60 protein-coding genes and 2 tRNA genes (1 of these 62 only partly in view) are annotated in these 55152 nt (G+C 65.2%); 50 read left to right on the forward strand and 12 right to left on the reverse strand.

Annotated elements, in window-relative coordinates; all coding sequences use genetic code 11:
• The first annotated feature begins 22 nt into the window (after positions 1-22).
• From AC07PV_RS13140 to hisD, 18 genes are all read left to right on the forward strand, one after another.
• Complete coding sequence (locus AC07PV_RS13140; RefSeq protein WP_492254684.1) at positions 23-1228, forward strand: deoxyguanosinetriphosphate triphosphohydrolase; 1206 nt, start codon at positions 23-25, stop codon at positions 1226-1228.
• A 116-nt stretch (positions 1229-1344) separates the two neighbouring features.
• A complete protein-coding gene (locus AC07PV_RS13145; protein WP_494630462.1) occupies positions 1345-1971 on the forward strand; it encodes a DUF1415 domain-containing protein in 627 nt (208 codons plus the stop codon).
• Positions 1972-1979: 8 nt separating this feature from the next.
• Positions 1980-2948, forward strand: coding sequence for a class I SAM-dependent methyltransferase (locus tag AC07PV_RS13150; protein WP_494630557.1), 969 nt, complete (start codon positions 1980-1982; stop codon positions 2946-2948).
• An 86-nt stretch (positions 2949-3034) separates the two neighbouring features.
• A complete protein-coding gene (locus AC07PV_RS13155; protein ID WP_494630463.1) occupies positions 3035-3733 on the forward strand; it encodes a transposase in 699 nt (232 codons plus the stop codon).
• Between the two features lie 181 nt (positions 3734-3914).
• A complete protein-coding gene (locus AC07PV_RS13160) occupies positions 3915-8645 on the forward strand; it encodes a glutamate synthase-related protein (protein WP_369641644.1) in 4731 nt (1576 codons plus the stop codon).
• A 48-nt stretch (positions 8646-8693) separates the two neighbouring features.
• Positions 8694-10187, forward strand: a complete 1494-nt coding sequence (locus AC07PV_RS13165) for a glutamate synthase subunit beta (RefSeq protein ID WP_218293429.1) — start codon at positions 8694-8696, stop codon at positions 10185-10187.
• 329 nt (positions 10188-10516) lie between these two features.
• Positions 10517-11335, forward strand: a complete 819-nt coding sequence (locus AC07PV_RS13170) for an ABC transporter ATP-binding protein (RefSeq protein WP_494630464.1) — start codon at positions 10517-10519, stop codon at positions 11333-11335.
• Entirely contained in the window at positions 11332-12114 is a 783-nt protein-coding gene (gene mlaE / locus AC07PV_RS13175; RefSeq protein ID WP_492244425.1) for a lipid asymmetry maintenance ABC transporter permease subunit MlaE, read from the forward strand. Before AC07PV_RS13170 ends, mlaE begins: the two co-directional genes overlap by 4 nt.
• Before the next feature lie 39 nt (positions 12115-12153).
• Positions 12154-12648 (forward strand): outer membrane lipid asymmetry maintenance protein MlaD, encoded by a 495-nt coding sequence (gene mlaD, locus AC07PV_RS13180; RefSeq protein WP_218293432.1) that lies wholly within the window; start codon positions 12154-12156, stop codon positions 12646-12648.
• Between the two features lie 5 nt (positions 12649-12653).
• Complete coding sequence (locus AC07PV_RS13185; protein ID WP_370627806.1) at positions 12654-13424, forward strand: MlaA family lipoprotein; 771 nt, start codon at positions 12654-12656, stop codon at positions 13422-13424.
• 161 nt (positions 13425-13585) lie between these two features.
• Complete coding sequence (locus tag AC07PV_RS13190; protein ID WP_218293434.1) at positions 13586-14236, forward strand: MlaC/ttg2D family ABC transporter substrate-binding protein; 651 nt, start codon at positions 13586-13588, stop codon at positions 14234-14236.
• Between the two features lie 56 nt (positions 14237-14292).
• A complete protein-coding gene (locus AC07PV_RS13195) occupies positions 14293-14565 on the forward strand; it encodes an STAS domain-containing protein (protein WP_218293435.1) in 273 nt (90 codons plus the stop codon).
• A gap of 92 nt (positions 14566-14657) precedes the next feature.
• A complete protein-coding gene (locus AC07PV_RS13200) occupies positions 14658-15683 on the forward strand; it encodes an ABC transporter ATP-binding protein (RefSeq protein ID WP_218293436.1) in 1026 nt (341 codons plus the stop codon).
• Positions 15680-16435 (forward strand): ABC transporter permease, encoded by a 756-nt coding sequence (locus AC07PV_RS13205; RefSeq protein ID WP_218293437.1) that lies wholly within the window; start codon positions 15680-15682, stop codon positions 16433-16435. The genes AC07PV_RS13200 and AC07PV_RS13205 overlap by 4 nt, the downstream gene beginning before the upstream one ends.
• Before the next feature lies 1 nt (position 16436).
• Positions 16437-16679: a BolA family protein gene (locus tag AC07PV_RS13210; protein WP_218293438.1), complete on the forward strand. Its 243-nt coding sequence runs from the start codon at positions 16437-16439 to the stop codon at positions 16677-16679.
• An 86-nt stretch (positions 16680-16765) separates the two neighbouring features.
• Positions 16766-18040, forward strand: coding sequence for a UDP-N-acetylglucosamine 1-carboxyvinyltransferase (gene murA / locus AC07PV_RS13215; RefSeq protein WP_218293439.1), 1275 nt, complete (start codon positions 16766-16768; stop codon positions 18038-18040).
• Positions 18037-18696 (forward strand): ATP phosphoribosyltransferase, encoded by a 660-nt coding sequence (gene hisG / locus AC07PV_RS13220; RefSeq protein WP_370627805.1) that lies wholly within the window; start codon positions 18037-18039, stop codon positions 18694-18696. Before murA ends, hisG begins: the two co-directional genes overlap by 4 nt.
• A 22-nt stretch (positions 18697-18718) precedes the next feature.
• A complete protein-coding gene (hisD, locus tag AC07PV_RS13225) occupies positions 18719-20101 on the forward strand; it encodes a histidinol dehydrogenase (protein ID WP_494630466.1) in 1383 nt (460 codons plus the stop codon).
• Here the strand turns inward: hisD and AC07PV_RS13230 are convergent.
• Entirely contained in the window at positions 20088-20501 is a 414-nt protein-coding gene (locus AC07PV_RS13230) for a DUF2917 domain-containing protein (protein ID WP_492805409.1), read from the reverse strand. The genes hisD and AC07PV_RS13230 overlap by 14 nt on opposite strands.
• Positions 20502-20652: 151 nt before the next feature.
• Between AC07PV_RS13230 and AC07PV_RS13235 the strand changes: the two genes are divergently transcribed.
• The 16 genes from AC07PV_RS13235 to tatC all read left to right on the forward strand — a co-directional run bounded on the left by AC07PV_RS13235 (position 20653) and on the right by tatC (position 31614).
• Positions 20653-22107, forward strand: a complete 1455-nt coding sequence (locus tag AC07PV_RS13235; protein ID WP_218293442.1) for an aminotransferase-like domain-containing protein — start codon at positions 20653-20655, stop codon at positions 22105-22107.
• Between the two features lie 57 nt (positions 22108-22164).
• Entirely contained in the window at positions 22165-22389 is a 225-nt protein-coding gene (locus AC07PV_RS13240; RefSeq protein WP_008905190.1) for a hypothetical protein, read from the forward strand.
• Between the two features lie 14 nt (positions 22390-22403).
• Entirely contained in the window at positions 22404-22856 is a 453-nt protein-coding gene (locus AC07PV_RS13245) for a PIN domain-containing protein (RefSeq protein ID WP_369641650.1), read from the forward strand.
• On the forward strand, positions 22853-23986 hold the full coding sequence (locus tag AC07PV_RS13250; RefSeq protein WP_494630468.1) for a pyridoxal phosphate-dependent aminotransferase: 1134 nt from the start codon (positions 22853-22855) through the stop codon (positions 23984-23986). The genes AC07PV_RS13245 and AC07PV_RS13250 overlap by 4 nt, the downstream gene beginning before the upstream one ends.
• Complete coding sequence (gene hisB, locus AC07PV_RS13255; RefSeq protein WP_218293446.1) at positions 23983-24618, forward strand: imidazoleglycerol-phosphate dehydratase HisB; 636 nt, start codon at positions 23983-23985, stop codon at positions 24616-24618. The genes AC07PV_RS13250 and hisB overlap by 4 nt, the downstream gene beginning before the upstream one ends.
• Before the next feature lie 52 nt (positions 24619-24670).
• The gene (hisH, locus tag AC07PV_RS13260) at positions 24671-25348 is read left to right on the forward strand and encodes an imidazole glycerol phosphate synthase subunit HisH (RefSeq protein ID WP_218340330.1); all 678 of its coding nucleotides are present in this window, start codon (positions 24671-24673) and stop codon (positions 25346-25348) included.
• 56 nt (positions 25349-25404) lie between these two features.
• On the forward strand, positions 25405-26145 hold the full coding sequence (gene hisA, locus AC07PV_RS13265) for a 1-(5-phosphoribosyl)-5-[(5-phosphoribosylamino)methylideneamino]imidazole-4-carboxamide isomerase (RefSeq protein ID WP_218340329.1): 741 nt from the start codon (positions 25405-25407) through the stop codon (positions 26143-26145).
• Between the two features lie 117 nt (positions 26146-26262).
• Complete coding sequence (gene hisF / locus AC07PV_RS13270; RefSeq protein WP_494630469.1) at positions 26263-27063, forward strand: imidazole glycerol phosphate synthase subunit HisF; 801 nt, start codon at positions 26263-26265, stop codon at positions 27061-27063.
• 113 nt (positions 27064-27176) lie between these two features.
• The gene (gene hisI / locus AC07PV_RS13275; RefSeq protein WP_218294405.1) at positions 27177-27575 is read left to right on the forward strand and encodes a phosphoribosyl-AMP cyclohydrolase; all 399 of its coding nucleotides are present in this window, start codon (positions 27177-27179) and stop codon (positions 27573-27575) included.
• Between the two features lie 5 nt (positions 27576-27580).
• Complete coding sequence (locus AC07PV_RS13280) at positions 27581-27955, forward strand: phosphoribosyl-ATP diphosphatase (protein ID WP_218293449.1); 375 nt, start codon at positions 27581-27583, stop codon at positions 27953-27955.
• Complete coding sequence (locus AC07PV_RS13285) at positions 27952-28338, forward strand: DUF4870 family protein (protein ID WP_218293450.1); 387 nt, start codon at positions 27952-27954, stop codon at positions 28336-28338. The genes AC07PV_RS13280 and AC07PV_RS13285 overlap by 4 nt, the downstream gene beginning before the upstream one ends.
• Complete coding sequence (locus tag AC07PV_RS13290; RefSeq protein ID WP_492244184.1) at positions 28331-29377, forward strand: patatin-like phospholipase family protein; 1047 nt, start codon at positions 28331-28333, stop codon at positions 29375-29377. The genes AC07PV_RS13285 and AC07PV_RS13290 overlap by 8 nt, the downstream gene beginning before the upstream one ends.
• A 162-nt stretch (positions 29378-29539) precedes the next feature.
• Complete coding sequence (locus AC07PV_RS13295) at positions 29540-29896, forward strand: histidine triad nucleotide-binding protein (protein WP_218340326.1); 357 nt, start codon at positions 29540-29542, stop codon at positions 29894-29896.
• Positions 29897-30002: 106 nt separating this feature from the next.
• Positions 30003-30239 (forward strand): Sec-independent protein translocase subunit TatA, encoded by a 237-nt coding sequence (gene tatA / locus AC07PV_RS13300; RefSeq protein WP_218293453.1) that lies wholly within the window; start codon positions 30003-30005, stop codon positions 30237-30239.
• Positions 30240-30283: 44 nt separating this feature from the next.
• Positions 30284-30748, forward strand: coding sequence for a Sec-independent protein translocase protein TatB (gene tatB / locus AC07PV_RS13305; protein ID WP_218293454.1), 465 nt, complete (start codon positions 30284-30286; stop codon positions 30746-30748).
• Between the two features lie 68 nt (positions 30749-30816).
• Positions 30817-31614, forward strand: a complete 798-nt coding sequence (gene tatC / locus AC07PV_RS13310) for a twin-arginine translocase subunit TatC (protein WP_218293455.1) — start codon at positions 30817-30819, stop codon at positions 31612-31614.
• Between the two features lie 276 nt (positions 31615-31890).
• On the opposite strand, the gene AC07PV_RS13315 is transcribed toward tatC, so the two are convergent.
• The gene (locus AC07PV_RS13315; protein WP_218293456.1) at positions 31891-33033 is read right to left on the reverse strand and encodes a S1C family serine protease; all 1143 of its coding nucleotides are present in this window, start codon (positions 33031-33033) and stop codon (positions 31891-31893) included.
• A gap of 138 nt (positions 33034-33171) precedes the next feature.
• On the opposite strand from AC07PV_RS13315, the gene AC07PV_RS13320 reads away from it, so the two are divergent.
• Entirely contained in the window at positions 33172-33939 is a 768-nt protein-coding gene (locus AC07PV_RS13320; RefSeq protein ID WP_369641655.1) for a Nif3-like dinuclear metal center hexameric protein, read from the forward strand.
• A 98-nt stretch (positions 33940-34037) separates the two neighbouring features.
• Positions 34038-35066: a 4-hydroxythreonine-4-phosphate dehydrogenase PdxA gene (gene pdxA / locus AC07PV_RS13325; RefSeq protein WP_494630470.1), complete on the forward strand. Its 1029-nt coding sequence runs from the start codon at positions 34038-34040 to the stop codon at positions 35064-35066.
• A gap of 183 nt (positions 35067-35249) precedes the next feature.
• On the opposite strand, the gene mscL is transcribed toward pdxA, so the two are convergent.
• Positions 35250-35678, reverse strand: a complete 429-nt coding sequence (gene mscL, locus AC07PV_RS13330; RefSeq protein ID WP_218293459.1) for a large conductance mechanosensitive channel protein MscL — start codon at positions 35676-35678, stop codon at positions 35250-35252.
• A gap of 145 nt (positions 35679-35823) precedes the next feature.
• Here mscL and petA point away from each other — a divergent pair, with 145 nt between their 5' ends.
• The 6 genes from petA to AC07PV_RS13360 all read left to right on the forward strand — a co-directional run bounded on the left by petA (position 35824) and on the right by AC07PV_RS13360 (position 40080).
• The gene (gene petA, locus AC07PV_RS13335; RefSeq protein ID WP_218293460.1) at positions 35824-36423 is read left to right on the forward strand and encodes a ubiquinol-cytochrome c reductase iron-sulfur subunit; all 600 of its coding nucleotides are present in this window, start codon (positions 35824-35826) and stop codon (positions 36421-36423) included.
• Between the two features lie 14 nt (positions 36424-36437).
• On the forward strand, positions 36438-37850 hold the full coding sequence (locus AC07PV_RS13340) for a cytochrome b (protein WP_218293461.1): 1413 nt from the start codon (positions 36438-36440) through the stop codon (positions 37848-37850).
• A 17-nt stretch (positions 37851-37867) separates the two neighbouring features.
• Complete coding sequence (locus AC07PV_RS13345) at positions 37868-38629, forward strand: cytochrome c1 (protein ID WP_218293462.1); 762 nt, start codon at positions 37868-37870, stop codon at positions 38627-38629.
• A 111-nt stretch (positions 38630-38740) separates the two neighbouring features.
• Positions 38741-39352 carry a glutathione S-transferase N-terminal domain-containing protein gene (locus AC07PV_RS13350; RefSeq protein WP_007854512.1) on the forward strand — a complete coding sequence of 204 codons (612 nt, stop codon included), beginning with the start codon at positions 38741-38743 and terminating at the stop codon, positions 39350-39352.
• A gap of 51 nt (positions 39353-39403) precedes the next feature.
• Complete coding sequence (locus AC07PV_RS13355) at positions 39404-39952, forward strand: ClpXP protease specificity-enhancing factor (RefSeq protein ID WP_218293463.1); 549 nt, start codon at positions 39404-39406, stop codon at positions 39950-39952.
• Positions 39953-40004: 52 nt separating this feature from the next.
• Positions 40005-40080, forward strand: a tRNA-Thr gene (locus AC07PV_RS13360).
• 51 nt (positions 40081-40131) lie between these two features.
• Here the strand turns inward: AC07PV_RS13360 and AC07PV_RS13365 are convergent.
• Positions 40132-40431 (reverse strand): hypothetical protein, encoded by a 300-nt coding sequence (locus tag AC07PV_RS13365; protein ID WP_218293464.1) that lies wholly within the window; start codon positions 40429-40431, stop codon positions 40132-40134.
• 31 nt (positions 40432-40462) lie between these two features.
• On the opposite strand from AC07PV_RS13365, the gene AC07PV_RS13370 reads away from it, so the two are divergent.
• The 5 genes from AC07PV_RS13370 to AC07PV_RS13390 all read left to right on the forward strand — a co-directional run bounded on the left by AC07PV_RS13370 (position 40463) and on the right by AC07PV_RS13390 (position 47100).
• A complete protein-coding gene (locus tag AC07PV_RS13370) occupies positions 40463-41446 on the forward strand; it encodes a M23 family metallopeptidase (protein WP_369641658.1) in 984 nt (327 codons plus the stop codon).
• Between the two features lie 137 nt (positions 41447-41583).
• Positions 41584-44340 (forward strand): preprotein translocase subunit SecA, encoded by a 2757-nt coding sequence (secA, locus tag AC07PV_RS13375; protein ID WP_218340323.1) that lies wholly within the window; start codon positions 41584-41586, stop codon positions 44338-44340.
• 145 nt (positions 44341-44485) lie between these two features.
• Positions 44486-45715 carry a bifunctional glutamate N-acetyltransferase/amino-acid acetyltransferase ArgJ gene (argJ, locus tag AC07PV_RS13380; RefSeq protein WP_494630472.1) on the forward strand — a complete coding sequence of 410 codons (1230 nt, stop codon included), beginning with the start codon at positions 44486-44488 and terminating at the stop codon, positions 45713-45715.
• A gap of 55 nt (positions 45716-45770) precedes the next feature.
• Positions 45771-46643 carry an ATP-binding protein gene (locus AC07PV_RS13385; RefSeq protein WP_494630474.1) on the forward strand — a complete coding sequence of 291 codons (873 nt, stop codon included), beginning with the start codon at positions 45771-45773 and terminating at the stop codon, positions 46641-46643.
• On the forward strand, positions 46621-47100 hold the full coding sequence (locus AC07PV_RS13390) for an NUDIX domain-containing protein (protein WP_494630475.1): 480 nt from the start codon (positions 46621-46623) through the stop codon (positions 47098-47100). The genes AC07PV_RS13385 and AC07PV_RS13390 overlap by 23 nt, the downstream gene beginning before the upstream one ends.
• Before the next feature lie 90 nt (positions 47101-47190).
• On the opposite strand, the gene AC07PV_RS13395 is transcribed toward AC07PV_RS13390, so the two are convergent.
• The 8 genes from AC07PV_RS13395 to AC07PV_RS13430 form a co-directional block, all read right to left on the reverse strand.
• Complete coding sequence (locus AC07PV_RS13395) at positions 47191-47418, reverse strand: DNA gyrase inhibitor YacG (protein ID WP_218293469.1); 228 nt, start codon at positions 47416-47418, stop codon at positions 47191-47193.
• Between the two features lie 40 nt (positions 47419-47458).
• Positions 47459-48214 (reverse strand): cell division protein ZapD, encoded by a 756-nt coding sequence (gene zapD / locus AC07PV_RS13400; RefSeq protein WP_218340321.1) that lies wholly within the window; start codon positions 48212-48214, stop codon positions 47459-47461.
• Between the two features lie 85 nt (positions 48215-48299).
• Positions 48300-48920 carry a dephospho-CoA kinase gene (coaE, locus tag AC07PV_RS13405; protein WP_494630476.1) on the reverse strand — a complete coding sequence of 207 codons (621 nt, stop codon included), beginning with the start codon at positions 48918-48920 and terminating at the stop codon, positions 48300-48302.
• 3 nt (positions 48921-48923) lie between these two features.
• On the reverse strand, positions 48924-49802 hold the full coding sequence (locus AC07PV_RS13410) for a prepilin peptidase (RefSeq protein ID WP_494630477.1): 879 nt from the start codon (positions 49800-49802) through the stop codon (positions 48924-48926).
• On the reverse strand, positions 49802-51022 hold the full coding sequence (locus AC07PV_RS13415; RefSeq protein ID WP_218340318.1) for a type II secretion system F family protein: 1221 nt from the start codon (positions 51020-51022) through the stop codon (positions 49802-49804). Before AC07PV_RS13415 ends, AC07PV_RS13410 begins: the two co-directional genes overlap by 1 nt.
• Positions 51023-51040: 18 nt before the next feature.
• Positions 51041-52780 (reverse strand): type IV-A pilus assembly ATPase PilB, encoded by a 1740-nt coding sequence (gene pilB, locus AC07PV_RS13420; RefSeq protein ID WP_494630478.1) that lies wholly within the window; start codon positions 52778-52780, stop codon positions 51041-51043.
• A gap of 128 nt (positions 52781-52908) precedes the next feature.
• A tRNA-Pro gene (locus tag AC07PV_RS13425) sits at positions 52909-52985 on the reverse strand.
• Between the two features lie 41 nt (positions 52986-53026).
• A complete protein-coding gene (locus AC07PV_RS13430) occupies positions 53027-53956 on the reverse strand; it encodes a polyprenyl synthetase family protein (protein ID WP_494630559.1) in 930 nt (309 codons plus the stop codon).
• 225 nt (positions 53957-54181) lie between these two features.
• Between AC07PV_RS13430 and rplU the strand changes: the two genes are divergently transcribed.
• The 3 genes from rplU to cgtA all read left to right on the forward strand — a co-directional run.
• The gene (gene rplU / locus AC07PV_RS13435; protein ID WP_010462012.1) at positions 54182-54493 is read left to right on the forward strand and encodes a 50S ribosomal protein L21; all 312 of its coding nucleotides are present in this window, start codon (positions 54182-54184) and stop codon (positions 54491-54493) included.
• Between the two features lie 15 nt (positions 54494-54508).
• Positions 54509-54766: a 50S ribosomal protein L27 gene (gene rpmA / locus AC07PV_RS13440; RefSeq protein ID WP_008905145.1), complete on the forward strand. Its 258-nt coding sequence runs from the start codon at positions 54509-54511 to the stop codon at positions 54764-54766.
• Positions 54767-54938: 172 nt separating this feature from the next.
• A protein-coding gene (cgtA, locus tag AC07PV_RS13445; RefSeq protein WP_218293475.1) for an Obg family GTPase CgtA crosses the window boundary here: on the forward strand, positions 54939-55152 show its 5' end (the start). It continues 857 nt past the right edge of the window; 214 of the gene's 1071 nt are visible here — the first part of the coding sequence; the start codon lies at positions 54939-54941; its stop codon lies beyond the right edge, outside the window.

Consider the following 55152-nt stretch of genomic DNA (forward strand, 5'->3'; position numbering starts at 1 on the left):
TGCTATTTTTTTGTAGCTAGAAATGCTCGATAAAGACGGAGCGCTGGCCCCCAATTGGGGGCGCAACTCGGATCTCCGCCCCTATGCCTGCGACCCCGCAGTGAGCCGTGGGCGGCGCTATCCTGAGGCAGCTGCGCCTACGCGGACGGAGTACCAGAGGGATCGGGATCGAATTGTTCACTCCACAGCGTTTCGGCGGCTGGTCTATAAGACGCAGGTTTTTCTTAACCACGAAGGCGACCTGTTCCGTACTCGCCTGACCCACTCGCTGGAAGTAGCCCAACTCGGGCGTTCCATAGCACGTTCACTGCGCATCAATGAGGATTTGGTAGAGGCCATCTCGTTGGCCCATGACCTGGGCCACACGCCCTTCGGGCATGCTGGCCAGGACGCGCTGCATGGCTGCATGGCCGAGCACGGGGGCTTCGAGCACAACCTGCAGAGCTTGCGCGTGGTGGACAAGCTGGAGGAGCGCTATCCACAGTATGACGGGCTGAATCTCACGTTCGAAACGCGGGAAGGGATTCTCAAGCATTGTTCCCGGCAGCACGCCCGGCAGCTGGAAGACGAAGAGCCCGATGGCGTCGGTGCGAGGTTCTTGCGCCACGAACAGCCGAGCCTGGAGGCACAGCTGTGCAATCTGGCAGACGAGATCGCCTACAACGCGCACGATATCGACGACGGTGTGCGCTCGGGGCTGATCACGCTGGACCAGTTGCAGGATGTGCCATTGTTCGACGAGTACCGGGCTGCTGCCGAGTCGGAGCATCCGGACCTCGCCCAGCTGCCACGCCAGCGGCGCCTGCTGTACGAGGCCATACGGCGCATGCTCAGCGCGCAGGTCTATGACGTGATCGACACCACTAGGACGGCGCTCGCACGGCATGGCCCGGCCAGCGTCGATGGAGTTCGCCAAGCCCCCGCGCTGGTGATGTTCAGTGATGGCATGCGGGAGCGCTCCCAGGTTCTCAAGCGGTTTCTTTTCAAGAATCTGTACCGCCATCCGCGTGTGATGGAGACCACGGGCCGCGCGCAGGAAGTGGTTCGCGACTTGTTCGCGGCTTACACGGTGTCGCCGCAAGAGATGAAGGCGGCTTTCGCGGAGCAGGCCTCGGCAGACCAGGGCCCGTTGAGGGCACGGGCGGTGGCGGATTTCATTGCGGGCATGACCGACCGATTTGCGGCGCGCGAACATGAGCGCCTTACTGGGCGGCGACTTCTCGACTGAGGGCTGCGCGCGGCTGTGCGCATGTGGGGCGTGTCGTTGCAGGCGGAGGCTGTCGCCGGAGGCAATGGCGCCCGGTAAAATCCGCAGGCACTTCATTGCGCTTCGCGCGCCTCCCCATGACTTCATTCCCTTCCACGGCTACGGTGGGCTCCGAGGAGCCTGCCGCATTGTTCATTCGCGACACGGTCCAGTGGCTCGAGCGGGCGGTGATCGGCCTCAACCTGTGCCCCTTTGCAAAGGGCGTTCACGTGAAGGGGCAGATTCACTACGCGGTAGCGCTGACCGGGGATCTGGCGACGATTCTGGAGGTACTGCGCAGTGAACTTGCCGCCCTGGCGGCTACTCCTTCCGAGGTGCGAGACACCACGCTGCTGATCCTTCCCCATTGCCTCCATGATTTCCTGGATTTCAACGACTTCCTGGAAGAGGCAGAGGCCGTGCTGGAAGAAGTGGGCATGGAAGGCACGCTGCAGATCGCCAGCTTTCACCCGCAGTTCCAGTTTGCGGGTACGCGGGAGGACGATGTGACCAACTGCACCAACCGCTCACCCTATCCCACGTTGCACCTGCTGCGCGAAGAGAGCATCGACCGCGCTGTCGAGGTGTTCCCCGAGGCGGAAACGATCTTCGAGCGGAACATCGAGGTTTTGCAAGAACTAGGCATGTCGGGTTGGGCCGCCCTGAGCGTAGGGCCTGGGGTCTCCCTGCCGGCACCGCCAGCGGTAAAAGATACGGAGCGATGACCATGGCAATGACGAAAGCCGCGAAAGAGAAAGCTGCCCGCACCCATTCCCAGGCGCCGGGCTCCTCGGGTAGTGGTGCTGGCGCTAAGGCCAAGGCTGCCCCGACCGGGGAACTGTCCGAGCTGCGGCCAGGCCAATCCGTGGAATTGCTCAAGGAGTTGCACATCCTCACGCGCGATGGGCGCCTCAATCAGGACTCGCGGCGCAAGCTCAAGCAGGTGTACCACCTGTTCAACTTCATCGAACCACTGCTCGCAGAGCTGTCCACCACCAGCCAGGGGCCCACGCTCGCAGACCATGGCGCGGGCAAGTCCTACCTGGGCTTCATCCTGTATGACCTGTATTTCAAGGCGCTCGGGCGTGGCCATATCTACGGCGTGGAGACGCGCGCCGAGCTGGTGGAAAAGTCGCGTGTGCTGGCGCACAAGCTGGGCTTTCAGCGCATGTCGTTCCTGAATGTGTCCGTGGCGGAATCCACTGGCGCAGATGAATTGCCAGCCCACATCGACGTGGTCACCGCCCTGCATGCCTGTGACACGGCCACCGACGATGCCATCGCCTTCGGCCTGCAGAAAAACGCCCGGGCCATGGTGCTGGTGCCTTGCTGCCAGGCCGAAATGGCCGCCTGCCTGCGCCAGGGCAAGGCCCTGCAGCTGGCGCGCACGCCACTGGCCGAGCTCTGGCGCCATCCGCTGCACACCCGCGAGCTGGGAAGCCAGGTCACCAATGTGCTGCGCTGCCTCTACCTGGAGGCCAGTGGCTACCAGGTCACGGTGACGGAGTTGGTGGGCTGGGAGCACAGCATGAAGAACGAGCTCATCATTGCCCGGTACACAGGCCAGAAAAAGCGCAGCGCCTCGGATCGGCTGCGCGCCATTCTGGAAGAGTTCGGGCTCGACAGGGCGCTGGGGGCGCGTTTTGGATTGAAGCCGCAGGCTGGCGATACGCCAGTGGCTGCGGACGCAGTGCCACACTAGCCTCGCACCGTAGGCAGGGCTTTGCCTGGACGGGATAATCGGGGACGGATTTATGATCGCCCCCATCCTTGCTCCCATCGACATCCATGGCCCGCCTGCCACGCCTGACCTTGCCCGGTCATCTGCACCACGTCATCCAGCGTGGAAACAACCGCCAAAGCATCTTCATCGACCACGAAGACTTCGAGAGCATGCTATTGCTGCTGGCGGACAACGCTCAGAAATACGGGGTGGCTGTGCATGCTTATGTGCTGATGGACAACCACTTCCATCTGCTGGCAACTCCCACCACCGTCGATGGCTTGCCGCAGATGATGCAGGCGGTGGGGCGGCGCTATGTGCAGTATTTCAACCGTCGCCATGCCCGCACCGGTACGTTGTGGGAGGGGCGCTACCGCTCCACGGTGCTGCAGCCCGAGCGGTACCTGCTTCCGTGCATGGTCTACCTCGATCTGAACCCCGTGCGCACGGGGCAGGTGGTGCAGGCCTGCGACTACGCGTGGTCCAGCCACGCCCATTGGCTGGGCCTGCGCCACGACCGCCTGCTCACGCCCCATGCCCTGTACTGGGCGCTGGGCAACACGCCGTTTGCGCGCGAGGCGGCGTACGCCGCACTGGTTCAGGCGGGCATCGGATCGCAAGAGCAGGCCGCGCTGACGTCATCCGTGCTCAGCGGCTGGGCGCTGGGCGACCCCGGCTTTGTGCAAGAGTTGCAAAAACACACTCCACGTCGGGTGACCCGGGGACAGGCGGGACGGCCGGCGCTTCACAAAAAATCTGAATGATTCGTGGCCATGCATAAGGCCGCATCGGGTCTATGGCTACCAAAAATGATGTGTCCCCAATAAAAATGATGAGCTGATCTGTAGCTATTGATTAAGAATCTGACCCTAATTAATGTGCTTGCCAAAAGATGTTGCAATGCACTAATCTTCCACTCCCTGCGAAAAATATGAGGAGTGCGCCATGACCACGGCTGCCGAGATCCAGCATCTGCAACAACACGGTTTGTATTCATCGGGTAACGAACACGACGCCTGCGGGCTCGGCTTCGTGGCCCACATCAAGGGTGAAAAGCGCCACGACATCGTGACGCAGGCCCTGAAGATCCTGGAGAACATCGACCACCGTGGGGCGGTGGGCGCCGACAAGCTCATGGGTGACGGTGCCGGCATCCTGATCCAGATTCCCGACGCGCTGTACCGCGAGGAAATGGCGAAGCTGGGCGTCACGCTGCCCGCCGCCGGTGAATACGGCGTGGGCATGATCTTCCTGCCCAAGGAGCATGCCTCGCGCCTGGCTTGCGAGCAGGAGATGGAGCGCGCCATCAGGGCCGAAGGCCAGGTGCTGCTCGGCTGGCGCGATGTGCCGGTGAACCGCGACATGCCCATGTCGCCCACCGTGCGCAAGAAGGAGCCCATCCTGCGCCAGGTGTTCATCGGCCGTGGCAACGATGTGATCGTGCAGGACGCGCTGGAGCGCAAGCTGTACGTGATCCGCAAGACCGCCAGCGCCAACATCCAGGCGCTGAAGCTCAAGCACAGCAAAGAGTACTACGTGCCGAGCATGTCCAGCCGCACCGTGGTCTACAAGGGCCTGCTGCTGGCCGACCAGGTGGGCACCTACTACCTGGACCTGCAGGACGAGCGCTGCATCTCGGCCGTGGGCCTGGTGCACCAGCGTTTTTCCACCAACACATTCCCCGAGTGGCCCCTGGCCCACCCGTACCGCTACGTGGCGCACAACGGTGAAATCAACACCGTCAAGGGCAACTACAACTGGATGAAGGCGCGCGAAGGCGTGATGGCCTCGCCCGTGCTCGCGGCCGACCTGCAAAAGCTCTATCCCATCAGCTTCGCTGACCAGTCCGACACCGCCACGTTCGACAACTGCCTCGAACTGCTGACCATGGCCGGCTACCCCATCAGCCAGGCCGTGATGATGATGATCCCAGAGCCCTGGGAGCAGCACACCACCATGGACGAGCGCCGCCGCGCCTTCTATGAATACCACGCCGCCATGCTCGAGCCCTGGGACGGCCCGGCGTCCATCGTGTTCACCGACGGCCGCCAGATCGGCGCCACGCTGGACCGCAACGGCCTGCGCCCTTCGCGCTACTGCATCACCGATGACGATCTGGTCATCATGGGCTCGGAATCCGGCGTGCTGCCCATCCCCGAGAACAAGATCGTGCGCAAATGGCGCCTGCAGCCCGGCAAGATGTTCCTGATCGACCTGGAACAGGGCCGCATGATCGACGACGACGAGCTGAAAGCCAACATCGTCAACACCAAGCCCTACAAGCAGTGGATCGAGAACCTGCGCATCAAGCTCGACAGCGTGGGCACCGACACCGCGTCCACCCCTGAGGCCGCACCCTTGCCGCTGCTCGACCGCCAGCAGGCCTTCGGCTACACGCAGGAAGACATCAAGTTCCTGATGGCCCCTATGGCCAGGAACGGCGAAGAAGGCATCGGCTCCATGGGCAACGACAGCCCGCTGGCCGTGCTCTCGGGCAAGAACAAGCCGCTGTACAACTACTTCAAGCAGCTGTTCGCGCAGGTGACGAACCCGCCGATCGACCCGATCCGCGAGGCCATCGTGATGTCGCTCAACAGCTTCATCGGCCCCAAGCCGAACCTGCTGGACATCAACCAGGTCAACCCACCGATGCGGCTCGAAGTGAGCCAGCCCGTGCTGGATTTCGCCGACATGGCCAAGCTGCGCAACATCGAGAAGTACACGCAGGGCAAGTTCAAGAGCGCCACCATCGACATCACCTACCCGCTGGACTGGGGCCGTGAGGGCGTGGAAGCCAAGCTCGCCTCGCTGTGCGCGCAGGCCGTGGACGCCATCAAGGGCGGCGCCAACATCCTGATCGTCAGCGACCGTGCCGTGAGCGCCACCCAGGTGGCCATCCCCGCGCTGCTGGCCCTGTCGGCCATCCACCAGCATCTGGTGGGCGCAGGCCTGCGCACCACGGCCGGCCTGGTGGTCGAGACCGGCACCGCGCGCGAAGTGCACCACTTCGCCGTGCTGGGCGGCTACGGCGCCGAGGCCGTGCACCCCTACCTGGCCATGGAAACCCTGGCCGACATGCACAAGGACCTCGCGGGCGACCTGTCGGCCGACAAGGCCATCTACAACTACGTCAAGGCCATCGGCAAGGGCCTGTCCAAGATCATGTCCAAGATGGGCGTGAGTACGTACATGAGCTACTGCGGTGCCCAGCTGTTCGAGGCCATCGGCCTGAACACGGAAACCGTGGGCAAGTACTTCACCGGCACCGCCAGCCGAGTGGAAGGCATCGGCGTCTTCGAGATCGCCGAGGAAGCCATCCGCATGCACAAGGCCGCCTTCGGTGACGACCCGGTGCTCGAGACCATGCTGGACGCCGGCGGCGAATATGCCTGGCGCGCCCGTGGCGAAGAGCACATGTGGAGCCCCGATGCGATCGCCAAGCTGCAGCACAGCACGCGCGCCAACAACTGGAACACGTACAAGGAATACGCCCAGATCATCAACGACCAGAGCAAGCGCCACATGACGCTGCGCGGCCTGTTCGAGTTCAAGATCGACCCTGCCAAGGCCATCCCCGTGGACGAGGTCGAGCCCGCCAAGGAGATCGTCAAGCGCTTCGCCACGGGAGCCATGTCCCTGGGCTCCATCTCCACCGAGGCGCATGCCACGCTGGCCGTGGCCATGAACCGCATCGGCGGCAAGAGCAACACCGGCGAGGGCGGCGAGGACGCCGCGCGCTACCGCAACGAACTCAAGGGCATCCCGATCAAGCAGGGCGATACGCTCAAGAGCGTGATCGGCGCCGAGAACGTCGAAGTCGACCTGCCCCTGCAGGATGGCGACTCCCTGCGCAGCCGCATCAAGCAGGTGGCTTCGGGCCGCTTCGGGGTCACGGCCGAATACCTGTCGTCGGCCGACCAGATCCAGATCAAGATGGCCCAGGGTGCCAAGCCCGGCGAAGGCGGCCAGCTGCCTGGCGGCAAGGTCTCCAACTACATCGGCAAGCTGCGCCACAGCGTGCCCGGCGTGGGCCTGATCTCGCCCCCGCCGCACCATGACATCTACTCCATCGAAGATCTGGCCCAGCTCATCCACGACCTGAAGAACGTGGCGCCGCACGCCAGCATCAGCACCAAGCTGGTGTCCGAAGTCGGCGTGGGCACCATCGCCGCGGGTGTGACCAAGTGCAAGAGTGACCACCTCGTGATCGCCGGCCATGACGGCGGCACGGGCGCATCGCCCTGGTCGTCCATCAAGCATGCGGGCGGCCCCTGGGAAATCGGCCTGGCCGAAACCCAGCAGACCCTGGTGCTTAACCGCCTGCGCGGCCGCGTGCGCGTGCAGGCCGACGGCCAGATGAAGACCGGCCGCGACGTCGCCATCGGCGCGCTGCTCGGTGCCGACGAGTTCGGTTTCGCCACGGCACCCCTGGTGGTCGAGGGCTGCATCATGATGCGCAAGTGCCACCTGAACACCTGCCCGGTGGGCGTGGCCACGCAGGACCCCGCGCTGCGCGCCAAGTTCTCGGGCAAGCCCGAGCACGTGGTCAACTACTTCTTCTTCATCGCCGAAGAAGTGCGCCAGATCATGGCCCAGCTGGGCATTCGCAAGTTCGACGACCTGATCGGCCGCACCGATCTGCTCGACATGCGCCAGGGACTGGAACACTGGAAGGCACGTGGCCTGGACTTCAGCCGCCTGTTCGCCCAGCCCAACGTGCCCGCCGATGTGCCGCGCTTCCACGTGGATGTGCAGGACCACAACATCGAGCACACGCTGGACCGCAAGCTCATCGAGCGCAGCAAGCCCGCCATTGAAAAGGGCGAGCGCGTGCAGTTCATCGAGGTGGCGCGCAACGTGAACCGCTCCGTGGGCGCCATGCTGTCCGGCGCGGTCACCCGCGTGCACCCCGAAGGCCTGCCCGACGACACCATCCGCATCCAGCTCGAAGGCACGGGCGGGCAGTCGTTCGGTGCGTTCCTCACGCGCGGCATCACGCTGTACCTGATCGGCGACGCCAACGACTACACGGGCAAGGGCCTGTCGGGCGGCCGCGTGATCGTGCGCCCCAGTATCGACTTCCGCGGCGACGCGGTGCGCAACACCATCGTGGGGAACACCGTGATGTACGGTGCCACCACGGGTGAAGCCTTTTTCAGCGGCGTGGCGGGCGAGCGCTTCGCGGTGCGCCTGTCGGGTGCCACGGCGGTGGTCGAAGGCACGGGCGACCACGGTTGCGAGTACATGACCGGCGGCACGGTGGTGGTGCTGGGCAAGACGGGCCGCAACTTCGCCGCGGGCATGAGCGGCGGTGTGGCCTATGTCTATGACGAGGACGGCCAGTTCGACACGCGCTGCAACATGGCCATGGTCAGTCTGGAGCGCATCCTTCCGGCTGAAGAGCAGAAGGCCAGCGTGCCCCGCGCCATCTGGCACAACGGCCAGACCGACGAGGCGCAGCTCAAGAAGCTGCTGGAGGACCACAACCGCTGGACGGGCAGCAAGCGTGCGCGCGAGCTCCTGGACAACTGGGCGGCGTCGCGCAGCAAGTTCGTCAAGGTCTTCCCGACCGAGTACAAGCGTGCGTTGGCTGAAATTTATGAACGAAAAGTGCTGGAGGAGTCCGCTACGCCAGCGGTAGCTGCTACCAAAAAAGAAGCGGTCCCCGCCAAGTAAGGCGATGCCGCAGAGACCAGCACAGCATTCATAGACAAGGACATCGTCATGGGAAAAACTACCGGCTTCATGGAATACGAGCGCATCGAAGAGGGCTACAAGCCCGTGCCCGAGCGCTTGAAGCACTACAAGGAATTCGTCATCGGCCTCGACGAGAGCCAGGCCAAGGTGCAGGGCGCGCGCTGCATGGACTGCGGCACGCCGTTCTGCAACAACGGCTGCCCGGTCAACAACATCATTCCGGACTTCAACGACCTGGTGTACCACCAGGACTGGAAGAGCGCGATCGAGGTGCTGCACAGCACCAACAACTTCCCCGAGTTCACCGGTCGCATCTGCCCGGCGCCTTGCGAGGCGGCCTGCGTGCTCAACGTGAACGACGACGCCGTGGGCATCAAATCCATCGAGCACGCCATCATCGACCGGGCCTGGGACGAAGGCTGGGTGCAGGCGCGTCCTGCCAAGCACCAGACCGGCAAGAAGGTGGCCGTGGTGGGCTCGGGTCCAGCCGGCATGGCGGCCGCGCAGCAACTGGCGCGCGCCGGACACAGCGTCACGCTGTTCGAGAAGAATGACCGCGTGGGCGGCCTGCTGCGCTACGGCATCCCGGACTTCAAGATGGAGAAGTCGCACATCGACCGCCGCGTCAAGCAGCTCGAAGCCGAAGGCGTGGTCATTCGCACCAGCGTGTTTGTGGGCGCGCCCAAGGACGGCCTGGGCAAGGGCTCCAAGGTCACCAACTGGGCCAAGGAAACCGTCACGCCCGAGCAGCTCCACAAGGAGTTCGACGCCGTGCTGCTGACCGGCGGCGCCGAGCAGTCGCGCGACCTGCCCGTGCCCGGCCGTGATCTGGACGGCATCCACTTCGCCATGGAATTCCTGCCCCAGCAGAACAAGGTCAACGCGGGCGACAAGCTCAAGGGACAGCTGCGCGCCGACGGCAAGCACGTCATCGTGATCGGCGGCGGCGACACCGGCAGCGACTGCGTGGGCACGAGCAACCGCCACGGTGCGGCGAGCGTCACGCAGTTCGAGCTGATGCCCCAGCCCCCCGAAGAAGAAAACCGCCCCATGACCTGGCCCTACTGGCCGATCAAGCTGCGCACCAGCTCCAGCCATGAAGAGGGCTGCGAGCGCGAGTTCGCGATCTCCACCAAGGAGTTCATCGGCGACGGGAAAGACGGAAAGTCCGGCAAGGTCACCGGACTCAAGACCGTGCGCGTCGAGTGGAAGGACGGCAAGATGGTCGAGGTGGCCGGCTCCGAGCAGATCCTCAAGGCGGACCTCGTGCTGCTGGCCATGGGCTTCGTGAGCCCCGTGGCCGCCGTGCTGGAGGCGTTTGGCGTGGACAAGGATGCCCGCGGCAACGCCCGCGCCACCACGGACTTCGATGGCGGCTACGCGACCAACGCGCCCAAGGTGTTTGCCGCCGGCGACATCCGCCGGGGCCAGTCGCTGGTGGTGTGGGCCATTCGTGAAGGCCGCCAGGCCGCCCGTGCCGTGGATGAGTTCCTGATGGGATATTCCGACCTGCCGCGCTGAGACAGTGTCGCACTGCAACAACGGCGCCCTGGGGCGCCGTTTTTTTTCGCCCGGGGGAGCGGCAGCGCCACCGGCGCGGCCAGGACGCCCGTCGGTCAGGGCCTTGGAGCAGAGCGCAGCGGATGGCGGCCTTTATTGGCACAATCGGTGCCTGTCAATCCGGGGTTGCCGCACGCGGGATAGCTCCCGTGGCCCCGCCGGCGGCGGTGTTGAAACGCAAACATACATGGATGTATGTTTCTTCAGCTACCATCGCCGCTGTGTGAGCGCAGCATGTTCCCATGCGTCGCGGCCGCCCGTTCTCCGGATTTCCGAACCCCTTCCATTGCATGCCTGAGTCTTCCTGCCTTGCCGAATTGCGCAATGTCACGTTCTCCTACGGTGACCGCGTCATCCTGCGCGACGTGACATTGGCGGTGCCCAGGGGCAAGGTGACGGCGCTGATGGGTGCCTCCGGAGGGGGCAAGACCACGGTGCTGCGCCTGATCGGCGGCCAGCAGCGCGCGCAGGCTGGCCAGGTGCTCCTGAATGGCGACGACGTGGGGCGCATGGACACCCACCAGCTCTATGCAGCGCGCCGCCGCATGGGCATGCTGTTCCAGTTCGGGGCGCTGTTCACGGATCTGAGCGTGTTCGAGAACGTGGCGTTCCCGCTGCGCGAGCACACCGACCTGTCCGAGGCGCTGATCCGGGACGTGGTGCTGATGAAGCTCCATGCCGTGGGCCTGCGCGGCGCGCGCGACCTGATGCCCAGCCAGATTTCCGGGGGCATGGCGCGGCGCGTGGCGCTGGCGCGTGCCATTGCGCTGGACCCCGAACTGGTGATGTATGACGAGCCGTTTGCGGGGCTGGACCCCATTTCCCTGGGGACGGCGGCGCAGCTGATCCGTCAGCTCAACGATGCCCTGGGCCTCACGAGCATCGTGGTCTCGCACGACCTGGAAGAGACCTTCCGGCTTGCGGACCATGTGATCATTCTGGGCGCGGGCGTGGTGGCCGCGCAGGGCACGCCCGACGAGGTGCGGGCGAGCGCCGACCCGCTGGTCCACCAGTTCGTGAACGCGCTGCCGACCGGGCCCGTGCCGTTTCACTACGCGGGCCCGACCGTGGAGCAGGACTTCGGTCCGTTCGGGGGGCGGGTGCTATGAGCTGGTACAAGCCGTCCGACGTGGGCTTCGCCGTGCGCCAGAAACTGTCCGATATCGGCATGGCCGCCCGTCTGTTCGCGCGGCTGCTGCAGCTGGCGGGCGCGGCCTTCATGCGGCCGTCGCTGGTGCGCGACCAGATCCATTTTCTGGGCAACTACTCGCTGGCCATCATCGCGGTGTCGGGCCTGTTCGTGGGTTTTGTCCTGGGCCTGCAGGGCTACTACACGCTGCAGCGGTACGGGGCTTCCGAAGCCCTGGGGATGCTGGTGGCGCTGTCGCTGGTGCGTGAGCTCGGGCCCGTGGTGACGGCCCTGCTGTTCGCCGGCCGCGCGGGCACCTCGCTCACGGCCGAGATCGGCCTCATGCGCGCGGGTGAGCAGCTTTCCGCCATGGAGATGATGGCCGTGGACCCGGTGCGCCGCATCCTCGCGCCGCGGTTCTGGGCCGGTGTGATCACCATGCCCCTGCTGGCGGCGGTGTTCAGCGCCGTGGGGGTGGCTGGCGGGTGGATCGTGGGCGTGCTCATGATCGGCGTCGACCACGGGGCGTTCTGGAGCCAGATGCAGGGCGGCGTGGACGTCTGGCGCGATCTGGGCAACGGCGTGATCAAGAGCGTGGTCTTCGGCTTCACCGTCACGTTCGTGGCGCTGCTGCAGGGGTATGCCGCCAAGCCCACGCCCGAAGGCGTGGCGCGCGCCACTACCCGCACGGTGGTCATGGCGTCCCTGGCCGTGCTGGCGCTGGACTTCGTGCTCACGGCCCTGATGTTCAGTATCTGAGGCGGGCCCGAAAAGCCGCCGGAGTGGAGAAATCAAACAATGCAACCATCCAAAAACGATCTCTGGGTAGGGCTGTTCGTCATGCTCGGCACGGTGGCGCTGGTCTTCCTGGCGCTGCAGTCGGCCAACCTGCTGAGCCTGAACTTCCAGCCCGGCTACCGCATCACCGCGCGCTTTGACAACATTGGCGGCCTCAAGCCCCAGGCCGCGGTGCGCGGTGCCGGCGTGGTGGTGGGCCGTGTGGAGTCCATCACGTTCGACGACAAGACCTACCAGGCGCGGGTGACGCTGGCGATGGAAAACCGCTACGCTTTCCCCAAGGACAGCTCCCTCAAGATCCTCACCAGCGGCCTGCTGGGTGAACAGTACATCGGCATCGAGGCCGGTGCCGACGAGAAGAACCTGGTGGCGGGCGACATGGTCACCGCCACGCAGTCGGCCGTGGTCCTCGAGAACCTGATCGGACAATTCCTCTACAACAAGGCCGAAGACGGCAGCAACAGCAAGCCCGCAGGGGCAGGTGACAAGAAATGACGACGATGACCAAGCTTTCCCAACCCGCCGCCCGCGCCGCCGCGTGGCTGGCCTTTCTGCTGGGAGCGGCACTGCTCACGGGCTGCGCCACGGTGGCCAACCCGGACCCGCGCGACCCGCTGGAGTCCTACAACCGCAGCATGACCAACTTCAACGAGCAGGTCGATGCGATGGTGCTCAAGCCGGTGGCGATTGCCTACAAGGAAGCCACGCCCGCACCGGTGCGCACGGGCGTCAGCAACTTCTTCGCCAACGTGGGAGATGTGTGGTCGTTCGTGAACAACGTGCTGCAATTGCGGGCGGAAGCCGCCGCGTCCACCTTCATGCGCGTCAACGTGAACACCTTCATGGGCCTGGGCGGCGTGCTCGATATCGCCAGCGAACTGGGCATCGACCGCTACAAGCAGGATTTCGGCCTCACGCTGGGGTACTGGGGCATGGGCACGGGCCCGTACCTGGTGCTGCCGATCCTGGGCCCCTCCACCGTGCGCGACACGCTGGCCCTGCCCGTCGACTGGAAGGGCAACGCGGTGAGCTATGTGGACCCGGTATCGGCCCGCAATGCGCTGTATGCACTGCGTGCCGTGGACGTGCGCGCCAACCTGCTGCGCGCGGGGTCCGTGCTCGACAGCGCCGCCCTGGACAAGTACAGCTTCACCCGCGACGTGTTCCTGCAGGTGCGCAGCCAGCAGCAGGCGGGCACGGCGCAAAATGGCGACGACAAGGACGAGCGCAACGCCAATGATGGCGTGTTGCCCGAAGAGCCTCCGCGCTGAGGCGGTGGCGCAATCCGTGGCGGGCCATGTCCGGGGCAGGCGTGTTGCACTTGCTTGCAATCCGCAACCCGCGCGACGCACGGGGCCTGCGCTGGCCGCCCACAATGAATGAACGCCGGGTGCCACCGGCGCCCGCAGCTCCCGAGAAAGTAGAAGACATCATGACGATGAACCGACGTACCCTGGGCCACATGGCCCTGTGCCTGACGGCCGTGGCCGCGCTGGGCGCCGCGCCCCTGGCCGCCCTGGCCGCGGATGAAGCTCCCGATGCGCTGATCAAGCGCCTGTCGGCCGATGTGCTCAGCACCGTGAAGGCGGACAAGGCCATCCAGAGCGGCGACCTGGCAAAGATCATCGCGCTGGTGGACAAGACCGTGATGCCCAACGTGAACTTCCGCCGCATGACCGCCGCGGCGGTGGGCCCCGGCTGGCGCCAGGCCACCCCCGAGCAGCAAAAGCGCCTGCAGGACGAGTTCAAGGTCCTGCTGGTGCGCACCTACGCGGGGGCGCTGGCGCAGGTGAACGACCAGACCATCCAGGTCAAGCCCCTGCGGGCCGCCCCGGAGGACAAGGACGTGCTGGTGCGCACCGAAATCGTCGGCCGTGGCGATCCGATCCAGCTGGACTACCGGCTGGAAAAAACCCCCGGCGACGGTGCGGGCTGGAAAATCTACAACCTGAACGTGCTGGGCGTGTGGCTGGTGGAAACCTACCGCGGCCAGTTCGCGCAGGAGATCAACGCCAAGGGCATCGACGGCCTGATCGAGACCCTGGTGGCCCGCAACAAGAGCAATGCCGGCGCCAAGGGCTGAAATGGCACACCGGTTTCATGCGCCGCGGCCGGCGCGCGGCACCATGGGGCACTGACATGCTGGTATTGCCCGCCGAACTGACCCACCGCCAGGCCACGGTGTGCCTGCACATGCTGCTGCAGGGCCTGAAGGCGCACCGCGAGCCCTGCGTCATGGTGGATGCCCATGCGCTGGCGGTGTTTGACACGTCGGCGCTGGCGGTGCTGCTCGAATGCCGGCGCGAAGCGATCGACGATGGCAAGACCTTTGCCGTCCAAGGCCTGCCCGCCGCCCTGCGCAGCCTGGCGGGGCTGTATGGCGTGGGCACGCTGCTCGCGCCAGCGTCCTGACAGCGGCGGCAGGCCGGGCCGGCGACGGCCCAGGGGCCGTGCCAGACCCCGGTCGGCGCTCTTTGGTGCAAGGCCGTAAAATCAGGGGCTTCATGCCCGCAGTCTCATTCCAAGCCATCTCCAAGACCTTTGCCACGCCCAAAGGCCCTTTCCAGGCACTGAACCAGGTCAGCCTGGACATCGAGGAGGGCGAGTTCTTCGGGCTCCTGGGCCCCAACGGTGCCGGCAAGACCACCCTCATCAGCATTCTCGCGGGCCTGGCCCGTGCCAGCAGCGGCCGTGTGCTGGTGCAGGGCAGCGACGTGCAGGCCGACTTTGCCCAGGCGCGCCGCAAGCTGGGCGTGGTGCCGCAGGAGCTGGTGTTCGACCCTTTCTTCAACGTGCGCGAGTCGCTGCGCATCCAGTCCGGCTACTTCGGCGTGAAGAACAACGAAGCCTGGATCGACGAACTGCTGGAAAACCTGGGCCTGGCCGACAAGGCCACGGCCAACATGCGCCAGCTGTCGGGCGGCATGAAGCGCCGCGTGCTCGTGGCACAGGCGCTGGTGCACAAGCCACCCATCATCGTGCTCGACGAGCCCACTGCGGGCGTGGACGTGGAGTTGCGCCAGACGCTCTGGCATTTCGTGGCGCGCCTGAACAAGGAAGGCCACACCGTGCTGCTGACCACGCACTATCTGGAAGAAGCCGAGGCCCTGTGTGGCCGCATCGCCATGCTCAAGTCGGGCCGCATCGTGGCCCTGAACCGCACGAGCGAGCTGCTGCAGGCGGCCTCCGGCAGCATCCTGCAGTTCAAGACCGATGCGGTCCTGCCGCCTTCGCTCAACGCGCTCGCCCGCGTCACGGGCCGCATCGTGCAGTTGCCCGCGCACGACGCGGCCGAGATCGAAAGCCATCTGGCCGCGCTGCGGGTGGCGGGCGTGGACGTGCATGACATGGAGATCCGCCGGCCCGACCTGGAAGACGTTTTCCTGCAGGTGATGTCGGGCACCTCGGCATCCAATATTCCTCTGGCGGGGGTGGAGGCTGCCGCAGCGCCGGGCCGCCCCAGGCAGGGCGCAGTCCCCTTGGGGGGCGGCGCGGAGACCGCAGTGCCGAGCGTGGGAGCACAACGATGACCGGCTGGCAGACCCTGTTCTACAAGGAGGTGCTGCGCTTCTGGAAGGTGAGCTTCCAGACCGTGGCCGCGCCCGTGCTCACGGCCGTGCTGTACCTGCTGATCTTCGGCCACGTGCTCGAAGACCATGTGAAGGTCTACGACCGCATCAGCTACACCGCCTTCCTGGTGCCGGGCCTCGTGATGATGAGCGTGCTGCAGAACGCCTTCGCCAACAGCTCGTCGAGCCTGATCCAGAGCAAGATCATGGGCAGCCTGGTGTTCGTGCTGCTCACGCCGCTGTCGCACTGGGCCTGGTTCCTGGCCTATGTGGGCTCGTCCATCGTGCGCGGGCTGGTGGTGGGGCTGGGGGTGTTCATCGTCACGCTGGCGTTCGCCCGGCCCGAGTTCGCCGCGCCGCTGTGGATTCTTGCGTTCGCCTTCCTGGGGGCGGCCTTGCTGGCCACGCTGGGGCTGATTGCCGGGCTGTGGGCCGACAAGTTCGACCAGCTCGCGGCGTTCCAGAACTTCGTGGTGGTGCCGATGACGTTCCTCTCGGGAGTGTTCTATTCCATCCAGTCGCTGCCGCCCTTCTGGCAGACCGTGAGCCACCTCAACCCGTTCTTCTACATGATCGACGGTTTCCGCTACGGCTTCTTTGGCCAGAGCGATACCTCGCCGTGGCTCAGCCTCTCCATCGTGGGCGTGGCCTGGCTGGCCGTGAGCGCCCTGGCGGTCCACCTGCTGCGCACCGGCTACAAAATTCGGAATTGACATGACCGCAGACCAACTCAAAGACATCATCGCCGCCGGCCTGGCCTGCGAGCACATCGCGCTCGAGGGTGACGGCCGCCACTGGTACGCCACCATCGTCTCGGCCGAGTTCGAGGGCCGGCGCGCCATCCAGCGGCACCAGCGCGTGTACGCCACGCTGGGCGCCAAAATGCACACCGACGAGGTGCATGCGCTGTCGATGAAGACCTTCACGCCCGCTGAATGGGCCGCGCAGCCCCGGTGATTGCTGGAATGCTCCTTTTTTAATAGCTGTCTGCGCTTGATGGAAAAGCGCTGGCGGCACTTTTTATTCATATTTCTGGTTTCGAGATGGACAAACTCCTGATCCGCGGCGGCCGCCGCCTGCATGGCGAGGTGCTGGTATCCGGCGCCAAGAACGCCGCCCTGCCGGAGTTGTGCGCCGCGCTGCTCACGGCCGAGCCGGTCACGCTGCTGAACGTGCCGCAGCTGCAGGACGTGAGCACCATGCTCACGCTGATCCGCAACATGGGCGTGGCGGCCGCGCGTGCCGACGATGGCACGGTGCGCATCGATGCCAGCGGCCTGAACACGCCCGAGGCGCCGTACGAGCTGGTCAAGACCATGCGCGCCTCGGTGCTCGCGCTGGGCCCGCTGCTGGCGCGCTTCGGCGAGGCCACGGTGTCGCTGCCCGGCGGCTGCGCCATCGGCTCGCGCCCGGTGGACCAGCATATCAAGGGCCTGGCCGCCATGGGCGCAGACATCGTGGTCGAGCACGGCTACATGATCGCCAAGCTGCCCGCAGGCTGGACGCGACTGAAGGGCGCGCGCATCACCACCGACATGGTCACGGTGACGGGCACCGAGAACTTCCTCATGGCCGCCGCGCTGGCCGAGGGCGAGACCGTGCTGGAGAACGCCGCGCAGGAGCCCGAGATCTCCGACCTGGCCGAGATGCTGATCGCCATGGGCGCGAAGATCGAAGGCCACGGCACCAGCCGCATCCGCATCCAGGGCGTCGAGAAGCTGCACGGCTGCACCCACCGCGTGGTGGCCGACCGCATCGAGGCCGGCACCTTCCTGTGCGCCGTGGCCGCCACGGGCGGCGACGTGGTGCTGCGCCATGGGCGCGCCGACCACCTGGACGCCGTGATCGAGAAGCTGCGCGAGGCCGGTGTGCAGGTGCAGGCCGTCGACGGCGGCATCCGCGTGCAGAGCGCGGGCGGCGCCACGCTCAAGGCACAGGGCTTTCGCACCACCGAGTACCCCGGCTTTCCCACCGACATGCAGGCGCAGTTCATGGCGCTCGACTGCATCGCGCAGGGCACGGCCACGGTGACCGAGACGATTTTTGAAAACCGCTTCATGCACGTCGACGAGCTGGTGCGCCTGGGCGCCAAGATCCAGACCGACGGCAAGGTCGCCATCATCGAGGGCGTACCCCGCCTGTCGGGCGCCACCGTGATGGCCACCGACCTGCGCGCCTCGGCCAGCCTGGTCATCGCGGGCCTGGTGGCCGACGGCGAAACCATGGTGGACCGCATCTACCACCTGGACCGCGGCTACGACTGCATGGAAGCGAAATTGCGCGGCATCGGCGCGGACATTGAACGGATCACAGCATGAGCAGCAGCATGATTACCCTGGCGCTTTCCAAAGGCCGCATCTTCGACGAAACCCTGCCTTTGCTCGCCGCCGCCGGCATCGAGGTGCTGGAAGACCCCGAAAAGTCGCGCAAGCTGATCCTGCCCACCAACCAGCCCAACGTGCGCGTGGTGCTGGTGCGCGCGACCGATGTGCCCACTTACGTGCAGTACGGCGGCGCCGACATCGGCGTGACCGGCAAGGACACGCTCATCGAACACGGCGGCCAGGGCCTGTACCAGCCGCTGGACCTGCAGATCGCCAAGTGCCGCGTGAGCGTGGCCGTGCGCAACGATTTCGACTACGCCCGTGCCGTCAAGCAGGGTTCGCGCCTGAAGGTCGCCACCAAGTACACCAGCATCGCGCGCGACTTCTTCGCGACCAAGGGCGTGCACGTGGACATGATCAAGCTCTACGGCAGCATGGAACTCGCACCGCTCACCGGGCTGGCCGATGCCATCGTGGACCTGGTCTCCACCGGCAACACGCTCAAGGCCAACCACCTGGTGGAGGTCGAGCGCATCATGGACATCAGCTCGCACCTCGTGGTCAACCAGGCCGCGCTCAAGCTCAAGCAGGCGCCGCTGCGCCGCATCATCGATGCGTTCGCCTCGGCCATTCCTGCGGAAAAGAATTGACCCCCACCCACTGACTGACACTATGACTCTGGTAGCTGCTCCCGCCCGTCTGTCCACCGCTGCGGCCACTTTCGAGGCTGATTTCGCAGCCCGCCTGCACTGGTCGGCCGACACCGACGCGGCCATCGAGCAGCGCGTGGCCGACATCCTCGCCGACGTGCAAAAGCGCGGTGACGCCGCGGTGCTGGAGTACACCGCCCGTTTCGATGGCCTCTCGGCCCCCGATATGGCGGCGCTCGAGCTGACCCAGGCCGACTTCAAGGCCGCGTTCAACGCCATTCCAGAGGCCCAGCGCGACGCGCTGCAGGCTGCCGCCAAACGCGTGCGCAGCTACCACGAGGCGCAGAAAAAAGCCTCGGGCGAGAGCTGGAGCTACCGCGACGAGGACGGCACGCTGCTGGGCCAGAAGGTCACGCCGCTGGACCGCGTGGGCATCTACGTGCCCGGCGGCAAGGCCGCGTACCCGTCCAGCCTGCTGATGAACGCCATCCCGGCCCACGTGGCGGGGGTGCAGGAAATCATCATGGTCGTGCCCACGCCGGTGCGCGGCAGCGTGGCCACCGGTGGAACGGGCGAGGGCACTTCGACGAAGGGCGAGCGCAACGAACTGGTGCTGGCCGCCGCCTACGTGGCGGGCGTCACGCGCGCCTTCACCATCGGCGGCGCGCAGGCCGTGGCCGCGCTGGCGTACGGCACCGAAACCGTGCCCAAGGTGGACAAGATCACCGGCCCCGGCAACGCCTATGTGGCCAGCGCCAAGAAGCGCGTGTTCGGCACGGTTGGCATCGACATGATCGCGGGCCCCAGCGAAATCCTGGTGCTGGCCGACGGCAGCACGCCGCCCGACTGGGTGGCGATGGACCTGTTTTCACAGGCCGAACACGACGAGCTGGCCCAGAGCATCCTGCTGTGCCCCGACGCCGCCTACCTCGACGCCGTGCAGCGCGAGATCGACCGCCTGCTGCCCACCATGCCGCGCGCCGAGATCATCGCCAAGAGCCTCACCGGCCGGGGCGCGCTGATCCTCACCAAGGACATGGAAGAAGCCTGCGCCATCAGCAACCGCATCGCACCGGAACACCTGGAAGTGAGCAGCACCGACCCGCACCGCTGGGAGCCGCTGCTGCGCCACGCCGGCGCGATCTTCCTGGGGGCCTATACCTCCGAGAGCCTGGGCGACTACTGCGCGGGCCCCAACCACGTGCTGCCCACCAGCGGCACCGCACGCTTCTCGTCCCCACTGGGCGTGTACGACTTCCAGAAGCGCAGCAGCCTCATCGAGGTGAGCGAGGCCGGTGCCCAGGTGCTGGGCACCATCGCGGCCGAGCTGGCCTACGGCGAGGGCCTGCAGGCCCACGCGCAGGCGGCAGAGATGCGGCTGACGACGCCCCTCAAGCCGCGCTGATCGCACCCCGTGGCAGGGTGCCTGGCGCGGGTGCCGTCGCCTTGGGCTGAGAGGCTGCAGCGGGGGCGGGCGGGCAGGCGGCCCCCGCCACGGACCGGTGCTTCGCCCAGTTCAGGCGGGCGGGCCGGTGGCCTTCGGCGCTCACGCGCAGCCGCACGGGCCCGGTGAACGACAGGCGCTGGCCGGCCTCCAGGAAATAGTCTTCCAGCAGGCCGTCGCAGGTCACCCACACGCGGCCTTGTTCCACTTCGAGCAGGGCCATGTCGCCCGCACGGAAGTCCAGCACCTGGACGGCCTGCAGCGGCGGCAGCGGCTGGCGCTTCCATTGCAGGGTGAGCGGGACCGCTGGCGGGGTCGGCAGAGCGGGCGACGGGAGGGTGGGGGTGTGCAGCGAGTTCATGCCTTCACTGTGCGGCCACCCGCCGTGCGCCGCCAGCCACAGGCATGGACCATCTGGGCCAGTACAGAACCATGTACCAGCCCATCTGTACTGGTTGTACTGGCCCGCCTCTGTACTGTCTTCCGGCCAGGGTGCCAGTACAGAATGCAGCATGGCCACCGATGACGCACCCCCGCTGTACCTGCAGATCGCCGAGCAGCTCGCGCAGCTGATCCGCAATGGCACCCTGGCGCGCGGCGAAAAGCTGCCGTCGGTGCGCGAGCTGGCGCGCCAGCATGCCGTGGCGCAGACCACGGTGGTGCAGGCCTACCACTGGCTGGAGGATGCGCGCCTGATCACCGCGCGCCCGCGCTCGGGCTTCTTCGTCGCGGCGCGACCGGTGAGCCTGCCCGAGCCCAGCACGCCGCGCCCCCTGCGCCGTCCGCGCGAGGTGTCGGTGGACTGGCTGGGCCAGCGCATCCTGGGCCGCAACCAGCCGGTGGACATGATCTCGTACAGCAGCGGCACGCCCGGCCCCGAGCTGTTCAACCCCGACCGCGTGCGCCGCGCCGTGGTGCGCGCCGCGCAGCGCCACCGCAACCTGTTGTGCACCTACCCCAGCTCCTCGGGCCACGAAGACGCCCGCCGCGCCATCGCGCGCTACGCCGTGGGCCTGGGCTGCAGCCTCGACCCCGAGAACATTGTGGTCACCGGCGGCTGCATGGACTCCATTGCGCTGTGCCTGCGCGCCGTCACCCAGCCGGGCGACGTGGTGGCGCTGGAGTCGCCCACGCATTTCTCCTTTCTGGAGGTGCTGCAGGGCCTGCACCTCAAGGCGCTGGAGATTCCCACCCACCCGCGCAACGGCCTGTCGCTGGATGCGCTGCAGCTGGCGCTGGAAACCCAGCCGGTCAAGGCCGTGATGATCGTCCCCACGCTCAGCAACCCGCTGGGCAGCTGCATGCCGCAGGCCGAACGCAAGCGCCTGGCGCAGATGGCGGCGCGCCATGGCATGGCGGTGATCGAGGACGCGATCTACAACGACCTCGTGGAGGTGGACGAGATGCGCCGCACCGTCAAGTCGTACGACACCACGGGCCACGTGATGCTGTGCGATTCGTTTTCCAAGACGCTGGCGCCGGGCCTGCGCCTGGGCTGGCTGGAGGCCGGGCGCTGGGCCGACAAGCTGCGCGCCATCAAGGACCTGCAGGCGGGCGGGCAGTCGGCCGTGCTGGAGCTGGCGCTGGCCGACCTCATCACCCAGGCCGGCCATGCCGCCGCGATGCGCCAGCTGCGCGCGGCCGTGGCCGCGCGCATGGACGAGGTGCGCCGCATCATCGCCGCGCACTTTCCGCAGGGCACCCGGGTGAGCGACCCGCCCGGCGGGCTGCTGCTGTGGCTGGAGCTGCCGCGCGCGCTCGATTCGGTGCAGCTGCACGAGGCCTGCCTGGCGCAGCAGATCCTGATCGCGCCCGGCACGGTGTTCAGCGCCAGCGGGCGGTTTCGCAACTGCCTGCGCATTGGCGTGGGCGGTGACTGGTCGCCTGCCCATCTGGCGGCCCTGCGCACCGTGGGCGACATGGCGTGCCAGATGCTGCGGGCAGGGACACAGCTCAAGGCCGCGTAACCGCCCAGAAAACAACACGAAGTTCGTGATGCACGAAGTTCGTGTAATATTTCAGCCATGAAAAACATCACCGTGACCATGGACGACACCGTCGCCGAATGGGTGCGCGTGGAAGCCGCCAGGCGCGGCAGCAGCGTCTCGCGCCTGCTGGGGGAATGGCTGGCCGAAAAGATGCGCCAGGAAGACGCTTACGCCCAGGCCATGCGCGAGGCGCTGGGGTTTGAATCCTGGGGCGCGTCCAGCGGCCCGTATGTGCCCCGCGAAACCCTGTTTCTGCGCTGAGCGGTGCAATACCCATGAGCACCGTCCCCATCTTTGTCGATACCGAAATCCTGCTGGCCAGCGTGGACGACCGCGACGCCGAACGCCAGGCGCGGGCCCGCGAATGGATCGGCTTTTGCTGGCAGACGCGCAGCGGCCGCATCAGCTCGCAGGTGCTCAACGAGCTGTACAACCAGGCGATCCAGCGCTTTGACGGCCCGCAGGTGCTGCAGCAGGTGCGCGCCCAGGTGCGCCGCCTGCGCGTGTGGCTGCCGCCGCACCTGGACTCCTACACCGTGGACGGCGCCTGGGACCTGCAGGACCGCTACCGCCTGGGCTACTGGGATGCGCTCATCCTCTCGTCCGCCCACCAGCAGGGCTGCCGCTACCTGTTGACCGAAGCCCTGCCGCACGGCGAGCCCCTGGACGCCGTGCGCCCCATCAACCCGTTTCTCATCACCCCCAACGAACTGGACACCACCGAATGACTACTCCCGCGTCGTCTCCCCTCCAGGCCCTGGCCCGCATCCGCCCCGACGTGCGCGCCATGCACGCCTACGGCGTGCAGCCTTCCGCCGGCATGCTCAAGATGGACGCGATGGAGAACCCGTTCCGCCTGCCCGCGCACCTGCAGGCCGCGCTGGGCCAGCGCCTGGGCGCGGTCGCGCTCAACCGCTACCCCGGCGACCGCCTGCTGGACCTGAAGGCCGCGCTGGCCCAATACGCCGGCCTGCCCGAGGGCTACGGCATCGTGCTGGGCAACGGCTCGGACGAGCTCATCACCCTGCTGGCCCTGGCCTGCGCGCAACCCATGGACAAGGATGGAAGGGGCCAGCGCGCCACCATGCTGGCGCCCATGCCGGGCTTCGTGATGTACCCGCTGTCCGCGCAACTGCAGGGCCTGGATTTTGTCGGCGTGCCGCTCACGCCCGATTTCGAGCTGGATGAGCCCGCCATGCTGGCCGCCATCGCGCAGCACAACCCCGCCATCACCTACATCGCCTACCCGAACAACCCCACGGCCACGCTGTGGGACGAGGGCGCGGTGCAGCGCATCGTCGACGCCGCGGGCGCGCAGGGCGGCATCGTGGTCATGGACGAGGCCTACCAGCCCTTTGCCAGCCGCACCTTCATCGACCGCATGCGGGCCGAGCCCGCGCGCAACGCCCACGTGCTGCTCATGCGCACGCTCAGCAAGTTCGGCCTGGCGGGCGTGCGCCTGGGCTACCTCATCGGCCCCGCCGCGTTCGTGAGCGAGATCGACAAGGTGCGCCCGCCCTACAACGTGAGCGTGCTCAACTGCGAGGCCGCGCTGTTCGCGCTGGAGCACGCCGACGTGTTCGCCGGGCAGGCCGCCGAGATCCGCGCCGAGCGCACGAAGCTCCTGGCGGCCCTGCGGCAGATGCCCGGCATCGAAAAATGCTGGGACAGCGAGGCCAACATGATCCTCGTCCGTGTGGCGGATTCCGCCCGGGCGTACGAGGGCATGAAAAACCGCAAGGTCCTGGTCAAGAACGTTTCTACAATGCACCCATTGCTGGCCAACTGCCTGCGCCTCACGGTGGGCGCCGCCTCCGACAACGCGCAGATGCTCGCCGCCCTGCAAGCCTCCCTATGACTTCCTCCGCACTCGTCACTTCCGCAACGCCCGATCCCCTGGCCGACCGCATCGCCGAGGTCAGCCGCAACACCGCCGAGACGCGCATCCGCGTGCGCATCAACCTCGACGGCACGGGCCAGGCCAAGCTTTCCACCGGCATCGGCTTCTTCGACCACATGCTCGACCAGATCGCCCGCCACGGCCTGATCGACCTCGACATCGACTGCGAAGGCGACCTGCACATCGATGGCCACCACACGGTCGAAGATGTGGGCATTACGCTGGGCCAGGCCTTTGCGCGCGCCGTGGGCGACAAGAAGGGCATCCGCCGCTACGGCCACGCCTACGTGCCGCTGGACGAAGCGCTGTCGCGCGTGGTGGTCGATTTTTCGGGCCGCCCGGGGCTGCACATCGACGTGAAGTTCACGGCCGGCAGCATCGGCCAGCTCGATACGCAGCTGGTGTACGAGTTCTTCCAGGGCTTCGTGAACCACGCGGGCGTCACGCTGCACATCGACAACCTCAAGGGCATCAATGCCCACCACCAGTGCGAAACCATCTTCAAGGCCTTCGGGCGCACGCTGCGCGCGGCGCTGGAGCGCGATCCGCGCTCGGTGGGCGTCATTCCGTCCACCAAGGGCTCCTTGTGAAATTTTTGAGCCAGATCAAGCGCTAACGCTTGATGAATAAGCGCCAATAGCTATGAATATGGAAGCAAAAACCGTTGCGGTCGTGGACTACGGCATGGGCAACCTGCGCTCGGTGTCGCAGGCCGTGCAGGCCGCCGCAGAGGGCACCGGCTGGACCGTGGTCGTCACGCAGCGTCCCGAGGACGTGCGCGCGGCGCAGCGCATCGTGCTGCCGGGGCAGGGCGCCATGCCCGACTGCATGCGCGAGCTGCGCGAATCCGGCCTGCAGGAATCCGTGCTCGAAGCGGCTGCCGCCAAGCCGATGTTCGGCGTGTGCGTGGGCATGCAGATGCTGCTGGACCACAGTGCCGAGGGCCCCCATGGAGGAACGCCCGGCCTGTCGCTGATCCACGGCGATGTGCGCAAGTTCGACCTGGCGGGCCGCACCCAGCCCGATGGCAGCCGCTACAAGGTGCCCCAGATGGGCTGGAACCAGGTGCGCCAGGTGCCGCACGCGGGCAAGGTGCACCCGGTATGGGCCGGCGTGCCCGACCACAGCTACTTCTACTTCGTGCACAGTTTCTATGCGGTGCCGCGAGACGCGGCCCACTGCGCGGGGCAGGCGGACTACGGCGGTGTGTTCGCCGCCGCCGTTGCGCGCGATAATATTTTCGCCACGCAATTTCACCCTGAAAAGAGCGCGGAGCACGGCCTGGCCCTGTACCGCAATTTTCTGCACTGGAATCCCTAATCCAACCCGTTCGGGCCGAGCCCTGCCTCGCCCTTTTCCTCCCGAACTTCACCACCATGCTGCTCATCCCCGCCATCGACCTCAAGGACGGCCACTGCGTACGCCTCAAGCAAGGCGATATGGACCAATCCACCACCTTCGGAGAAGACCCTGCCGCCATGGCGCGCAAGTGGGTGGATGCCGGTGCGCGCCGCCTGCACCTGGTGGACCTGAACGGCGCCTTCGCGGGCGTGCCCAAGAACTACACCGCCATCAAGTCCATCCTCCAGGAGGTGGGCGACGACATCCCGGTGCAGCTCGGCGGCGGCATCCGTGACCTGGACACCATCGAGAAATACATCGACGGCGGCCTGCGCTACGTGATCATCGGTACGGCGGCGGTCAAGAACCCCGGCTTCCTGAAGGACGCGTGCAGCGCCTTTGGCGGCCACATCATCGTCGGCCTGGATGCCAAGGACGGCAAGGTGGCCACCGACGGCTGGAGCAAGCTCACGGGCCACGAGGTCGTGGACCTGGCCAGGAAGTTCGAGGACTGGGGCGTCGAGTCCATCATCTACACCGACATTGGCCGCGACGGCATGCTCTCGGGCATCAACATCGACGCGACGGTGAAGCTCGCGCAGTCGCTCTCCATCCCGGTGATCGCCTCGGGCGGCCTGTCCAACATGGCCGACATCGAACAGCTGTGCGCCGTCGAGGAAGAGGGGGTCGAAGGCGTGATCTGCGGCCGCGCCATCTACAGCGGCGACCTTGATTTCGCGGCAGCGCAGGCGCGCGCCGACGAGTTGAATGGATAACCCCCCTGAGCGGCTGCGCCGCTTCCCCCAAGGGGGACGACGCCAGTGGCCTGGCGAAGCCAGTTCCACGGCGTCCGCTGGCCTCGGCAACGCCCCATCCACGAATCGCTGACTGACATGCTTGCCAAACGCATCATCCCCTGCCTCGACGTCACCGGAGGCCGCGTGGTCAAGGGCGTCAACTTCGTCGAACTGCGCGATGCGGGCGACCCCGTCGAGATCGCCGCGCGCTACAACGCGCAGGGCGCCGACGAACTCACCTTCCTGGACATCACCGCCACCAGCGATGGCCGCGACCTGATCCTGCCCATCATCGAGGCCGTGGCCAGCCAGGTGTTCATCCCGCTCACCGTGGGCGGCGGCGTGCGCACGGTCGAGGACGTGCGCCGCCTGCTCAACGCGGGCGCTGACAAGACCAGCTTCAACTCGGCCGCCATCGCCAACCCCGAGGTGATCGACGCCGTCTCGGCCAAGTACGGCGCGCAGTGCATCGTGGTGGCCATCGACGCCAAGCGCCGCTCGCCAGAAGACGCCCAGCGCACCGGCGCCAACGGCCGGGCCGTGGGAGAGGGCTGGGACGTGTACAGCCACGGCGGGCGCAGGAACACGGGCCTGGATGCCGTGGCCTGGGCCGCCGAGATGGCGCGCCGGGGCGCCGGCGAGATCCTGCTCACCAGCATGGACCGCGATGGCACCAAGTCCGGCTTCGACCTCGCCCTCACGCGTGCCGTGAGCGACGCCGTGGGCGTGCCCGTGATCGCCTCGGGCGGCGTGGGCAACCTCGACCACCTGGCCGACGGCATCCAGACCGGTGGAGCCGACGCGGTGCTGGCGGCCAGCATCTTCCATTACGGCGAATACACCGTCGGCCAGGCCAAGGCGCGCATGGCCGAACGCGGCATTCCCGTGCGGCTGTGAAGCAATTGCTATTAAAAGAATAGCTATCGGCGCTTGATGGAAAAGCGCCAGATGCCCAAAAGACTGAGTAAATCCGGGGGCACGCACGTTCCCGGCGATCCAAATCGCCGACAATCCCGCCCATGAACTGGCTCAACGAAGTGAAATGGGATGCGCAGGGCCTGGTGCCCGTGATCGCGCAAGAGCAGGGCACGGGCGACGTGCTGATGTTTGCGTGGATGAACCGCGAGGCGCTGGAGAAAACCGCGGAACTCGGCCGCGCCGTGTATTTCAGCCGCTCGCGCGGCAAGCTGTGGTTCAAGGGCGAGGAGTCCGGCCACGTGCAGACGGTGCATGAAATCCGCCTGGACTGCGACAACGACGTGGTGCTGCTCAAGGTGACCCAGCTGGGCCACGAGCCCGGCATCGCCTGCCACACGGGCCGCCACAGCTGCTTTTTCAGCGTGCTCAAGGATGGCGCCTGGCAGGCGGTCGATCCGGTCTTGAAAGACCCTGAATCCATCTACAAGTAAGAGCCATGAGTTCCAACGATTCCCTCGCACGCCTGGCCGATGTGATTGAAAGCCGCAAGCCGGCCAACGGCGGCGATCCCGAGAAGAGCTACGTCTCGCGCCTGCTGCACAAGGGGCCGGACGCGTTCCTGAAGAAGATCGGCGAGGAAGCCACCGAGGTCGTCATGGCCGCCAAGGACGTGGACCACGGCGCCGACAAGTCCAAGCTCGTCTACGAGGTGGCGGACCTGTGGTTCCACTCCCTGGTGGCGCTGGCCCACTATGGCCTCACGCCCGCCGACGTGCTGGCCGAGCTGGAGCGCCGCGAGGGCACCAGCGGCATCGAGGAAAAAGCCTTGCGCAAGGCCGTTGCGCGCGCCACCCAGGAGGGTTCCCCATGAACGATATCGTCGACGTGCAGACCACCAGCCAGAAGGCGCAGGGCCTCAAGAACATCGGCTGGGTCAGCTATGTGCTGCACCTGATCGTGGCGGTGGGCGCCGTCCTTCCGGGGGCGCAGGGCAGCCTTGTGCTGCTCTTGATTGCGCTGGTGCTGGATCTGGTCAAGCGCGGAGATGCCGAAGGCACCTGGCAGGCCAACCATTTTTCCTGGCGCATCCGGTCCGTGCTGTGGGCCGGCGTGCTGTACGCGGTCACGTCGCCGCTGTGGCTGCTGCTGATCGCGCCGGGCTGGATCGCCTGGGGCGTCATTTCGCTGTGGTTCCTGTACCGCATCGTGCGCGGCATGCTGGCCATGAGCAAGAACCAGGCCGTGGATGCCTGAGCCTGGCGCGCCGCTCCCCCGCCTGAACCTGGCCCTGCAGGGCGGCGGCTCGCACGGCGCGCTGACCTGGGGCGTGCTGGATGCGCTGCTCGAGGACGGGCAGTGGCACTTCGAGGGCGTGAGTGGCACCAGCGCCGGAGCCATGAACGCCGTGGCCCTGGCACACGGCTTTGCCAAGGCCGCACACGAACACAAGGACCCGCACGAAGCCCACCTGGCGGGCTGCCAGCAGGCGCGCGAGACGCTCACCCGCCTGTGGGAAGGCGTGGGCACGCTGGGCAGCCTGATGTGGGGCTCGCCGCTGTCGGCCGCCAACCCCATGATGGGGCTGATGCGGCAGTGGCTGTCGCCCTACCAGACCAACCCGCTGGACATCAACCCGCTGCGCCGCCTGCTGGAGCGCGAGGTGGATTTCGACCTGCTGTGCACCGCGCGGCGCGCCAGCAGCGCGGCGGGCGGGCCCAAGGTGTTCGTCTGCGCCACCAACGTGCGCACGGGGCGGGGCGAGATCTTCTCGGGCTCCAGGCTCAGCGCCGATGCCGTGATGGCCTCGGCCTGCCTGCCGCTGATGTTCAAGGCCGTGGAGATCGACGGCCAGCACTACTGGGATGGCGGCTACTCGGGCAACCCCGCGCTGCACCCGCTGATCTATCAGACCGAGGCCTCGGACATCCTGCTCGTGCAGATCAACCCCATCGAGCACCTGGAGCTGCCGCATTCCGGCGCCGAGATCATGGAACGCATGAACGAGGTCACCTTCAACGCCAGCCTGCTGGCCGAGATGCGCGCCATCGAGTTCGTGCGCCGCCTGCTCGCCGAGGGCAAGCTCGACCCGCGCCGCTACAAGAGCGTGCGCATGCACCGCATCGACGGCGGCTCGGTGCTGGCCCCGTTCGGCGCCGACAGCAAGATGCGCGCGGACCTGGCCTTCGTGCGCAAGCTGTTCGCCCTGGGCCGCACGGCCGGACAGGAATGGCTGCATGCGCACCGCAAGGATGTGGGCGTGCGCCCGACCATCAAGATCGCTGACAATGCGTGAAGCCTCCTGTGTCGCCTGTGGCGCCTTCCCCCTCAGGGGGACGCCACCCGTGGCCTGGCGGAGCCAGTTCCACGGTGGCGCTGGCCTGGGGCGCGCCGGTGGCAATGGCTTGGGGTTGAGCAGCGCCCGGTGAACTGTTAACTTCGTACCGACATTTTTCTCATGCACGATCCGAACTGCCTTTTCTGCAAGATCATCGCGGGCCAGATTCCTTCGAGGAAGGTCTATGAGGACGAGGAGATCTTCGCCTTCCACGACATCCACCCCTGGGCGCCGGTGCACTTTCTGATGGTGCCCAAGCGGCATGTCCCTTCGATGGCGCAGGTCACCGCAGACGATGCGGGAGTTCTGGGGCGCATGATGGCGCTGGCGCCCCGGCTGGCCCTGGAGCAGGGCTGCAACCCGTACCCCGAGGGTGGCTTTCGCGTCGTGGTAAACACGGGGCTTGAAGGCGGGCAGGAAATCCACCACCTGCATGTTCACGTGATGGGCGGCCCCCGCCCGTGGCTCAAAGGCTGAACCAGGCTGACGGCGCGTGCCGATAGTTTCCCGCTGGCGGGCAAGGGCGTCGGACTTCGGTCGCGGCCCCCGTCTAAAATGACTGCAATTCGTTAGGAGATATTCCATGGGCTCTTTTTCCATCTGGCACTGGCTGATCGTGCTGCTGATCGTCGTCATGGTGTTCGGCACCAAGAAGCTCAAGAACATGGGCTCCGACCTCGGGGGCGCCGTCAAGGGCTTCAAGGACGGCATGAAGGACGGTTCGGCCGATGCCCCCGCCACCCCTCCCGCAGGCCAGGTTGCCAACAACCCGGCGGCCGACAAGACCACCATCGATGTCGAAGCCAAGCAAAAGAGCTGAGCGCGCCGTCCGCACCGGCCCCCGCATGCCTTTTCGCCTGACCCATGATTGATATTGGCCTGTCCAAGATGGCGCTGATCGGCGCGGTGGCACTCATCGTCATCGGGCCGGAGAAGCTCCCGCGCGTGGCCCGCACGGTGGGTACGCTGCTGGGCAAGGCCCAGCGCTACGTGTCCGACGTCAAGGCCGAGGTGAACCGGTCCATGGAGCTCGATGAGCTCAAGAAAATGAAGGACACGGTGGAGACCGCCGCACGCGACGTGCACAACTCCATCCAGACCAGCGCCAGCGAGTTCGAGAAGGACTGGGCCTCGGCCACGGAGACCAGCAACGCCGACCTGCACGAGCCGCAGGCGCCCGTGGTGCCGGCCTACAAGCACCCTGGCAAGAACTGGCGCCTCAAGCGGGGCGCGGTGCCCCAGTGGTACAAGTCCCGCAGTGGCGTGCGCACGAAGGCGCAGTCCGGCGCGGCGCGCGTCGCGCGCTACCGCCCCCAGAAATTCCATTGATGACGACGATGCGGCGCGGCGTGCCGTGCGCGCTGCATGGGCGGCCTCCACGCCCCTGAAAACCCAATATGTCCGAAACCCCCTCCAAAGAAGACGAGCTGGCCGGTACCGAGCAGCCCTTCGTGCAGCACCTGATGGAGCTGCGCGACCGGCTGGTCAAGGCGCTCATTGCCATCGCCATCGCGGCGGCGATCCTGTTCTTCTTTCCCGGCCCTGGCGCGCTGTACGACTTCCTGGCGGCGCCGCTGGTGGCCCACCTGCCCAAGGGCGCCACGCTGATCGCCACCTCGGTGATCTCGCCGTTCATGGTGCCGCTCAAGATTTTGCTGATGTCGGCCTTCCTGCTGGCATTGCCCTTCGTGCTGTGGCAGGTGTGGGCCTTCGTGGCGCCGGGCCTGTACTCGCACGAGAAGAAGCTGGTGCTGCCGCTGGTGGTCTCCAGCACGCTGCTGTTCTTCATCGGGGTGGCGTTCTGCTACTACCTCGTGTTCGGGCAGGTGTTTGCGTTCATCCAGAGCTTCGCGCCCAAGAGCATCACGGCCGCGCCAGACATCGAGGCCTACCTGAGCTTCGTGCTGTCGATGTTCCTCGCGTTCGGCCTGGCGTTCGAGGTGCCCATCGCCGTGGTGGTGCTGGCCCGCATGGGCATCGTGAGCGTGCAGAAGCTGCGCGAGTTCCGCGGCTACTTCATCGTGCTGGCGTTCGTGATCGCCGCCGTCGTCACGCCGCCGGACGTGGTCTCGCAGCTGTCGCTGGCCGTGCCCATGTGCCTGCTGTACGAAGTGGGCATCTGGGCCGCGCAGATCTTCATCAAGCACACCAAGGCGCCTGAGGACACCGAGGAATCCGCCTCCGCGTCGTCCTGATCGATCGGCGCGCCGCCGTGGCGCGCTGGAAGGCGGGGTTGCACCGGGAGCCCCGGGCCTCCTGCTCCGCAAGGAATATCCAGATAAAAATAGCTGCCAGCGCTTGTCCGTCAAGCGTTGGGAGCTATTTTTTTGATAGTGCGCCGCAGCGCGGCCGCAGCTGCGTGGCCATCGGTGGGAACTGGCGCGCAGCCAGCCCGGGGCCATGGAACGCGGGTTTCGCCGGGCCGTCCGCGGCGCCCCCGTTGAGGGCGCCGCGCGGCGGCGCGGGGCTTGTTACCTCTTTCTCGGCTTTGGGCGCACGCCAGGGTTGATGCTCAGCTCCACCAGCTTGTCGCCGCGCTGCACGTTGAACGGGGCCACGGTTCCAGGCTTGAGCCCCGCCACGGCGGTCAGCAGTTCGGACACATTGCCCACGTTTTTTCCATCCACGCGCACGATCACGTCGCCGGGCCGCATGCCGGCCTGGGCCGCAGGGCCGTCCTGCAGCACGCCGGTGATGATCACGCCTTCGGTGGCCTTCACGCCGAAGGTCTCGGCCAGCTCGGGGGAGAGCTCGTTGGGCTCCACGCCGATCCAGCCGCGCGTGACCTGGCCGTCCTTCACGATGCCGTCCAGCACCAGCCGCGCGGTGGACACGGGGATCGCAAAGCCGATGCCCATGCTGCCGCCCGAGCGCGAGTAGATGGCGGTGTTGATGCCCATGAGGTTGCCGTTCACATCCACCAGCGCGCCGCCCGAGTTGCCAGGGTTGATGGCCGCATCGGTCTGGATGAAGTTCTCGAAGGTGTTGATCCCCAACTGCGTGCGGCCCAGTGCGCTCACGATGCCGCTGGTCACCGTCTGGCCCACGCCAAACGGGTTGCCGATGGCCAGTACCTGGTCGCCCACGGCGAGCACATCCGAGTTGCCCAGCACGATGACGGGAAGCTTGTCGAGCTCGATCTTGAGGATGGCCAGATCGGTGTCTGGGTCGGTGCCGATCACGCGGGCGCGGGCGCGGCGGCTGTCGGTCAGCGTCACTTCGATTTCGTCGGCGCCTTCCACCACATGGTTATTGGTCAGGATGTAGCCATCGGGGCTCACGATCACGCCGCTGCCCAGCCCGGCCTGCGCCTGCGCGCCCTGGTCGCCAAAGAAGAACTGGAACCAGGGGTCGTTGCTGCGCGGATGGCGCACGGCCTTGCTGGTATTGATGCTGACCACTGCGGGCGCGGCCTGGCGCGCGGCAGCGCTGAAGCTTCCCGCCGCTGGCTGCGGGCTGGCGGTGGTCGCGGGAGCCTCCAGCAGCGCGATGCCCGCGCCCGAGCGCGTGGTGGCGCCCCGGCCCAGCCAGCTCGGCTGCAGCGTGGCGACGACGAAATAGGCGGCAACGAACACCGTCACGGCCTGGGAAAACAGCAACCAGATGCGCTTCATGAAATTCTTCTGTACCGATGAGGATGGGGCGGAAGGGGGTGTGGGGCTAGGGCTTTCGGCCTGCACGGCAGGCCCTGGCCGCCTCTGCGGGCACATTGTCCCCCAACTGGGACCGCCGGCGCGCGCGACAATAGCCGCATGAGCATTTCACGCACCCACCTTCTGCAGGCCTTCGACAGCCTGCTGCAGCCCGAGCGTTTCAAGGACTACGGTCCCAACGGCCTGCAGGTCGAGGGCAAGGCTGAAGTCCGCCGCATCGTGAGTGGCGTGACGGCCAGCCGCGCCCTGATCGAGGCGGCCATCCGCGAGCGGGCCGATGCCATCTTCGTGCACCATGGCCTGTTCTGGCGTGGCCAGGACGGCCGGGTGACGGGCTGGATGAAGCAGCGGCTGCAGCTGCTGCTGGCGCACGACATCAACCTGTTCGCGTACCACCTGCCGCTGGATGCGCACGCGGAACTGGGCAACAACGCCCAGCTGGGGCGCGTGCTGGGCCTTGCCGCCGATGCGCGGTTCGGGGAGCAGGACCTGGGATTCTCCGCGCCGGCGGCCTTCGCCGACGGCCAGGCGCTGGCCGACCACGTGGCCCGGGCACTGGGACGGGCCGTGACCCTCGTGCAGCCCGAGGCGGCGGGCGCGCAGCGGCAGCAGCCTCTGGGCCGCGTGGCCTGGTGCACGGGCGGCGCCCAGGGCTACTTCGAATCAGCGATTGCCGCGGGGGCGGATGCCTTCATCACCGGGGAGATTTCGGAGCCCCAGGCCCATCTGGCACGCGAGATGGGCGTGTGCTTCATCGCGGCGGGGCACCACGCCACCGAGCGCTATGGAGCGCCGGCCGTCGCCGCGCACGTGTCCGGGCTGCTGGGCCTGGAGCATGTGTTCATCGAAATCCCCAACCCGGCCTGAGGGCCGCGAAGCCTTTTGGTGATATTGCTATTTAATCAATAGCATTTGGCGCTTTTCCCTCCGGCGCTGGACGCTGATTCCATTTCCATTCCATCCCCATGACACCACTGGCCATCACCCAAGGCGATCCCGCAGGCATCGGCCCCGAGATCGTCGCCAAGGCCTTCCGCGATGCGCCCCAGGACCTGCAGGGCTGTTTCGTGGTGGGCGACGTCGCCACGCTGCGCCGTGCGGCGCAGGCCATCGTGCGCCCCGGCGTTCCGGCCGTGCCGGTGGCGCAGATCGCGGCGGCGGCGCAGGCCCTGGCGATGCCTCCCCGCTGCATTCCGGTGCTGGCCCTGCCCGGCATCCCGGGGCCGCAGCCCTGGGGGCGGATCAGCGCCGAGGCGGGGCGGGCGGCGGCCGACAGCGTGGTCTGGGCCGCGCGGGCAGCGCTCCGGGGCGAGGTGGCGGGCCTGGTGACGGCGCCGCTGCACAAGGAGGCGCTGTCGGCCGCCGGCGTCGCTTTCCCGGGCCATACGGAGCTGCTGCAGGCCGAGGCCGCTGCGCACCAGGGCGTGGCGCTGGCGCAGATGCCCGTGCGCATGATGCTCGCCAGCGACGAGCTGCGCACGGTGCTGGTCAGCATCCACGTGTCGCTGCGCGACGCGATCGACGCGGTCACGCCAGGCAATGTGCTGCAGACCCTGCAGATCACGCACGCCGCATTGGCGCGCAGCCTGGGCCGCGTGCCGCGCATGGCGGTGGCGGGGCTCAATCCCCACGCGGGCGAGGGCGGGCTGTTCGGGCGCGAGGAAGTGGAGGTGATTGCACCGGCCATTGCCGCGGCGCGGGCACAGGGCCTGGACGTGCACGGCCCGTTCGCGCCGGACACGGTGTTCATGCGTGCGCGCAGCACACCCGCGCGCGCTGGCGAGTTCGACGTGGTTGTCGCGATGTACCACGACCAGGGCCTCATCCCGGTGAAGTACCTGGGCGTGGACAAGGGCGTGAACGTGACCCTGGGCCTGCCGCTGGTGCGTACCAGCCCCGACCATGGCACGGCGTTCGACATCGCGGGGCAGGGCGTGGCCGACGCCGCGAGCCTCATCGAGGCGGTGCGCATGGCGCGGGCGCTGTGTGAGTGAATTGCACGCTGGCGCTTGATGGTAAAGCGCTGAATGCTACTTTTTATATAGCAATCGAGAGAGTGGCACCAAACCAGCGCCACCCGCGAAACCGGCGCACCTCACGACAGCGCACCCGTGGAGCCGGCTTTGCCAGGCCACCGGGCGCGTCCCCCGTGGGGAGGCGCGCAGCGCCTCAGGGGGCTATCTCTTCAGGCTGTCCCGGATCTCGCGCAGCAGCACGATGTCTTCCGGTGGCGCGGCCGGGGCTTCGGGGGCAGCGGGGGCTTCGCGCTTGAGGCGGTTGATCTGCTTGATCATCATGAAGATGATGAACGCCAGAATGATGAAATTGACGGCAACGGTCAGGAAGTTGCCGTAGGCAAACACCGGCACGCCTGCCTTCTTGAGGGCGTCCAGCGTCATGGCGGTGCCCGGCGGCACCGTGCCCAGCACCACGAACAGGTTGGAAAAATCGAGCTTGCCGAACACCAGCCCGACCACCGGCATGATCAGGTCCGACACGACCGAGTCCACGATCTTGCCGAAGGCCCCCCCAATGATGACGCCCACGGCGAGGTCAATCACATTGCCCTTGACCGCGAACTCCCTGAACTCCTGCATCATCCCCATGTTGTGCTCCTTGTGTGAATGGCGATCCCGGAGTATTGCCCGGAGCGGTGGCCTGTCAAGACAGTCCCTCACTTTGAAATAACCATTTTCACTCCGCTACAATTCGCGGTTGACCCCAATCTAGCGATGTTCATCGAGGATCCCCATGAGTGACACTCCAATCGACTCCAGCAAACGGACGTGGCTGATCGCGTCCGGCTGTGCTGGTGCGGTGGGCGGCGTGGCAACCGCCGTACCTTTCGTGAGTACTTTTCAGCCCTCCGAGCGCGCCAAAGCCGCCGGTGCTGCCGTCGAGGTGGATATTTCCGCCCTCAAGCCCGGAGAAAAAGTCACTGTGGAGTGGCGCGGCAAGCCCGTCTGGATCATCAAGCGCACGCCCGAGCAGCTCGCCGAGCTGCCCAAGCTCGATGGCCAGCTCGCGGATCCCAAGTCTGAACGCAAGCCTTCCGAACTCACGCCCGAGTACGCGCGCAACGAAGCCCGCTCCATCAAGCCGGAAATCTTCGTGGGCGTGGGCATCTGCTCGCACCTGGGCTGCTCGCCCTCCGACAAGTTCCAGCCCGGCGCCCAGCCGTCGCTGCCCGACGACTGGAAGGGCGGTTTCCTGTGCCCCTGCCACGGCTCCACGTTCGACATGGCCGGCCGCGTCTTCAAGAACAAGCCCGCACCCGACAACCTCGAAGTGCCCCCCCACATGTACCTTACCGAGACGCGCCTGCTGATCGGTGAAGACAAGAAGGCTTGAAGGAGCACGACGACATGGCTGAATTCAAGGAAATCTCTCCCAACGCCTCGGCGGGCGCCAAGGTCACGAACTGGTTCGAGAACCGCTTCCCGACCGCTTTCGACGCCTACAAGGTGCACATGTCGGAGTACTACGCTCCGAAGAACTTCAACTTCTGGTACATCTTCGGCTCGCTGGCGCTGGTCGTGCTGGTGATCCAGATCGTGACCGGCATCTTCCTGGTCATGCACTACAAGCCCGATGCCAGCCTGGCGTTCGCGTCGGTCGAGTACATCATGCGCGATGTGCCCTGGGGCTGGCTGATCCGCTACATGCACTCCACGGGCGCGTCGGCGTTCTTCGTGGTGGTGTACCTGCACATGTTCCGTGGCCTCATCTACGGCAGCTACCGCAAGCCGCGCGAGCTGGTCTGGATCTTCGGCTGCGCCATCTTCCTGTGCCTGATGGCGGAAGCCTTCATGGGCTACCTGCTGCCCTGGGGCCAGATGTCGTACTGGGGCGCCCAGGTGATCGTGAACCTGTTCGCGGCCATCCCTTTCATCGGTCCTGACCTCGCGCTGCTGATCCGTGGCGACTACGTGGTGGGCGACGCCACGCTGAACCGCTTCTTCAGCTTTCACGTCATCGCCGTGCCGCTGGTGCTGCTCGGCCTGGTGGTGGCGCACTTGCTGGCGCTGCACGATGTGGGTTCCAACAATCCCGACGGCGTGGAAATCAAGGGCCCCAAGGCGCCCAAGGATGCCAATGGCAAGCCGCTCGACGGCGTGCCTTTCCATCCCTACTACACGGTGCATGACATCTTTGCCTTGTCCATGTTCCTGATGGCCTTCACGGCGGTGGTGTTCTTCGCGCCCGAGTTCGGCGGCTACTTCCTCGAGTACAACAACTTCATCCCCGCGGATCCGCTCAAGACGCCCGCGCACATCGCGCCGGTCTGGTACTTCACGCCGTTCTATTCGATGCTGCGTGCCATCACCACCGAAATGATGTACGTGCTGGTCCTGTGCGTGGTGGCCGGTGCGGGCTTTGGCGTGCTCAAGGCGAAGCTGCCCAGCTTCATCAAGGTGGGCATCGCGGGTGCGGCTGTGGTCGTGATCGCGATGATGCTGTCCATCGACGCCAAGTTCTGGGGCGTGGTGGTGATGGGCGGTGCCGTGGTCATCCTGTTCTTCCTGCCCTGGCTGGACCACAGCCCGGTCAAGTCGATCCGCTACCGTCCGGACTGGCACAAGTACCTGTATGGCGTCTTCGTGATCATCTTCCTGATCCTGGGCTACCTGGGCGTGCAGCCCCCGTCTCCCATCGGCGAACGCGTATCGCAAGTGGGCACGCTGTTCTACTTCGGCTTCTTCCTGCTGATGCCCTGGTGGAGCCGCATTGGCGAGGCCAAGGCAGTGCCCGACCGCGTGACCTTTGTGGCGCACTGAGCCTGGAGACAACAACAATGAAGAAACTCATCCTCACGCTGATCGCCGCGGTGGGCCTGGCGGCCGGTGCCGCCCACGCCTCGGGTGGTGACACCATCGCCTGGGACAAGGCGCCCAACAAGACCAACGACCTGGCCTCCCTGCAAAACGGCGCCAAGGTATTCGTCAACTACTGCCTGAGCTGCCATTCGGCTGCCTTCATGCGCTTCAACCGCCTGCGCGACATCGGCCTGACCGAGCAGCAGATCAAGGACAACCTGCTGTTCACGACCGACAAGGTCGGCGAGACCATGAAGGCGTCCATCGATCCCAAGCAGGCCAAGGAATGGTTCGGCGCCAACCCGCCGGACCTGACCGTGATCGCGCGTTCGCGCGCCGGCCACGGCGGCACGGGTGCCGACTACCTCTACACCTTCCTGCGCACGTTCTACCGCGACGACACCAAGGCCACCGGCTGGAACAACCTGGCTTTCCCGAGCGTGGGCATGCCCCATGTGCTGTGGGAAATGCAGGGCGACCGCCGCCCCGTGTTCGAAGAGCACGAGAGCCATGGCCACAAGACCCAGGTGTTCAAGGGCTGGGAGCAGGTCAAGCCAGGCACGATGACCCCGCTGCAGTTCGACCAGACCGTGGGCGACCTCGTGAACTACCTGCAGTGGATGGGTGAGCCCGCCCAGAACACCCGCGTGCGCGTGGGGGTGTGGGTGCTGATCTTCCTCGGCTTCTTCACCATCATCGCCTGGAGGCTGAACGCAGCCTTCTGGAAGGATGTGAAGTAAGCAGCACGAGCCGTAGACCCATGAGAAGGCGCCCTTCGGGGTGCCGCCGGATTGTTTGCAGAGTGGGCGCTTTTGGCGTCCCACTCTTTTGATTTTTAGGAGCCTCCCACCATGATGGTGCTTTATTCGGGTACGACCTGTCCCTTCTCCCACCGCTGCCGCTTCGTCCTGTTCGAAAAAGGCATGGACTTTGAAATCCGCGATGTGGACCTGTACAACAAGCCCGAAGACATCAGCGTGATGAACCCGTACGGCCAGGTGCCCATCCTGGTCGAGCGCGACCTGATCCTGTACGAGTCGAACATCATCAATGAGTACATCGACGAGCGCTTCCCGCACCCCCAGCTGATGCCCGGCGACCCGGTCGACCGCGCCCGCGTGCGCCTGTTCCTGCTCAACTTCGAGAAGGAACTGTTCGTGCACGTGAACATCCTGGAGTCGCGCGCCACCAAGGGCAACGAAAAGGCGCTGGAAAAGGCGCGCGCCCACATCCGCGACCGTCTCACGCAGCTGGCCCCCGTGTTCCTCAAGAACAAGTACATGCTGGGCGACAACTTCTCCATGCTGGACGTGGCGATTGCCCCGTTGCTGTGGCGCCTGGACTACTACGGCATCGACCTGTCCAAGAACGCGGCGCCGCTGCTCAAGTACGCCGAGCGCATCTTCTCGCGCCCTGCCTACATCGAAGCGCTGACGCCGTCCGAAAAGGTCATGCGCAAGTAATCTGCGGCCTGCCCAATTTCTCTTCATCTACCGCAGCAGCCACCCATCTTCATGACCGCACAGGAATCCACCTCCACGCGCCCGTACCTCATTCGTGCCCTGTACGAGTGGTGCACCGACAACGGGCTCACGCCCTATGTGGCCGTGCGCGTGGACGATTCCGTGCAAGTGCCGCGCGAGTACGTGAAGGATGGCGAGATCGTCCTGAACATCAGCTTTGACGCGACGAGCGCCTTGCAGCTGGGCAACGATTTCATCGAGTTCAAGGCCCGCTTCGGCGGCAAGCCGCGCGAGATCCTGGTGCCCGTGGGCCGGGTCATCGCCATCTATGCCCGTGAAAACGGCCAGGGCATGGCGTTTCCTCCCCCGGTGGATGTGCTCGCTGGCAGCAGCGGTGCGGGCCCGGAGGCTCCAGCGCTGCCGCAGGCATTGCCATCGGCGCAGGATGTGGTGGCGGCCGGCGCTGTGCCTGCTCCCGAGGACCGCGTGGTCCAACTGGTGCCCTCCGACGATGGCAAGAAGGACGGCGACGGCGGCGACGCGCCGCGGCCTCCCCCGGCAGCGGGTGGTGCCCGGCCTTCTCTCAAGCGGGTCAAATAACGGCCCCAGCATTTTTTTGAGGCTGCTTTTTCCACTATAAAATGCAGCCTTCGCCGGTTTAGCTCAGTTGGTAGAGCACCCGCCTTGTAAGCGGTAGGTCGTCAGTTCGATTCCGACAACCGGCACCATGTCCCTGGTGTCTCCCACGCATTCCCCGACCCCGACCCTGGCGCAGGCCGTCAGGTTTGAACTTTCAGGCGAATCGCGTTAACCTCCCACCCCCGGCTGCGCAAATGCGCCTGCAGAGCAGGCAGCAGCTGGCGTATTTTTGCCGCTGCGGCATTGCTCTTGACGAGCAGGCACCAGGAGTCCCCATCGATGGGCCCCGCCTGGACCGTGGGACGCAGCGCCGCAGGAATCAGCATTTCAATGGCCTTGAGCCGATCACTGGAATCGCGTGTCAACGCTGTGAGCTTGGCCAGCGTGGGAGAGTCCTCGCTGGCCTGCTGCAGGCTGACGGCGTAGTGGCGGCGGTTCATGGTGTGCGTCTTCGGGCGTGGAGAATTCGTAGTGCATCTGATTATCACGGACGCCAGGCTGGCGCGCAGCCGGGCCATTCACCTGTCGGGCACGCGCCTGCTGCTGGCCGGGCTGGCGCTGTCGCTGTGCCTCATGCTGGTGGCTGCGACGCTCTACCACTGGGTTTTCCTCAAGGGCGCGCGCGAAGGCTGGCCGATCGTGGGCTCGCTGGTCCGGCTGGTCGTGAAGGACGAGTTTGCCGAGCGGGACCGGTTCATGCGCGCCAACCTGGATGCGATGGCCCGCCGTGTCGGCGAGATGCAGGCCCGCATGGTGCAGCTGGAATCGCTGGGCGACCGCGTGCTGGGCCTGGCGGGCATGGCGCCCTCCGATATCCAGAAATCGGATGCCCGGGGGGGCGTGCTCGTGAGCGCGCGCAATCTGTCGATGGAGGAGCTGCAGTCCACGCTCGATGAGCTGGAGCGCCTGACCAACCAGCGGGTGGACCTGATGACGGTGCTCGAATCGCGCCTATTCGACCAGCACATCCGAAAGAAGATGATTCCCACCCATGCGCCGGTGACCGGCCGCGTGCCCGGCTCGTCCTTTGGCTGGCGGGTGGACCCGATCACGGGCCAGTCGGCGCTGCACACGGGGCTCGACTTCCAGGCCGATACGGGTACGCCCATCCTGGCCGCTGCCGGTGGCGTGGTGGTGACCCAGGAATACCACCCCGCCTACGGCAACATGATCGAGGTGGACCACGGCAACCAGCTGGTCACACGCTACGCCCACGCATCGCGCACCCTGGTCAAGCAGGGGGACATCGTGCGCCGTGGCCAGAAGATTGCGGAGGTGGGGACCACGGGGCGTTCCACGGGCCCCCATCTGCATTTCGAGGTGCTGGTGCAGGGTGTTTTCCAGGACCCGCAGAAGTTTCTGAGCGCGGGCGGCGCGGGCCCCGCAGCGCAGGTTGCGGCGGTCCAGCCCCGCGCATCGCCCGGCCAGCCGGCCGTGCCCGCAGCGGGCAGGTAAAATCGCGGGTCCGGTGTTCAGGCCCGGGATTGCAAGCAGCTTGCAATCCATGGCGATGGACCCACCTGAACTCAATTCATCTTAGGGATTTCGGTCGCTTGGCGCGCTGATTGCAGCGGGCAAGCGGTCCTGTTCGCATGGCCACCAACTTCCTCACCAAACTATTCGGCAGCCGCAATGATCGGCTCCTCAAGCAGTACCGCAAGACGGTGACCCGCATCAATGCGATGGAGCCCGACTACGAAAAGCTGTCGGACGAGCAGCTTCGCGCCAAGACGCAGGAGTTCAAGGACCGTGTAGCCAAGGGCGAGTCGCTGGACGATATCCTCCCGGAGGCTTTCGCGGTGGTCCGCGAGGGCTCCAAGCGCATCATGAAGATGCGCCACTTCGATGTGCAATTGCTGGGCGGCATGGCGCTGCACTTTGGCAAGATTTCCGAAATGCGCACGGGTGAGGGCAAGACCCTCACCGCGACCTTGCCGGTGTACCTCAATGCCTTGTCGGGCAAGGGCGTGCATGTGGTGACCGTGAACGACTACCTGGCCAACCGCGACGCGCAATGGATGGGCCGGCTGTACAACTTCCTGGGCCTCACGGTGGGCATCAACCTGCCCAACATGCCGCGCGAGCAAAAGCAGGAAGCCTACCGCGCCGACATCACCTATGGCACGAACAACGAATACGGCTTCGACTACCTGCGCGACAACATGGTCTATGAAGCACAGGACCGCGTGCAGCAGGGCCTGAACTTCGCCATCGTCGACGAGGTGGACTCGATCCTGATCGACGAGGCGCGCACGCCCCTGATCATCAGTGGCCAGGCCGAAGACCACACGGCCATGTATATCGCCATGAACAAGGTGGTGCCGCTGCTGGTGCGCCAGGAAGGCGAAGCCGATCCGCGCACGGGCGAGGGCGTGACCAAGCCGGGCGACTTCACGCTGGACGAAAAGACCCACCAGGTGTTCCTGACCGAGCAGGGTCACGAGAGCGCTGAGCGCATCCTGGCCAGCCACGGCCTGATCGCCGAGGGCGCCTCGGTGTACGACCCGGCCAACATCACGCTGATGCACCACCTGTACGCGGCGCTCCGGGCCAACCACCTGTACCACCGCGACCAGCACTACGTGGTGCAGAACGGCGAGATCGTGATCGTGGATGAGTTCACCGGCCGCCTGATGTCGGGCCGCCGCTGGAGCGAAGGCCTGCACCAGGCCGTCGAGGCCAAGGAAGGCGTGAACATCCAGGCCGAGAACCAGACGCTGGCCTCCATCACGTTCCAGAACTACTTCCGCCTGTACAACAAGCTCGCGGGCATGACCGGCACGGCCGACACCGAGGCCTACGAGTTCCAGGAGATCTACGGCCTGGAAACGACCGTGATCCCTCCGAACCGCCCGAGCCGCCGGGACGACCAGCTCGACCGCGTGTACAAGACCACGCGCGAGAAGTACGAAGCGGCCATCAAGGACATCCGCGAATGCCATGAGCGCGGCCAGCCGGTGCTGGTGGGCACCACGTCGATCGAGAACTCCGAGATCATCGACCAGCTCCTGAACAAGGAAGGCCTGCCGCACCAGGTGCTCAACGCCAAGCAGCACGCCCGAGAGGCGGACATCGTGGCCCAGGCCGGTCGCGAGGGCATGATCACCATTGCCACCAACATGGCGGGCCGTGGTACCGACATCGTGCTGGGCGGCAACATCGAAAAGGACGTGGCGGCCATCGAAGCCGATGAAAGCCTGTCCGAAGCCGACCGCGCCGCCAAGGTCAGCGCCTTGCGCGAGCAGTGGAAGATCGACCACGAGAAGGTCAAGGCACTGGGCGGCCTGCGCATCATCGCCACCGAGCGCCACGAATCACGCCGCATCGACAACCAGCTGCGTGGCCGCTCGGGCCGCCAGGGCGACCCTGGTTCCTCGCGCTTTTACCTGAGCCTGGACGATTCGCTGATGCGCATCTTCGCGGGCGACCGCGTCAAGGCGATCATGGACCGTCTGAAGATGCCCGATGGCGAGGCCATCGAGGCCGGCATCGTGACGCGCAGCATCGAATCGGCCCAGCGCAAGGTCGAGGCCCGCAACTTCGACATCCGCAAGCAATTGCTGGAATACGACGACGTGGCCAATGACCAGCGCAAGGTGATCTACCAGCAGCGCAACGACATCCTGGACGCATCCGACCTGTCGGACGTGATCGCCGCGATGCGCGAAGACTGCATGACCGACCTGGTGCGCCAGTACGTGCCGGCCGAGTCGGTGGAAGAACAATGGGACCTCGCGGCGCTGGAGAAGGCGCTGGTGGACGAATGGCAGGTGTCCATTGCCCTGCAGCAGCAGGTGCAGGGTGCCAGCGCCATCACCGACGACGAGATCCTGGACAAGGTTCTGGCGGCCGCCCATGCCTCCTTTGACGGCAAGGTGGAGCAGGTCGGGCGCGAGAACTTCACCCAGTTCGAGCGCATGGTGCTGCTGCAGAGCTTTGACTCCAACTGGCGCGACCATCTGAGCGCGCTGGACTACCTGCGCCAGGGCATCCACCTGCGCGGGTACGCGCAAAAGCAGCCCAAGCAGGAGTACAAGCGGGAGGCGTTCGAGCTGTTCCGCCAGCTGATCGACCAGGTCAAGAACGAGGTCACCAAGATCCTCATGACCGTGCAGGTGCAGTCGCAGGCCCAGCTCGACCAGGCTGCGCAGGACATGGAAAGCCGCGGCGAGAGCATTGCCAACGTGACCTATACCGCCCCCACCGAAACGGGGGAGGTGGAGACCACCGCGGGCGCGCAGCCCGGCGACGGCCTGAACCTGCCCGAAGGCATGCGCGTGGGCCGCAACGACCCCTGCCCTTGTGGCAGCGGCAAGAAGTACAAGCAGTGCCACGGCAAGCTGGCCTGAGGCCCCGGGGCACCGCCCCCGCGTGCAGGCGTTGAAACCACGCCTGTGGATTTACATGACACGGGCTTCGGCCCGTGTTTTCATTGGCAGGCCACGGTTTTCCGGATAATCGGCCGCAGTTTTTATCAGAAAGGCCCTGTCTCCCATGCCTGTCAATCTTGTCGCCCCCGTGGCCGCCGATCTGCACCCGATCGCCGGCGTCCGCATTGGTGTTGCCGAAGCCGGTGTCCGCAAGGCCCATCGCAAGGACCTCACCGTGTTCCTGCTGGACGAGGGCGCCAGCGTGGCGGGCGTGTTCACGCAGAACCGTTTTTGCGCCGCACCGGTGCAGATCAGCCGCGACCACCTTGCCGCCGGCCAGGCGATCCGTGCGATGGTGGTCAACACCGGCAATGCCAATGCGGGCACGGGGGCCGATGGCCTGGCGCGTGCGCGGGCCACCTGCGGCGCGCTCGCGCGCCAGCTCGGCGTGGCGCCCGAGCAGATCCTGCCGTTCTCCACCGGCGTGATCATGGAACCCCTGCCCAGCGACCGCATCGAGGCCGGCCTGCCCGCCGCGATTGCTGACGCGCAGTCCGGCCATTGGGCCCGTGCGGCGGAAGGCATCATGACCACCGACACGCTGGCCAAGGCGTTCTCCGCGCAGGTGCAGATTGGCGGCGCCACGGTGTCCATCACCGGCATCAGCAAGGGCGCCGGCATGATCCGGCCCAATATGGCCACCATGCTCGGCTTCATGGCCACGGACGCCTGTGTGGCCCCGGCCGTGATGCAGCAGCTGGCCCGCGAACTGGCCGATGGCTCTTTCAACCGGGTCACGATCGACGGCGACACATCGACCAACGACTCGTTCGTGGTGGTGGCCACCAACAAGGCCGCGCATGCGCCCATCGCTTCCCTGGCCAGCGCCGAGGGCCAGGCCCTGAAGGCAGCCATGCTGGCGGTGTCGCAAAAGCTCGCCCAGGCCATCGTGCGCGACGGCGAGGGAGCCACCAAGTTCATCACCGTCCGGGTGGAAGGTGGCAAGACGGGGGACGAATGCCGCAAGGTGGCGTACGCCATCGCCCACTCGCCCCTGGTCAAGACAGCCTTCTATGCCAGCGACCCGAACCTGGGCCGTATCCTCGCGGCCGTGGGGTATGCCGGCATCGATGATCTGGACCAGACCGGCATCGACCTGTACCTGGACGATGTGCATGTGGCGGTCAAGGGCGGCCGCAATCCGGCCTACCGCGAGGAGGATGGGCAGCGCGTGATGAAGCAAAGCGAGATCACCGTGCGTGTCCTGCTGGGCCGGGGCAGCGTGTCCGACACGGTCTGGACCTGCGATTTCAGCCACGAATACGTGACCATCAATGCGGACTATCGTTCGTGAGTAACTCCTGATTTGATAGCTGCTAGCGCTTTATCCACAAGCGCTGAAGGCGAAAATGAACGAAAAATTTGAACACCTGATCGAGCGGGCCGAGCAACTGATCGCCCGCATTGAATCCGTGCTGCCCCAGCCGCTGGGCGCGCCCGACTGGTCGGGCTCGATTGCCTGGCGCTACCGCAAGCGCAGCAGTGGCCACGGCACCCTGGAACCCGTGCGCCATGTTGCCGGCATGCAGCTGTCGGACCTCAAGGAAATCGAGGGGCAGAAGGAGAAGATCGCGCGCAACACGGAGCAGTTCGTGCAGGGCAAGCCCGCCAACAACGTGCTGCTGACCGGCGCCCGCGGCACCGGCAAGTCCTCGCTCATCAAGGCCTGCCTCAATGCCTATGCGGGGCGGGGCCTGCGCCTGATCGAAGTGGACAAGGCCGACCTTGTCGACCTGCCCGACATCGTGGACGTGGTGTCCGACCGGCCAGAGAAATTCGTCGTGTTCTGCGACGACCTGAGCTTTGAGGAGGGCGAGCCGGGCTACAAGGCCCTGAAGTCGATCCTCGACGGTTCGGTGGCGGCGGCCACGCCGAATGTGCTGATCTACGCGACGAGCAACCGGCGCCACCTGCTGCCTGAGTACATGGCGGAAAACCTCACCTACACCCACACCGAGGATGGCGAAGTGCACCCCGGCGAAGTGGTGGAAGAGAAGATTTCGCTGTCGGAGCGGTTCGGCCTGTGGGTGAGCTTCTACCCCTTCAGCCAGGAGGAGTACCTGACCATCGTGGCCCAATGGCTGTCCTCCCTGGGGGTGTCCGGGGCCGCGATCACGGCCGCGCGGCCCGAGGCACTCGTCTGGGCGCTGGAGCGCGGCTCGCGCAGCGGCCGCGTGGCCTACCAGTTCGCGCGCGACTATGCGGGACGGCGCAGTGGTTGATTCCGCAACCACGCCCCTGGCTCCCGCCCCGCAAGCCAGCCGAAAGCACACGGAGGTCGCGGTGGGCATCCTGCTGCGCGCCGATGGCGCCATGCTGTTGTCCACCCGCCCGCCGGGCAAGCCCTATGCCGGGTACTGGGAGTTCCCGGGCGGCAAGCTGGAGGCGGGCGAAACCGTGGAGCAGGCACTGCGCCGCGAATTGATCGAGGAGCTGGGCGTGACCATTGGGGCGGCCAGCGTATGGAAAGTCACGGAGCACGACTACCCGCATGCCCTGGTGCGCCTGCACTGGTGCAAGGTGTGGGAATGGTCGGGACAGTTCGAGATGCGCGAAGGGCAGGCCATGCAATGGCAGCAAATTCCGCTGACGGTATCGCCTGTCTTGCCAGGTGCCTACCCGGTTCTGCAGTGGCTTGCGCAGGAGCGGGGCGTGGAGTTTTCGCCGCCACCTCCGTAGACTGCTATTGAATTAATAGCTATTTGCGCTTGCAGATAGGGCGCTGGGCGGCGATTTCCCTGAAGATGCGGGCTGGCTTGCCAGCCGGGGTCAGTGTTGCAGGCGTGGATCGCCGTACTGCGCATCGGTGGGCGGGGCCTCTGCGGGCATCCGGAAATCCTCGCTTGCCCAGGCACCGAGGTCGACCTGCTTGCAGCGCTCGCTGCAGAACGGGCGGTAGGCATTGGCAGGGCTGTAGACGCTGTCTCCACCGCAGGTGGGGCAGGTCACGGTGCGGGCGGCGGTTGCCGCATCGGGGCGGGGGGCGGGAGCGGCCATGTCTCGTCGTCGTCCTCAAATCACGACCCAGCGCCGAGCCTCAGGCGCACAGGGTCAGTTCAAACGCAGCGTCCTCGCTGCAGGCGTGCAGGCGTCCATCGCCCTCCAGCCGCATGAGCCGCACCGAGACGATGAGGCGGTTGCCGCTGATTTCGGGAATCAGGTCCAGGGCAGGATCGATGCGCAGGCGCAGCAACTGGAATGTGCGCCCCTGCGGCAGATTCTGCTGGAACTGGCCTCGCTCGGCAGCCACCTTCTGGGGCACGCCGGAATCGCGCAGCAGCTTGAGCAGCACGTAGATGGATTCAGCGAGGGGGGCCAGTGTGGACGCCCATTCCTCGAGCGCCTGCTGCCGCACGGCGGGCGCATGGTGCTGCCATGCGTAGTAGGCGGGCAGGTCAAAGCCGCAGGTACCCCCTGGAATGCCGACCCGGCTGCGGATGCTCATCAGCCAGTCGTTTTCCGTGAGCGAGTGGCCCGACTTGCCGGACTGGGTATTGAGCGCGGTGAAACAGCGGTCCAGCTGGGCGATGATCGCATCCAGCGCCGCTTCGGAGATCGAGGGGTTGCCCCGGTAGCTGTCGAGCTGGTGCTTGTGCTTCTCGATGTCCTTGAGCACGTCCGACTTCAGGTCGGCCCGCGCTGCGACGTCCATGATCTCGAAGATCGTGACCAGCGCGAAGTGATGATCGAGCGCGTGGGAGCGGGGTATCAATTCCCCCAACCGGCGAAACAACTGCTCAAGCCGCAGATAGGTTCTGAGACGCTCGTTAAAGGGATATTCGTAAAGGATCACGCTGGCGGGTTCCTGGGGGCTCAGGGGGTATTCTGACGCCGGTGGCGCACGGCATGGAGTGAAAGCACAAACGGTTTCGTTCGCATCATAGCCCGAACAGCGCCGCTGCCTGCCGGGTTTGCGCGTGCAGGTTCTCCAGCGTGCAATCCCTGCCGTTGGCAATCACGGCATCTGCGACGGCCCGCCGGGCCGGGCGGCTGGCTTGCGACGCAATGATGCCCAGCACCACCTCCCGTGTCAGGCCGTTGCGCTGCATGACGCGTTCGATCTGCGTTTCAGCAGAGCAATCGACCACCAGCACCGCGTCCAGCCTGCGGGCCCAACGACCGGATTCCGCCAGCAGCGGAATATCGAACACGATCAGCGCATGGCCCTCGTGCGCCGCCTGCTCGGCCTTCAAATTGCCGTGAAGGGTGACGAGCGGGTGCACGATCCCTTCGAGCTGGGCCCGTGCCTCCGGCCGGCTGAAGGCCAGCGCACGCATGCGGCCCCGGTCCAGCGCCCCGCTGGCATCCACGAAGCCGCTGCCGAAAGTCGCGCGGATGGCCTCCATGGCCGCTCCGTGCGGGCCTGTGACCTCGCGGGCGATCTGGTCCGCGTCGATCAGGCTGGCGCCCAGGGAGGCCAGCACATGGCCCACCGTGCTCTTGCCGCTGCCAATGCCACCGGTCAGGCCCAGACGCAAGGGATGCTTGCGTGGATTCATCGTTCAAAGGCCCAGGAGTTTCAGCACCGTGTCCAGAATGGCTTGGGGCCCGAACACCATCGCCGTGAATCCCGCCCCCACAAGAAAGGGGCCGAAGGGGATGTAGCCGCCTTCACGCAGGCTGCTGAAGATTTTCATCGCGATGCCGATGACGGCGCCGATCACCGAGGACATCAGAATGATGGGTACGAGGGCCTGCCAGCCGAACCAGGCCCCCAGCGCGGCAAAGAGCTTGAAATCCCCATACCCCATGCCTTCCTTGCCGGTGGCGAGCTTGAACCCCCAGTAGACCAGCCAAAGCGAAAGATAGCCCGCCACGGCGCCGAACACCGAGGCGTGCAGCGGTACTGCGATCCACTGCAGGGCAGACGACAAAAGGCCGGCCCACAGGAGCGGCAGGGTGATGTCGTCGGGCAGAAGGGTGGTGTCCCAGTCGATGAATGCCAGTGCCACCAGGGCCGCCGAGAAACCACACCATGCAATCCCCGTGGCCGTGACACCCCAGCGCTGGATGCAAAAGAAGAACAGGGCACCGGTCGCCATCTCGATCAGAGGGTATCGGAGCGAGATCCGCGCCTTGCAGGCCGAGCAGCGGCCCCGCAGAAAAAGATAGCTGACGACAGGAATGTTCTCGTACCACTGCACCAAGTGCCCGCAGGACGGGCAGCGAGAGCGGGGGACCATGAGATTGAACCGCTCTGGCTCGGGATGCGCCGGGCTGGTATCAGCTTGTGCGGCCGGCGCCTGCATCGCCTGAACCTCTTCTGCCCACCTGCGCTCCATCATCTTGGGCAGCCGGTAAATGACCACATTGAGAAAACTGCCGATCAGAAGCCCCAATACCGCGCCCCAACTCGCATTCCACCAAGTCTCCATCTCCATCACACGACTTGGCCAAGCTTGAAGATGGGGAGGTACATCGAGACCACGATCCCGCCAATCAGCGTTCCCAGGAAGACGATGATGATGGGTTCCATGAGGCTCGACAGACCTGCCACCATTTCATCCACTTCTGCCTCGTAAAAATCGGCAGCCTTGCCCAGCATGTGGTCGATGGAGCCGGATTCCTCGCCAATGGCACACATCTGAAGCACCATGGACGGGAAAATATTGGCATTGCCCATGGCTGCGGTAAGGCTCGTGCCGGTGGAGACTTCCTGCTGGATCTTTTCGGTCGCCATCGAATATACGGAATTGCCAGAGGCACCACCCACCGAGTCGAGAGCTTCGACCAGAGGCACGCCAGCTGCAAACATAGTTGATAGTGTCCGAGTCCAGCGTGCCACACAGGACTTCTCAACCAATGCGCCAAAGATTGGGACCTTCAATAGAATTCGGTCCATAAACATTTGCATTTTTTCATTTCTTCTCCATGCTTGCATGAAAAAGAAAACACCACCACCAATAATACCAAATATCAACCACCACCACTTTACAAATACTTCGCTAATCCCCATTACAAACAATGTAGGGGCGGGAAGGTCTGCTCCAAATGAAGTAAAGACTTCCTTGAATGCGGGAATGACAAAAATCATGATCACAGTGACGACGACAAAAGCGACAATGACCACAGAGATGGGATACATCAACGCCGATTTGATTTTTGACTTGATGGCCTCTGTTTTCTCCATGTAAGTGGCCAATCGGTCTAGCAGGGCCTCTAGAATACCTGCAGCTTCCCCGGCCTCAACCAGATTGCAGTAGAGACTGTCGAAATACATCGGATGTTTGCGGAATGCCGCATTCAGCGACGTACCTGTTTCCACATCAGAGCGGATGTCATTCAGCAGCTTGGTAACGCTTGCATTGGTATTGCCTCGCCCCACAATGTCAAATGATTGGAGGAGAGGTACCCCAGCTTTCATCATGGTTGCAAGCTGCCGAGTGAACAGAGCAATGTCCTTGGGCTTGATCTTCTTGCCCGACCGCATGCGCCTTTTCTTGATCTTCGTCGGGAAAACACCCTGGCGGCGCAGGGTGGCTTGCACTTGGTTTTCCCCGGAAGCGCGCACCTCGCCGCGCACGATTTTCCCGTGCCGGTCCTTGCCTTCCCACTCGAAAACAAATTCCTTGATATCCCGTGATGATGCAGCAGTTGCCATGCTGGTCCCTCTAACTCGTTATTCGTTGGTGACGGCAAGCACTTCTTCCAGCGAAGTGAAACCTAATCTTGCTTTGTGCAGGCCGGATTCGCGCAGTGAGCGAACACCTTCCGCTCGTGCCTGCTCGGCGATCTCAAGCGCGCTTCCATCTCGCAATATGATGCGCTGGATGTCTTCCGAGATCGGCATCACCTGATATATCCCGACCCGGCCCTTGTAGCCATTGTTGCAGGCCGAGCAGCCTACAGGACGGTAGGTCACCCAGCTTCCGTCGATGTCCTCATCCTTGTAACCCGCTTCGAGAAGGGATTCGTGCGGTATATCAGCCGGCACCTTGCACACGGGGCACAGCCTGCGCGCAAGGCGTTGCGCGGTAATAAGAATCACGCTGGACGCGATATTGAATGGGGCAATCCCCATATTGCGCATCCGGGTCAGGGTCGTGGGGGCATCGTTGGTGTGCAGGGTCGACAAAACCAGGTGACCCGTCTGCGCTGCCTTGATGGAAATATCTGCGGTCTCCAGATCGCGAATTTCACCGACCATGATGATGTCGGGATCCTGCCGCAGAAAAGATTTCAGGGCCACGGCAAAAGTCAACCCCGCTTTTTCATTGACGTTGACCTGATTGACCCCGGGCAGGTTGATTTCCGACGGGTCTTCCGCGGTGGCAATGTTCACGCCCGGCTTGTTCAGCAGGTTCAGGCAGGTATATAGCGACACGGTCTTGCCGGAACCCGTCGGGCCCGTGACCAGAATCATTCCATAGGGGCGCCCTATGGCCTCCAGCAGCCGCTCTTTTTCCTGGGGTTCGTAGCCCAACGCATCAATCCCAAGCTTGGCGCTGCTCGGGTCCAGGATACGAATAACGATTTTTTCCCCAAACAGGGTGGGGAGGGTGCTCACACGGAAGTCGATCACCCTGTCCGGGCCCACTTTCAATTTCATGCGTCCGTCTTGCGGGACTCTCTTTTCTGAAATATCCAGGCGGGAGATCACCTTGATGCGGGATGCGAGCTTGTCCTTGATCGCGATGGGCGGGGACGCGATTTCCCGGAGTTCTCCATCGATCCGGAATCTCACCCGGTACTGGTGTTCGTAGGGTTCAAAATGCAGGTCCGAGGCCCGCATATTGAATGCGTCGAGCAGCATCTTGTGCAGGAACTTGACGATGGGCGCATCTTCCACATCGCCGGCACCGGCGTCGTTGTTGTCGGGTGCTTCTTCTACGGCTACATCGTCGAAATCAAAGTCGCCTCCACCGCTCACCAGGGTGTCCATCGACTCACTGGCGGATTTCGTGGTGGATTCTACCAGCCGGCTGAGCTTGTCATATTCAGCGATAATCCAATCCACCCCCATCTGGGTCGTGAATTTGATTTTCTCGGCAGCTTCCTGGTCGGTGGGGTCGGCGGTCGCGACGATCAGACGATTATTGCGTTTGCTGAGGACAACGACCCGGTACGCCTGGCATATTTTGGGATCGAGAAGCTCTTTGGGCAGTCGAAGCGGATCAATCGCTTCCAGATCCAGCAAGGGCGCACCAAACACGGCTGAAACGGTGTGCGCCAAATCGGCAGCCGACACGGCACCAGATCCCGTCAATTCCGCAATAAAACTGGTTCGACTGATTTGTGATTTTTTGTAAATATCCTCTGCCGACTTTTGGGTCAACTTGCCGGCGGACATCAACGCCCTGCCCAATCCGGGAAGGGCCACTGCAGAGGCTTCTTTGGGGGCAGTATCAACAGCGGCCATGTAACCGGTAATGTGTTAGGTGTGGAAAAGAATCCATCCTATCATCACCGATCAGCCACAAGCTGTACAGCCGTCGATATTGGCAACAGCACCACAGAACCGGCGCTTTTGTTGAAAATGCGGTCTTGTGGTCGGGGTGAGAGGATTCGAACCTCCGGCCTCTACGTCCCGAACGTAGCGCTCTACCAGGCTAAGCTACACCCCGTTGTGTGCGATTGCACTCGAAAGTGGATGCAATGGGGCATCTCAGTTGCGTCGTGCAAGCAATTGTGCGGCCAATTCTAGCAAACCTGCTGAATAGGCATTGGCGGGTAATTGCTCGGCCGCGGCCATGGCGCGCCGGGCCTCGCCGAAGGCCGCTGCCCGGGTGATGTCCAGTGCGCCGGTGTCGCGGACAATCTGCACAATCTCGGCCAGTTGGTCGGTAGAGCCCTGTTCAATGGCGTGGCGCACGGTCTGCTCCTGGCTCTGCGTTCCGCGTTCCATGGCGGCGATCAGGGGCAGGGTGGACTTGCCTTCCCGAAGATCGTCTCCCAGATTCTTACCCATTTCCACTGCGTCGCCGTCGTAGTCGAGAACGTCGTCAATGATCTGGAAGGCGGTTCCCAGTGCCTGCCCGTAGGTTGCGCAGGCCTCTTCGACATCGGGCGGGCTGCCCGCCAGCACCGCGCCAAGGCGGGCACTGGCTTCAAACAGCTTGGCGGTCTTGGACCGGATGACACGCAGGTAGCCCGCTTCGTCCAGCGATGCGTCGTGCATGTTCATGAGCTGCAGCACTTCCCCCTCGGCGATCACATTGGTGGCTTCCGAGAGTATTTCCATGATGCGCATGCTGCCCGCCTCGACCATCATCTGGAAGGAGCGGGTGTGCAGGAAATCGCCGACGAGCACGCTGGCAGGATTGCCAAAAGTTTCGTTGGCAGTGGGGCGGCCGCGGCGCAGGGTGGAGGCATCCACGACATCGTCGTGCAGCAGGGTGGCGGTGTGGATCAGCTCCACGACGGCCGCGAGACTGTGGCGCTGCGCGCCTCGGTAGTCCAAGGCTCCGCACACCATGAGCAGCAGCGCGGGCCGCAGGCGCTTGCCGCCGGCGGCAATGATGTATTGGGATATCTGCGCGACCAGGGGAACGCTGGAAGTCAGGCGCTGACCGATGACCTTGTCGACCTCGTGCATGTCTTGTGCAACGAGCAGGAGGGGCGATGCGGCGGGGGCGGTGTGGTCAGTCAAGATGGTGGTCGCAGAAAGAGACCGGATTATAGGAAGCCCTGAAGGCGCCCCGGCGCGTTGCGCGAGGCTGCCGCTCGGCCGGCATGCGGGGGCTGGCGCTGCTCGGAGCGATGCGCTATACTCTTGGGCTCTGCGGAAATTCGTCTGCAGAACTCATATCAAGAGGTCAACATGTACGCGGTCATAAAAACCGGCGGCAAGCAGTATCGCGTTGCTTCCGGCGAAAAAATTAAAGTAGAACAGATTGCTGCGGACGTAGGCCAGGAAATTGTGATCGATCAGGTTTTGGCAGTCGGCAACGGCGCTGAACTCAAGATCGGTACGCCCCTGGTGTCCGGCGCAACCGTGAAAGCCACTGTCGTGGCCCACGGCAAGCACGACAAGGTGCACATCTTCAAGATGCGCCGTCGCAAGCACTATCAAAAACGCCAAGGCCATCGCCAGCAGTTCACTGAGCTGCAAATCGGTGCGATTGCTGCTTAATCGAAGGAGCTAGTCATGGCACAGAAAAAAGGCGGCGGCTCTACGCGAAACGGGCGCGACTCCAAGCCAAAGATGCTGGGTGTCAAGGCGTTCGGTGGTGAACTGATCAGCGCTGGCTCGATCATCGTGCGCCAACGCGGCACGCGTTTCCACCCCGGCAACAATGTCGGCGTGGGCAAGGATCACACCTTGTTCGCCCTGGTGGACGGCCACGTGTCGTTCGGCACCAAGGGTGCGTTGTCCAAGTCCACGGTCAATGTGACTCCTGCCTGAGGTTCATTCCTCCGGTAGCCATCGAAGCCCCGCTTTGCCGGGGCTTTGTTGTTTGGTCTGTACGATGGCGCGTTCAAGCCATTCGCAGACAGCGCCTCCGAGGCGTTCCGCTGCTCCGACCTGCCGGGTAACCTGCCGTCGGTGCCGCGCCCTTTTGTAAACTGGATCTCCCATGAAGTTCGTCGATGAAGCCTTTATTGACATTGCCGCAGGCGATGGTGGCAATGGCTGCGTGTCTTTCCGGCATGAAAAGTACAAGGAGTTCGGCGGTCCCAACGGGGGCGACGGTGGGCGCGGCGGGCATGTGTTCGCGGTGGCGGATCCGAATCTGAACACCCTGGTGGATTTTCGCTACTCTCGGCGCCACGAGGCCAAGCGCGGGGAGC

It is taken from the genome of Acidovorax sp. GW821-FHT09A11, assembly GCF_059418365.1.

Excerpts from the sequence above, each read along its gene's own strand:
- AC07PV_RS13140 (WP_492254684.1), top strand. The coding sequence starts at position 23 with ATGCTCGATAAAGACGGAGCGCTGGCCCCCAATTGGGGGCGCAACTCG.
- AC07PV_RS13145 (WP_494630462.1), top strand. The coding sequence starts at position 1,345 with ATGACTTCATTCCCTTCCACGGCTACGGTGGGCTCCGAGGAGCCTGCC.
- AC07PV_RS13150 (WP_494630557.1), top strand. The coding sequence starts at position 1,980 with ATGACGAAAGCCGCGAAAGAGAAAGCTGCCCGCACCCATTCCCAGGCG.
- AC07PV_RS13155 (WP_494630463.1), top strand. The coding sequence starts at position 3,035 with ATGGCCCGCCTGCCACGCCTGACCTTGCCCGGTCATCTGCACCACGTC.
- AC07PV_RS13160 (WP_369641644.1), top strand. The coding sequence starts at position 3,915 with ATGACCACGGCTGCCGAGATCCAGCATCTGCAACAACACGGTTTGTAT.
- AC07PV_RS13165 (WP_218293429.1), top strand. The coding sequence starts at position 8,694 with ATGGGAAAAACTACCGGCTTCATGGAATACGAGCGCATCGAAGAGGGC.
- AC07PV_RS13170 (WP_494630464.1), top strand. The coding sequence starts at position 10,517 with ATGCCTGAGTCTTCCTGCCTTGCCGAATTGCGCAATGTCACGTTCTCC.
- mlaE (WP_492244425.1), top strand. The coding sequence starts at position 11,332 with ATGAGCTGGTACAAGCCGTCCGACGTGGGCTTCGCCGTGCGCCAGAAA.
- mlaD (WP_218293432.1), top strand. The coding sequence starts at position 12,154 with ATGCAACCATCCAAAAACGATCTCTGGGTAGGGCTGTTCGTCATGCTC.
- AC07PV_RS13185 (WP_370627806.1), top strand. The coding sequence starts at position 12,654 with ATGACCAAGCTTTCCCAACCCGCCGCCCGCGCCGCCGCGTGGCTGGCC.
- AC07PV_RS13190 (WP_218293434.1), top strand. The coding sequence starts at position 13,586 with ATGACGATGAACCGACGTACCCTGGGCCACATGGCCCTGTGCCTGACG.
- AC07PV_RS13195 (WP_218293435.1), top strand. The coding sequence starts at position 14,293 with ATGCTGGTATTGCCCGCCGAACTGACCCACCGCCAGGCCACGGTGTGC.
- AC07PV_RS13200 (WP_218293436.1), top strand. The coding sequence starts at position 14,658 with ATGCCCGCAGTCTCATTCCAAGCCATCTCCAAGACCTTTGCCACGCCC.
- AC07PV_RS13205 (WP_218293437.1), top strand. The coding sequence starts at position 15,680 with ATGACCGGCTGGCAGACCCTGTTCTACAAGGAGGTGCTGCGCTTCTGG.
- AC07PV_RS13210 (WP_218293438.1), top strand. The coding sequence starts at position 16,437 with ATGACCGCAGACCAACTCAAAGACATCATCGCCGCCGGCCTGGCCTGC.
- murA (WP_218293439.1), top strand. The coding sequence starts at position 16,766 with ATGGACAAACTCCTGATCCGCGGCGGCCGCCGCCTGCATGGCGAGGTG.
- hisG (WP_370627805.1), top strand. The coding sequence starts at position 18,037 with ATGAGCAGCAGCATGATTACCCTGGCGCTTTCCAAAGGCCGCATCTTC.
- hisD (WP_494630466.1), top strand. The coding sequence starts at position 18,719 with ATGACTCTGGTAGCTGCTCCCGCCCGTCTGTCCACCGCTGCGGCCACT.
- AC07PV_RS13230 (WP_492805409.1), bottom strand. The coding sequence starts at position 20,501 with ATGAACTCGCTGCACACCCCCACCCTCCCGTCGCCCGCTCTGCCGACC.
- AC07PV_RS13235 (WP_218293442.1), top strand. The coding sequence starts at position 20,653 with ATGGCCACCGATGACGCACCCCCGCTGTACCTGCAGATCGCCGAGCAG.
- AC07PV_RS13240 (WP_008905190.1), top strand. The coding sequence starts at position 22,165 with ATGAAAAACATCACCGTGACCATGGACGACACCGTCGCCGAATGGGTG.
- AC07PV_RS13245 (WP_369641650.1), top strand. The coding sequence starts at position 22,404 with ATGAGCACCGTCCCCATCTTTGTCGATACCGAAATCCTGCTGGCCAGC.
- AC07PV_RS13250 (WP_494630468.1), top strand. The coding sequence starts at position 22,853 with ATGACTACTCCCGCGTCGTCTCCCCTCCAGGCCCTGGCCCGCATCCGC.
- hisB (WP_218293446.1), top strand. The coding sequence starts at position 23,983 with ATGACTTCCTCCGCACTCGTCACTTCCGCAACGCCCGATCCCCTGGCC.
- hisH (WP_218340330.1), top strand. The coding sequence starts at position 24,671 with ATGAATATGGAAGCAAAAACCGTTGCGGTCGTGGACTACGGCATGGGC.
- hisA (WP_218340329.1), top strand. The coding sequence starts at position 25,405 with ATGCTGCTCATCCCCGCCATCGACCTCAAGGACGGCCACTGCGTACGC.
- hisF (WP_494630469.1), top strand. The coding sequence starts at position 26,263 with ATGCTTGCCAAACGCATCATCCCCTGCCTCGACGTCACCGGAGGCCGC.
- AC07PV_RS13280 (WP_218293449.1), top strand. The coding sequence starts at position 27,581 with ATGAGTTCCAACGATTCCCTCGCACGCCTGGCCGATGTGATTGAAAGC.
- AC07PV_RS13285 (WP_218293450.1), top strand. The coding sequence starts at position 27,952 with ATGAACGATATCGTCGACGTGCAGACCACCAGCCAGAAGGCGCAGGGC.
- AC07PV_RS13290 (WP_492244184.1), top strand. The coding sequence starts at position 28,331 with ATGCCTGAGCCTGGCGCGCCGCTCCCCCGCCTGAACCTGGCCCTGCAG.
- AC07PV_RS13295 (WP_218340326.1), top strand. The coding sequence starts at position 29,540 with ATGCACGATCCGAACTGCCTTTTCTGCAAGATCATCGCGGGCCAGATT.
- tatA (WP_218293453.1), top strand. The coding sequence starts at position 30,003 with ATGGGCTCTTTTTCCATCTGGCACTGGCTGATCGTGCTGCTGATCGTC.
- tatB (WP_218293454.1), top strand. The coding sequence starts at position 30,284 with ATGATTGATATTGGCCTGTCCAAGATGGCGCTGATCGGCGCGGTGGCA.
- tatC (WP_218293455.1), top strand. The coding sequence starts at position 30,817 with ATGTCCGAAACCCCCTCCAAAGAAGACGAGCTGGCCGGTACCGAGCAG.
- AC07PV_RS13315 (WP_218293456.1), bottom strand. The coding sequence starts at position 33,033 with ATGAAGCGCATCTGGTTGCTGTTTTCCCAGGCCGTGACGGTGTTCGTT.
- AC07PV_RS13320 (WP_369641655.1), top strand. The coding sequence starts at position 33,172 with ATGAGCATTTCACGCACCCACCTTCTGCAGGCCTTCGACAGCCTGCTG.
- pdxA (WP_494630470.1), top strand. The coding sequence starts at position 34,038 with ATGACACCACTGGCCATCACCCAAGGCGATCCCGCAGGCATCGGCCCC.
- mscL (WP_218293459.1), bottom strand. The coding sequence starts at position 35,678 with ATGGGGATGATGCAGGAGTTCAGGGAGTTCGCGGTCAAGGGCAATGTG.
- petA (WP_218293460.1), top strand. The coding sequence starts at position 35,824 with ATGAGTGACACTCCAATCGACTCCAGCAAACGGACGTGGCTGATCGCG.
- AC07PV_RS13340 (WP_218293461.1), top strand. The coding sequence starts at position 36,438 with ATGGCTGAATTCAAGGAAATCTCTCCCAACGCCTCGGCGGGCGCCAAG.
- AC07PV_RS13345 (WP_218293462.1), top strand. The coding sequence starts at position 37,868 with ATGAAGAAACTCATCCTCACGCTGATCGCCGCGGTGGGCCTGGCGGCC.
- AC07PV_RS13350 (WP_007854512.1), top strand. The coding sequence starts at position 38,741 with ATGATGGTGCTTTATTCGGGTACGACCTGTCCCTTCTCCCACCGCTGC.
- AC07PV_RS13355 (WP_218293463.1), top strand. The coding sequence starts at position 39,404 with ATGACCGCACAGGAATCCACCTCCACGCGCCCGTACCTCATTCGTGCC.
- AC07PV_RS13365 (WP_218293464.1), bottom strand. The coding sequence starts at position 40,431 with ATGAACCGCCGCCACTACGCCGTCAGCCTGCAGCAGGCCAGCGAGGAC.
- secA (WP_218340323.1), top strand. The coding sequence starts at position 41,584 with ATGGCCACCAACTTCCTCACCAAACTATTCGGCAGCCGCAATGATCGG.
- argJ (WP_494630472.1), top strand. The coding sequence starts at position 44,486 with ATGCCTGTCAATCTTGTCGCCCCCGTGGCCGCCGATCTGCACCCGATC.
- AC07PV_RS13385 (WP_494630474.1), top strand. The coding sequence starts at position 45,771 with ATGAACGAAAAATTTGAACACCTGATCGAGCGGGCCGAGCAACTGATC.
- AC07PV_RS13390 (WP_494630475.1), top strand. The coding sequence starts at position 46,621 with ATGCGGGACGGCGCAGTGGTTGATTCCGCAACCACGCCCCTGGCTCCC.
- AC07PV_RS13395 (WP_218293469.1), bottom strand. The coding sequence starts at position 47,418 with ATGGCCGCTCCCGCCCCCCGCCCCGATGCGGCAACCGCCGCCCGCACC.
- coaE (WP_494630476.1), bottom strand. The coding sequence starts at position 48,920 with ATGAATCCACGCAAGCATCCCTTGCGTCTGGGCCTGACCGGTGGCATT.
- AC07PV_RS13410 (WP_494630477.1), bottom strand. The coding sequence starts at position 49,802 with ATGGAGATGGAGACTTGGTGGAATGCGAGTTGGGGCGCGGTATTGGGG.
- AC07PV_RS13415 (WP_218340318.1), bottom strand. The coding sequence starts at position 51,022 with ATGGCAACTGCTGCATCATCACGGGATATCAAGGAATTTGTTTTCGAG.
- pilB (WP_494630478.1), bottom strand. The coding sequence starts at position 52,780 with ATGGCCGCTGTTGATACTGCCCCCAAAGAAGCCTCTGCAGTGGCCCTT.
- AC07PV_RS13430 (WP_494630559.1), bottom strand. The coding sequence starts at position 53,956 with ATGCACGAGGTCGACAAGGTCATCGGTCAGCGCCTGACTTCCAGCGTT.
- rplU (WP_010462012.1), top strand. The coding sequence starts at position 54,182 with ATGTACGCGGTCATAAAAACCGGCGGCAAGCAGTATCGCGTTGCTTCC.
- rpmA (WP_008905145.1), top strand. The coding sequence starts at position 54,509 with ATGGCACAGAAAAAAGGCGGCGGCTCTACGCGAAACGGGCGCGACTCC.